The 57,671-nt window shown below is 46.5% G+C and carries 43 protein-coding genes and 1 pseudogene (1 of these 44 running past the window's edge); 32 read left to right on the forward strand and 12 right to left on the reverse strand.

Annotation, left to right across the window (positions count from 1 at the left end):
- Window positions 1-859 precede the first annotated feature (859 nt).
- Together CI595_RS23605 and CI595_RS23610 are read left to right on the forward strand one after the other, a co-directional pair.
- Complete coding sequence (locus CI595_RS23605) at window positions 860-1,396, forward strand: flavodoxin family protein (protein ID WP_095176065.1); 537 nt, start codon at window positions 860-862, stop codon at window positions 1,394-1,396.
- 23 nt (window positions 1,397-1,419) lie between these two features.
- Window positions 1,420-1,986: a uridine kinase family protein gene (locus CI595_RS23610; protein ID WP_162291964.1), complete on the forward strand. Its 567-nt coding sequence runs from the start codon at window positions 1,420-1,422 to the stop codon at window positions 1,984-1,986.
- Between the two features lie 46 nt (window positions 1,987-2,032).
- On the opposite strand, the gene CI595_RS23615 is transcribed toward CI595_RS23610, so the two are convergent.
- Window positions 2,033-3,235, reverse strand: coding sequence for an ROK family transcriptional regulator (locus CI595_RS23615; RefSeq protein WP_095176067.1), 1,203 nt, complete (start codon window positions 3,233-3,235; stop codon window positions 2,033-2,035).
- A gap of 11 nt (window positions 3,236-3,246) precedes the next feature.
- Window positions 3,247-4,266 (reverse strand): LacI family DNA-binding transcriptional regulator, encoded by a 1,020-nt coding sequence (locus CI595_RS23620; protein WP_095176068.1) that lies wholly within the window; start codon window positions 4,264-4,266, stop codon window positions 3,247-3,249.
- Window positions 4,267-4,623: 357 nt separating this feature from the next.
- Here CI595_RS23620 and CI595_RS23625 point away from each other — a divergent pair, with 357 nt between their 5' ends.
- The 11 genes from CI595_RS23625 to CI595_RS23675 are packed head-to-tail and all read left to right on the forward strand — an operon-like array spanning window position 4,624 to window position 15,996.
- On the forward strand, window positions 4,624-5,439 hold the full coding sequence (locus CI595_RS23625; RefSeq protein WP_095176069.1) for a sugar phosphate isomerase/epimerase family protein: 816 nt from the start codon (window positions 4,624-4,626) through the stop codon (window positions 5,437-5,439).
- Between the two features lie 17 nt (window positions 5,440-5,456).
- A complete protein-coding gene (gene rbsD / locus CI595_RS23630; RefSeq protein WP_095176070.1) occupies window positions 5,457-5,852 on the forward strand; it encodes a D-ribose pyranase in 396 nt (131 codons plus the stop codon).
- Window positions 5,853-5,866: 14 nt separating this feature from the next.
- Window positions 5,867-6,886 (forward strand): zinc-dependent alcohol dehydrogenase, encoded by a 1,020-nt coding sequence (locus tag CI595_RS23635; RefSeq protein ID WP_095176071.1) that lies wholly within the window; start codon window positions 5,867-5,869, stop codon window positions 6,884-6,886.
- 30 nt (window positions 6,887-6,916) lie between these two features.
- On the forward strand, window positions 6,917-8,311 hold the full coding sequence (locus tag CI595_RS23640) for an ABC transporter substrate-binding protein (RefSeq protein WP_095176072.1): 1,395 nt from the start codon (window positions 6,917-6,919) through the stop codon (window positions 8,309-8,311).
- Between the two features lie 13 nt (window positions 8,312-8,324).
- Window positions 8,325-9,227 (forward strand): carbohydrate ABC transporter permease, encoded by a 903-nt coding sequence (locus CI595_RS23645; protein ID WP_095176073.1) that lies wholly within the window; start codon window positions 8,325-8,327, stop codon window positions 9,225-9,227.
- A gap of 2 nt (window positions 9,228-9,229) precedes the next feature.
- Window positions 9,230-10,093 (forward strand): carbohydrate ABC transporter permease, encoded by an 864-nt coding sequence (locus tag CI595_RS23650; protein ID WP_095176074.1) that lies wholly within the window; start codon window positions 9,230-9,232, stop codon window positions 10,091-10,093.
- 16 nt (window positions 10,094-10,109) lie between these two features.
- Window positions 10,110-10,952, forward strand: a complete 843-nt coding sequence (locus CI595_RS23655; RefSeq protein WP_095176075.1) for a sugar phosphate isomerase/epimerase family protein — start codon at window positions 10,110-10,112, stop codon at window positions 10,950-10,952.
- Window positions 10,953-10,965: 13 nt separating this feature from the next.
- Window positions 10,966-11,955, forward strand: a complete 990-nt coding sequence (locus CI595_RS23660) for a zinc-dependent alcohol dehydrogenase (RefSeq protein ID WP_095176076.1) — start codon at window positions 10,966-10,968, stop codon at window positions 11,953-11,955.
- Between the two features lie 22 nt (window positions 11,956-11,977).
- Window positions 11,978-12,904, forward strand: a complete 927-nt coding sequence (gene rbsK, locus CI595_RS23665; protein ID WP_095176077.1) for a ribokinase — start codon at window positions 11,978-11,980, stop codon at window positions 12,902-12,904.
- Window positions 12,905-12,921: 17 nt separating this feature from the next.
- A complete protein-coding gene (locus tag CI595_RS23670) occupies window positions 12,922-15,438 on the forward strand; it encodes a glycoside hydrolase family 2 protein (protein ID WP_095176078.1) in 2,517 nt (838 codons plus the stop codon).
- 9 nt (window positions 15,439-15,447) lie between these two features.
- On the forward strand, window positions 15,448-15,996 hold the full coding sequence (locus CI595_RS23675) for a cupin domain-containing protein (RefSeq protein WP_095176079.1): 549 nt from the start codon (window positions 15,448-15,450) through the stop codon (window positions 15,994-15,996).
- A 322-nt stretch (window positions 15,997-16,318) separates the two neighbouring features.
- On the opposite strand, the gene CI595_RS23680 is transcribed toward CI595_RS23675, so the two are convergent.
- A complete protein-coding gene (locus CI595_RS23680) occupies window positions 16,319-17,194 on the reverse strand; it encodes a YitT family protein (protein WP_095176080.1) in 876 nt (291 codons plus the stop codon).
- Window positions 17,195-17,385: 191 nt separating this feature from the next.
- The gene (gene bioB, locus CI595_RS23685) at window positions 17,386-18,348 is read right to left on the reverse strand and encodes a biotin synthase BioB (RefSeq protein ID WP_095176081.1); all 963 of its coding nucleotides are present in this window, start codon (window positions 18,346-18,348) and stop codon (window positions 17,386-17,388) included.
- A gap of 133 nt (window positions 18,349-18,481) precedes the next feature.
- On the opposite strand from bioB, the gene CI595_RS23690 reads away from it, so the two are divergent.
- Window positions 18,482-18,661, forward strand: coding sequence for a hypothetical protein (locus CI595_RS23690; protein ID WP_095176082.1), 180 nt, complete (start codon window positions 18,482-18,484; stop codon window positions 18,659-18,661).
- Window positions 18,662-19,010: 349 nt separating this feature from the next.
- The gene (locus CI595_RS23695) at window positions 19,011-19,448 is read left to right on the forward strand and encodes a rhodanese-like domain-containing protein (protein WP_095176083.1); all 438 of its coding nucleotides are present in this window, start codon (window positions 19,011-19,013) and stop codon (window positions 19,446-19,448) included.
- A 95-nt stretch (window positions 19,449-19,543) separates the two neighbouring features.
- Here the strand turns inward: CI595_RS23695 and CI595_RS23700 are convergent, their stop codons facing one another.
- Together CI595_RS23700 and CI595_RS23705 are read right to left on the reverse strand one after the other, a co-directional pair.
- A complete protein-coding gene (locus CI595_RS23700) occupies window positions 19,544-19,903 on the reverse strand; it encodes a PqqD family protein (protein WP_095176084.1) in 360 nt (119 codons plus the stop codon).
- On the reverse strand, window positions 19,903-21,819 hold the full coding sequence (locus tag CI595_RS23705; protein ID WP_095176085.1) for an OPT family oligopeptide transporter: 1,917 nt from the start codon (window positions 21,817-21,819) through the stop codon (window positions 19,903-19,905). The genes CI595_RS23700 and CI595_RS23705 overlap by 1 nt, the downstream gene beginning before the upstream one ends.
- 203 nt (window positions 21,820-22,022) lie before the next feature.
- Here CI595_RS23705 and CI595_RS23710 point away from each other — a divergent pair, with 203 nt between their 5' ends.
- The 4 genes from CI595_RS23710 (at window position 22,023) to rpsI (ending at window position 28,439) form a co-directional block, all read left to right on the forward strand.
- Window positions 22,023-22,955, forward strand: a complete 933-nt coding sequence (locus CI595_RS23710; protein WP_095176086.1) for an AraC family transcriptional regulator — start codon at window positions 22,023-22,025, stop codon at window positions 22,953-22,955.
- A gap of 156 nt (window positions 22,956-23,111) precedes the next feature.
- Window positions 23,112-27,323 (forward strand): alpha/beta hydrolase-fold protein, encoded by a 4,212-nt coding sequence (locus CI595_RS23715; protein WP_162291965.1) that lies wholly within the window; start codon window positions 23,112-23,114, stop codon window positions 27,321-27,323.
- A 278-nt stretch (window positions 27,324-27,601) separates the two neighbouring features.
- On the forward strand, window positions 27,602-28,030 hold the full coding sequence (gene rplM, locus CI595_RS23720; RefSeq protein WP_065540580.1) for a 50S ribosomal protein L13: 429 nt from the start codon (window positions 27,602-27,604) through the stop codon (window positions 28,028-28,030).
- Between the two features lie 16 nt (window positions 28,031-28,046).
- Window positions 28,047-28,439, forward strand: a complete 393-nt coding sequence (rpsI, locus tag CI595_RS23725) for a 30S ribosomal protein S9 (RefSeq protein ID WP_095176088.1) — start codon at window positions 28,047-28,049, stop codon at window positions 28,437-28,439.
- 743 nt (window positions 28,440-29,182) lie between these two features.
- Here rpsI and CI595_RS23735 read toward each other — a convergent pair.
- The 3 genes from CI595_RS23735 to CI595_RS23745 all read right to left on the reverse strand — a co-directional run bounded on the left by CI595_RS23735 (window position 29,183) and on the right by CI595_RS23745 (window position 32,465).
- The gene (locus CI595_RS23735) at window positions 29,183-30,244 is read right to left on the reverse strand and encodes a CPBP family intramembrane glutamic endopeptidase (RefSeq protein WP_095176089.1); all 1,062 of its coding nucleotides are present in this window, start codon (window positions 30,242-30,244) and stop codon (window positions 29,183-29,185) included.
- A 115-nt stretch (window positions 30,245-30,359) separates the two neighbouring features.
- Window positions 30,360-31,082 carry a LytR/AlgR family response regulator transcription factor gene (locus CI595_RS23740; protein WP_095176090.1) on the reverse strand — a complete coding sequence of 241 codons (723 nt, stop codon included), beginning with the start codon at window positions 31,080-31,082 and terminating at the stop codon, window positions 30,360-30,362.
- Between the two features lie 18 nt (window positions 31,083-31,100).
- Window positions 31,101-32,465, reverse strand: coding sequence for a sensor histidine kinase (locus CI595_RS23745; RefSeq protein WP_095176091.1), 1,365 nt, complete (start codon window positions 32,463-32,465; stop codon window positions 31,101-31,103).
- 168 nt (window positions 32,466-32,633) lie between these two features.
- Here CI595_RS23745 and CI595_RS23750 point away from each other — a divergent pair, with 168 nt between their 5' ends.
- The 10 genes and pseudogenes from CI595_RS23750 (at window position 32,634) to CI595_RS23795 (ending at window position 51,003) form a co-directional block, all read left to right on the forward strand.
- The gene (locus tag CI595_RS23750) at window positions 32,634-33,218 is read left to right on the forward strand and encodes a P-loop nucleotide/nucleoside kinase family protein (protein ID WP_095176092.1); all 585 of its coding nucleotides are present in this window, start codon (window positions 32,634-32,636) and stop codon (window positions 33,216-33,218) included.
- Between the two features lie 7 nt (window positions 33,219-33,225).
- Window positions 33,226-33,411: pseudogene (locus CI595_RS23755) on the forward strand (PD-(D/E)XK nuclease domain-containing protein); the annotation flags it as partial.
- Window positions 33,412-33,776: 365 nt separating this feature from the next.
- Complete coding sequence (locus CI595_RS23760) at window positions 33,777-40,115, forward strand: anti-phage protein ProA (protein WP_095176163.1); 6,339 nt, start codon at window positions 33,777-33,779, stop codon at window positions 40,113-40,115.
- 343 nt (window positions 40,116-40,458) lie between these two features.
- A complete protein-coding gene (locus CI595_RS27430) occupies window positions 40,459-40,536 on the forward strand; it encodes a potassium-transporting ATPase subunit F (protein WP_095176164.1) in 78 nt (25 codons plus the stop codon).
- Window positions 40,537-40,641: 105 nt separating this feature from the next.
- Window positions 40,642-42,372 (forward strand): potassium-transporting ATPase subunit KdpA, encoded by a 1,731-nt coding sequence (gene kdpA / locus CI595_RS23770; protein ID WP_095176094.1) that lies wholly within the window; start codon window positions 40,642-40,644, stop codon window positions 42,370-42,372.
- A gap of 27 nt (window positions 42,373-42,399) precedes the next feature.
- The gene (gene kdpB, locus CI595_RS23775) at window positions 42,400-44,466 is read left to right on the forward strand and encodes a potassium-transporting ATPase subunit KdpB (RefSeq protein ID WP_095176095.1); all 2,067 of its coding nucleotides are present in this window, start codon (window positions 42,400-42,402) and stop codon (window positions 44,464-44,466) included.
- Between the two features lie 13 nt (window positions 44,467-44,479).
- Window positions 44,480-45,127: a potassium-transporting ATPase subunit KdpC gene (kdpC, locus tag CI595_RS23780; RefSeq protein ID WP_095176096.1), complete on the forward strand. Its 648-nt coding sequence runs from the start codon at window positions 44,480-44,482 to the stop codon at window positions 45,125-45,127.
- A gap of 10 nt (window positions 45,128-45,137) precedes the next feature.
- Window positions 45,138-47,183 carry a DUF4118 domain-containing protein gene (locus CI595_RS23785; RefSeq protein ID WP_095176165.1) on the forward strand — a complete coding sequence of 682 codons (2,046 nt, stop codon included), beginning with the start codon at window positions 45,138-45,140 and terminating at the stop codon, window positions 47,181-47,183.
- Window positions 47,184-47,273: 90 nt separating this feature from the next.
- Window positions 47,274-48,077, forward strand: a complete 804-nt coding sequence (locus CI595_RS23790) for a helix-turn-helix domain-containing protein (protein WP_095176097.1) — start codon at window positions 47,274-47,276, stop codon at window positions 48,075-48,077.
- Window positions 48,078-48,303: 226 nt separating this feature from the next.
- Entirely contained in the window at window positions 48,304-51,003 is a 2,700-nt protein-coding gene (locus CI595_RS23795) for a translation factor GTPase family protein (RefSeq protein ID WP_095176098.1), read from the forward strand.
- Here the strand turns inward: CI595_RS23795 and CI595_RS23800 are convergent.
- Window positions 50,978-51,892, reverse strand: a complete 915-nt coding sequence (locus tag CI595_RS23800; protein ID WP_095176099.1) for a LysR family transcriptional regulator — start codon at window positions 51,890-51,892, stop codon at window positions 50,978-50,980. The two genes, CI595_RS23795 and CI595_RS23800, sit on opposite strands and share 26 nt — an antisense overlap.
- 227 nt (window positions 51,893-52,119) lie before the next feature.
- On the opposite strand from CI595_RS23800, the gene CI595_RS23805 reads away from it, so the two are divergent.
- Together CI595_RS23805 and CI595_RS23810 are read left to right on the forward strand one after the other, a co-directional pair.
- Window positions 52,120-52,809 carry a YoaK family protein gene (locus CI595_RS23805; protein WP_095176100.1) on the forward strand — a complete coding sequence of 230 codons (690 nt, stop codon included), beginning with the start codon at window positions 52,120-52,122 and terminating at the stop codon, window positions 52,807-52,809.
- A gap of 166 nt (window positions 52,810-52,975) precedes the next feature.
- Entirely contained in the window at window positions 52,976-54,721 is a 1,746-nt protein-coding gene (locus CI595_RS23810) for a hypothetical protein (protein ID WP_095176101.1), read from the forward strand.
- Here CI595_RS23810 and CI595_RS23815 read toward each other — a convergent pair.
- Both CI595_RS23815 and CI595_RS23820 read right to left on the reverse strand, forming a co-directional pair.
- Complete coding sequence (locus CI595_RS23815; protein WP_095176102.1) at window positions 54,709-56,103, reverse strand: sensor histidine kinase; 1,395 nt, start codon at window positions 56,101-56,103, stop codon at window positions 54,709-54,711. The genes CI595_RS23810 and CI595_RS23815 overlap by 13 nt on opposite strands.
- On the reverse strand, window positions 56,100-56,807 hold the full coding sequence (locus tag CI595_RS23820; RefSeq protein ID WP_095176166.1) for a response regulator transcription factor: 708 nt from the start codon (window positions 56,805-56,807) through the stop codon (window positions 56,100-56,102). The genes CI595_RS23815 and CI595_RS23820 overlap by 4 nt, the downstream gene beginning before the upstream one ends.
- 180 nt (window positions 56,808-56,987) lie before the next feature.
- Between CI595_RS23820 and CI595_RS23825 the strand changes: the two genes are divergently transcribed.
- Window positions 56,988-57,671: the 5' portion of an ABC transporter ATP-binding protein gene (locus tag CI595_RS23825; protein WP_095176103.1), read on the forward strand. 72 nt of this gene lie beyond the right edge of the window; only the first 684 of its 756 coding nucleotides appear in the window; the start codon lies at window positions 56,988-56,990; its stop codon lies beyond the right edge, outside the window.

Below are 57,671 nucleotides of genomic sequence, written 5' to 3' on the forward strand. Positions count from 1 at the left end.
TGCTATTATAGTGGTATGATTATCTTGGAACTTCAACATAATGATGCCTCCTTTCGAATTTGTTTCCCTACAAATAGGATAGCACATTTTGTTGAAGTTTCTTTATTTAACTAGCACAACAGGTTAACTTAAACGTATACATATTTTTAAGTGAGAATCGCCCCTATAGATGGAGTGAAAAAAATGAAAAAAGATGATTAGAGGCAGAGGAGGAGAGTAATGGGTCTCCTCTACTGACATGAGATTAAACCATGAAATTATAAAAATATGGTCGCACTCTTTAAAATTACTGAGTGTGGATTGAAATAATACACAACCGGAGAGAAAACCAGGGCTGTTGCGGCGGGGTGCGGTCCTCCTGGGGCAGACATTGCGATAGTGAGCCTGAAAATCCATCGGTTACAGAGACTTGGCGCGAAGCCTTTGCTGAGCGTCTTAGTCGAAGTTAGCGATTAGTTGAAGGGGAACGAAGCTGGCTGCCCCAGGAGGACCGCACCCCGCCGCAACGGCCCGTCCTATTATCCAAGAAACTTCCGCAGCCACCTTCCTTTTTATAATTTTTCCTGGTAATTCCCCCCTCTATAGTGACTTTTTCCCCTCTAAATGTTATAGTGATAGAAACCCGAAAAGTAGGAACTTTTATGGAGAATAAGGTTGCTTTTTGTGGTCTTGTCTGTTCGGAGTGTTCGGTTTTTATTGCTGCTGGGACAGGGGATGAAGAACTGAAGGAAAAGGATCCGGAGCACTGCGCTTTGTGCGGCGAATATCCATGTATACTTATTGATTCCTATGTCCCGTAGGGCAGTGAAAACAGAAATAGATTAGAAGGATTACGAAAGCAAAACAGGAGAATTAGAGAATGAATATACTTGTACTTAACGGAAGTCCCCGTAAGAATGGAAATACGGAAATAATGGCGGATGCTTTTATAGAGGGGGCCCGCAAAAAGGGGCATATGGTTGAAAAAGTGAATCTTGGGAACAGGAAGATCGCGCCTTGTCTGGCCTGTGAATTTTGTTTTACCCATAACGGTGTGTGCGTGCAGAAGGATGATATGGCGGAGATACTGGATAAGGTGGATAGCGCGGATATGATCGTTTTTGCATCACCTGTGTACTGGTTTTCTATCAGTGCGCAGTTAAAAGCTGCTATTGACAGACTGTATGCAAGAGCCAGAAAAGGATTTAATATCCGGTATGCGGCACTTCTTTTGGACTCCGCTTCCGATGGTGTTTACCGCTCTGCGATCGATGCTTATGAGGATATCTGTGCCTATTTGAGATGGGAAAATAAGGGGATACTTACTGTTCCGGGGATGGATGCTAAGGGAGATATGGAGCACTCTGAAGGTGTGAAAAAAGCATATGATCTGGGAATAAACCTGGCATCAGAATAGCCGGGAGGAGGATGGAGCAAGGGATGGAAAAAACAAAAACGTTAGTCATTGGAATTGCCGGGGGAAGTGCTTCCGGTAAAACGACTATATGCGATAAGCTGTCTGAACAGCTTCAAGATCATAGAGTAAAAGTCTTTCATATGGATGATTATTTTAAACCGGAAGAGCTGCGTCCTCGCTCCCGTGCACTGGTTGGGGAGCGGGAGTACGTGGACGATAATCATCCGGATACCATGTACCTGACACAGTTATATGAGGATATGGTAAAAGAAAAAGAAAGCGGTAAGGTGCAGATCATATTGACAGAAGGACTCCTTACCCTGTATGATGATGCCATTTTGAGCCTGTTGGACCTGAAGCTTTATGTAGACTGCCGTGCGGATGAGAGAATCCTGCGGAGGCTGAAACGAAATATGCAGAGAGGGCTTTCCGAGGATGAGATCACGGATGTTTATCTGGATGTGGTGAGATACCGGCATGACCAGTATGTGGAACCCTCCAAATGGAGGGCTGATATGATCCTAAATGGGGCCAATCCTTCTGTGGTGTCCATGGAAATGATCACAGACTATATAAAGAGATCGCTGTAATAAAATACCGTCTTCTGAATGAAATCATTCGGAAGACGGTATTTTTTTAGTCGGGAACTTTATCGGGAAGGGGGATCTTTCCGTCAAAGATCCGTTTAAAGATCAGTGAAGCAGAACCGATCAGCGGTGCATTTTCACCGAAGGAAGAAGGATAAAGACGTATATTCTGAAAGCCGTGATGGAACATATTGGCATTCATATAAGCCTCCATTTCATCCAGATAGATGGGGGTCAGTTTTGGCGGGATCTCTCCAAATATGATGACCTCCGGATCATAGAGATTGGCGATAGTGATGAGCAGGGTTTTCAGCGCATATCGGCACGCTTCCAGGCGCTCTTTCTTCGGTCCATCCAGTTTGTTATCCTGTATCATCTGCCAGAGATTGGAGACGGAATCGGTCCCCATATCGTCCAGGAGTTTTGAGACGCTGGTGTAGGTTTCGATACATCCTTTCTGTCCGCAGGAACACAGAGGACCCTGCGGATTGATGGAAATGTGCCCGATTTCACCCGCAAATCCCGCGCTTCCGTGGAGTAGTTTTCCATGGATAATGATCCCGGCGCCCACACCGGAGCCAAAGCCCACATAGGCAAGGGTATCTGCCGTCTTTCCCACACCGTAGAACTGTTCTGCAATAGCGCTGGCGTTCATATCGTTGTCAAGATAGACCGGCAGATGAAATTTTTCTTCCAGTAATTCTCCCATATCCAGATTCCCAATGCTGCAGAAATTGGGAGGGTAAAGGATCTTTTTCTGAGTAATGTCAAGGGGGCCGATAGACGCGATCCCTATACCTGCCATAAAACGGTCTTCATGGGCGCGCAGAGCCTTTTCAACCAGGGAAACCAGTATTTCCGACAGGGAAAGGTTGTCTGCGTTTTGAGGCAGCGCGCAAAAATCATGATACAGAATATTTCCCTGTATTTCCGCGATCAGGCAGTGCACCTCATACCGTTTCAGTAAGATCCCTATGGCATGGATCCTTCTGGGGACAATGGAAAGGGCGGATGGCTTTCTGCCGCTGGCATCTCCGGTGTACCAGGTAGAATCCCGGAAGGGTGAATATTTTCTGTCTTCTACATAGCCGTCTGCAACCAGGTCATTGATAAGCCCGCTGATAGCCATTTTGGACAAACCCAGATGAGAGGAGAGTTCTACACGGTTGGATGCCTCCCCAAGGGCCAGGGCTTTGATAATGGCAGCCCGGTTGCTGGTTCTTAAAAACTGCATATTTTTTGTGGTTCCCATACAATATACCTCTATCTCGGCTTTGCCGTACTTTTTCGTATGATCAGGTGGGGTTCAAAGCTTATGGTCTGCTTTTCCGCCTCCGGTCTGGAGATTTCCAGAAGTGCGCGCTTGGCGGCTTCCCGTCCGATTTCATATGTGGGCTGGTTGACCGTGGTCAGCGGAACCTCCAGCATATCGGAAAAATCAATATTGTCAAAGCCCACAATGGACATGTCATCAGGGACAGACAGTCCTTCCTGCCTCAGGCAGTGGTAAGCCCCCAATGCCATCAGATCATTGAAGGCAAAGACGGCGGTTGCGTCTGTCTCTTTTAAGATCTGTTTTGTGGCTTCGTTTCCGCTGTGCCGCAGATAGTCACCGTGAAATACATATTTTTTAGGCAGTGGGATTCCCGCGTCATGGTAAGCCCACTCGTAACCTGCAAGGCGCTCCTGCGTGCTGTCTGAGTTGGCGGGACCGGTAATGCAGACAATATTTTTGTGCCCCAGAGACAGCAGGTGGCTGACCGCATTATAGGCGCCTTTTTTATTATTGAGCTTTAGGGCACTGCAGTTGAGAGCGGGATTGCAGCGGTCAACTGTGATGATGGGAATAGGGGAATCGTTTATAAGGTCCTTGTAGGAAGGTATATAGGTCCGGTCGATATTGGATGCCATGGCAAGAATGATGGCATCCACACCACGGGATCTTAATACCTGGATACTCTTTAAATCCCGTTCGGGACGGTCGCTCGTATTGCTGAGTATAATATTCCGGTCATGTTTCAGCATTTCATCATCGATTCCCAAAGCCAGATTAGCAAAAAAGTGGTTGCTGATATCAGGGATGATAAGCCCAATGGTCTTTGTCTCCTGTTTTACAAGACCAACCGCAAGCTGGTTGGGATAATAATGCATTTTTTCGGCAGTTTTCAGGATCAGACTGCGTGTACTGTCTGAAACACGGCATTCCTTTTTGTTCAGGACCAGTGAGACTGTAGTTACAGACAGATTCGTTTCTTTTGCGATGTCTTTTAATGTTACCCGCATATTTTCACCTCGTAAATACTGGTATGCCGTCTGCCAGTTGTCTATAGCAACGGTACACTGTATGGTATTGCAATCTGATTTTATCATGTGTAAATTCTGAATGCAATGAGTTGTTCTGTATTGCAGCATTATCTGTAAAAATGATAAAGCGTTTTAACATGAATACAGGGGTGGTGCCGGAAAACTAGGGGCAAAATGATAGAAGATTAATAGTAAAAAAAGTTTATAAAAAATTAAAGTGCACAAAATAATAGAAAATAAATCAAAAAAAGTGTTGACAATGTAGAAAAAGTGTATATAATGTAAATCATAAATAATGATAAAACGTTTTATCAACCAGAGAAAGGAAAATGGCTTATGGAGATAGGTTATACGGTTTGGGAATGGGGGCTGGAATCAGAAGAAGACCTGAAGACAGCGCTTAATGACATGAAAAAGCTGGGCTATCATAATTTTGAGAATTTCATTGGCATGGCTGATCTGTATCAAGGACGTGAGGAGGAGTTTAACCGGCTGGTAAAAGAATACGGACTGAAATTTGCAGCTTTATACCATTACATACGTGATATGGATGCTGACCATGTGGGAGAGGCAAAAAAATATTTGGAGTTCTGTAAAAAAACCGGAGCCAGGATCATGAATATCCAGGCACCGGCAAGGAACGGAAAGCCATCCCGGGAACATCTCCTGCAGTTGTCAGGTATCCTGGACGAGATTGGGAAAATGGCTGCAGAGTATGATGTGACACTTTGCCTCCATCCTCATTTTCAGATGACCGTAGAACAGGAGGACGAGATTGACTTTGTGGCAGAGCATACAGATCCGGCCTATGTAAAATTTTGTTTTGATACGGCGCATACGGTACTTGCGGGAATTGATTTTGAACGTCTGTTTGAGAAATACAGGGGAAGGATCGGTTATATACATCTGAAAGACCAGGATACAGAAGTGGATGTGGAGGATTACAGGTATAAGTGGATCCATGAATGGGACAAACATCAGAGATTTTATGAACTGGGCACAAAAGGAATTGACTTTCCGAAAGTCCTAAAGCTGCTGGAAAAGAACGGCTATGACGGATACCTGGTGATAGAGAACGATACCCCTACGGTGAGCAATTATGAAGGTGCCAAAACAAACAGGGAATATGCAGCAAAAATACTGGGAATGTGAGAGCGGGGGAATAGATCGTGCGGAAGGAAGGAATTTTAAATACTGATATCTGTTATGCCATATCATCACTTGGTCATACGGATTACATGGTGATCGCAGATCCGGGACTTCCCATACCGGAGAATGTAACAGTCATTGATATTTCACTTGTAAAAGGAGTACCCGGATTTATGGAAGTTTTTGATGCAGTGACGAGGGAGCTGGTGATAGATTCCTACATTTACGCGGAAGAGATAGAGGCATCCGGCACGGAACTTCTGCAGCACATGCAAAAAAGACTTTCCAATGTACCGGGCCGGAAAATGCCTCATGAGGATTTAAAGGACATGCTTCCCAAGGCGAAAGTGATTATCCGGACCGGTGAGTGCACACCCTACGCCAACGTCATATTAGAGGGCGGCGTTAATTTTTAAGAGGAGGAACATACATGGAAAAAATGTTGGCGGCGGTTTTTGAGGATGTTGGAAAACTGGAACTGAAAATGGTCCCGGTCCCTCAGATCCGGAAGGAAGATCAGGTGCTTGTGGAAGTGGAAGCGGTTAGTATCTGCGGGACAGATGTACATATCACAGCAGTGCCGCCCGGATACCAGGCAACCCCCGGTACCATCCTGGGCCATGAGCTGGTTGGGAAAATTGTAGAGAAAGGAGAGGCGGTGGGACATCTCCAGGTGGGAGACCGGGTTGTGGTAAATCCAAACGACTACTGCGGTGTATGCCAATACTGCAGAAAGAATCTTCCCAATGAATGTGAGAATATCATTCCTCTGGGAATAGACTATGACGGTGCTTTTGCAAAATACTGCCTGATTTCCGGGAAAGTCGCATATAAGATTTCAGAAGAGGTGTCATCAGAGGCCGCGGCATGTACAGAACCTCTGGCCTGTGCCATCAACGGATTTCATAAAGTGAACATTCTGCCGGGAGAGAGTGCGGTGATCATCGGCTGCGGGCCTATCGGGCTGATGATCGCCATGCTTGCAAAGGCATCCGGCGTGGGAAAATTATTCCTGTTGGAAGCTGCACCCTACAGAATTGCGTTTGCAGAGAAGCTTGGGCTGGGGGAAGTCATAGATGTGAAAAGCAGGAATGCCGGGGAGATCATACGGGAGCAGACAGGGATCGGTCCGGATTACGTTTTTGATGTGACGGGTTCCCAGGTAGTGCAGGCAGTGGATCTGGTGAGAAAAGGCGGACGCGTGGTACTTTTCGGTGTGAATAAAAAATCCGTCAGTCAAGTGGCACAGTGTGAGATTACCACAAAAGAGATCACGGTTCACGGAACTTGGCTCGCCAACGCAACCTTTCCAGAGGCCATCCGGGTTCTGGAAGAACACATGGTGGATATGGAGAAACTTGTGACAGACGTAATCCCTCTTGAAGAACTGAAGTCAGGAATTGAGAAGCTGGCAAAGGGAGAAGCGGTAAAAGTTGTAGTGAAGCCTTAAGGACAAGGAAAAAGAATTGGAGGAAAAACGATGAAGAAGAAAGCTTTAGCAGGATTTATGGCAGCAGCAATGGCAGTATCCATGGCAGCATGCGGTGCACCTCAGGCAGTGAACGATGACAGTGACAACCAGAAAACAGAGCAGAAGGAAGAGAACAAAGCGCAGGACAGCGGGGAGGAAGGGGAGAAGAGTACGGGAGGCAAGACCACGCTTACTTTGATCTGCCACCAATCCAGAAGCAATATCGGTGAGGGAGGCTTTACCACCGGTTTCTTTGGGGCCCTTGATGCATGGCAGGAGGAACACCCGGATGTGGAAGTAAAAGTGGAGGAGATGGACCAGACGGCATATCAGACAAAGATCAACTCCCTGGGTGCCTCCGGTGATATACCAGATCTGTTCATGATGAAGGGTTCCTGGACGAAAACGTTCGTGGAGAACGGATGGGTATCGGATATTACTGCGGAACTGGACGCAGACCAGGAATGGAAGAATGCTTACATAAAAGGCGGATTTGACGCAGCAACAAGAGACGGAAAGAACTATGGTGTTCCCCAGGAGAGTATGTCCACAGGTATGGTTTATTATAATTCAGACATGTGGAAGGAGATTGGATATGAGACTTTCCCGGAGACATGGGATGAACTGCTGGATGCAGTGGATAAATTTAAAGAAAAAGGCATCACACCATTTGTCATGGGAAATAAGCCCAACTGGCCTGCAGAGTCCTGCTGGTTAAGCACACTGGGAGACCGTTTTACAGGACCGGAATGGACACAGTCCATACTGGATGGTTCAGGCGCCAAATTCACGGACGAGTCATTTGTAAAAGCGCTGACTGCTTTCCAGGAACTGGCCCAGAGAGGTGCTTTTAATGAAGATATCAACTCCATTGATGATACAGAGCAGAATACGGTGTACTTCAACAAGAAAGCAGCCGCCATCGTAAACGGTACCTGGTTTATCCCGACTATTGACAACACTGCTCCGGAGGATGTAAAAGCTGCAACAAAACTGGCGATCCTTCCGTCTGTTGAGGGCGGCGCAGAAGACCAGAAGACAGTATCCGGCGGGCCTGCCTGGTTTATGGCTCTGAGCAGCAAAGTGACAGACCCGGCAAAACGTGAATTGGCTATGGATCTGCTGAAAGCACTGACAGATGAGCGCCAGGCAAACGTGACAGCTTCCATGGGCGGTGTTACCGCATGGGCAAACCCGGAGTATGATACCGCTAAAGTTCCGGCATTATTTAATGAATATAATGACATGATCAAAGATATCACTGCTGTCCAGATCTATGATGCCTGCATGGATGCATCTGTGATCGAGACCATGAATGTGGGACTTCAGTCTCTGTTGATCGGAGAGAAGGCACCTGAGGAATTGGCAGAAGAGATACAGATGGAACAGGAACTTGCACAGTAAAGGGGGGATTGGCTTGAGAAAATCCACGCTGAAGCCTAAAACGAGAATGGCAATTATTGTATGCCTGCTGCCAGCTCTCCTTGTTTATACCTATGTGGTTATCCTGCCGATCATCAATGCGTTTAGCTACAGTTTTTATAACTGGTCGGGGGGACCTCAGGCGAAGTATGTAGGATGGAAGAATTATCAGATCCTGTTAAAGGACACATCCTTCTGGCATGCATTCAGCAATAATATCTGGATCGCAGTTCTGTGCATTTTGGGGCAGATTGGCATTGCATTTGTTTTTTCGGCGCTTTTGACGTCCCGGTTTGTAAAATTCAAAAAACTTCACCGTGTCGTGGCCTATTTTCCGGCCACCATATCCGCAGTTGTTGTAGGTTTTACCTGGTCCTTTATTTTTAACTATGACTATGGACTGGTAAATGTGATCTTGAGAGCCTTGCATCTTGGAAGCTTTGCAAAACCATGGCTGGATAATCCGAATACGATCATCAGTGTTGTCAGCATACCGCTGATCTGGCAGTACATTGGCTATTATATGGTTATTATCATGGCGGCTATGACTTCCATTGACCCAAGTATATACGAGATGGCCGAGCTTGACGGGGCTACAGGGATACAGAAGGCAGTAAAGATAACGCTTCCGCTGATCAAAGGTTCCATAGCGGTGGCGGTTATGCTGTGTATTGCAGGTAATATGAAGATTTTCGACCATATTTATGTTATGACAAACGGAGGCCCAGGAACCAGTTCTATGGTCATGGCGCTTCAGGTATATAAGACAACATTTATTAAGAACCAGTTCGGATACGCCAGTGCCATGTCTATTGCTATTCTGGTGCTGAGCCTTGGGTTGGTTGGAGTCAGCAGGCTGGTGATTACCAGACCATGGAGAAAGGAGAGTGATTACTGATCATGGCAGATATAAAAAGAAATACTGTGCCGGTGAAAAAGGCCGGAAAAAGTATCGGAAAAGTAATCTGTAATGTAGTGCTCCTGCTGTTTTCTTTTTCCTGCATCTTTCCAATGGTATGGATATTTTATTCCTCTTTCAAAACACAGACGGAATTCACGCAGAGCTCAACCGCACTTCCGCAGGCATTGAATCTGAAAAACTACATATCCGTATTTACCCAGACAAAACTGGGGATGTATATGCTGAACAGTGCCAGGAATACAATTTTATCGGTATTGATCATAATCGTGTTCTCCTTCCTGGCCGGTTATGTCCTTTCCAGATATCGTTTTAGAGGAAGAAGCCTTATCTATAACTATTTTATCATGGGTATGCTGATCCCGGTACATGCACTGCTTGTACCTATGTATGTACAGCTCAGGCAGAGCGGGCTTACCAATCACTGGTATACGCTGCTGTTTCCCTATGTGGCGTTTGGGCTTCCCATATCTATCATGTTGATCGAGAGTTATATTGCATCCATACCCAAAGAACTGGAGGAGGCGGCATCCATTGACGGCTGCGGATTTTTCCGGTGCCTGTTCCAGATCGTATTTCCGCTGGCAATGCCTATATTGTCCACAGTGGCCATCATTCAGTTTTTCGCGGTATGGAATGAATTTTCATTTTCATTGATCCTGGTGAACAGTGATACCCTGCGGACGGTTCCAGTAGGGCTGACCATGTTTAAATCCGCGTATACAGTGGACTATCCCAGGTTAATGGCCGGTATCATGACAACCACGCTGCCGGTCATGATCCTGTACTTTGTATTCAGTAAGAGAATCATAGAAGGTATGGTGGCGGGAGCCGTGAAAGGTTAAAGTTGGAGGAAAAATTATGTATAAGACATTGGCACCGGATTGTATCGGACACAAGGCCGGGCTTGAAATATCTGCACCTGTTGCGAAGAAATATGGTTTTGAGGGAATCTGGTTCAATATGGAACGGGATGCCCGGATGCCTGTAAAAGAGACAAAGATGCTGCTGGAAAAATACGGTCTGAAGGCTGCAGGCTTTGGTCTTCCCGTGGAATACAGAAAAGAGGAGTCTGTTTTCAGAAAGGACATGGAAAAACTGGAGGAGTACGCCGCGTATGCCCGGGAATGCGGGATGCACAGGTGTATCACCTGGATCATACCGGCCAGTGACGAGCTGACTTATGAAGAGAATTTCAATATGCATCGTGAAAGACTTGGGGAGGCTGCCCGAATCTTAAAAAAATACCATATTTCACTTGGCCTGGAGTTTTTAGGGCCGCCTAAATTAAGAGCGGGGAAAAAATATGAATTCATCCATACCCTGGACCAAATGCTGGAACTGTGCAGGGCTATCGGGACCGGAAATGTGGGGATCCTGATGGATGTGTGGCACTGGGACATGGCGGGGCAGACATTTGATGATTTTGCAAAATTCCCGGATGAATCCTGGGTTGTCTGTGCGCATATTATGGACGCGCCTGCCGGAATACCCAGGGAAGAACAGGTGGATGTAGTCCGCGCGCTTCCGGGAAGTACAGGGATCCTGAGGATTGGGGAGTTTTTTGAAGGCTTGAAACATATGGGATATACCGGACCTGTTCTTGCGGAGCCGTTTGTGGAAGAGTTAGGAAAAATGGACTTTGAAGAAGCTGTGGCGGTAGTAAGCAGCGCCATCAATAAAGTATGGCCGAAAGAGGCATAAAGGAGGCATTATTATGAAATCATTGGTTCTTGGAAATAATCAGGCATATCTGGAGGAGGTTCCGGATCCTGTTCCTCACGGAGAGTGGGTAGTTGTCAAAGTGGAATCCACACCCATCTGCGGGAGTGACAGAAAAGCTTTTGTTTCCCCCACACCTGTTCGCGACGCAGGGCATGAGGGTGCCGGCGTAGTAGTTGCTGCAAATGGGTCTAACCTGCTTAAAGAAGGGGACAGAGTGATTCTGAATCCTCTTTCCGGCTGTGGACACTGCTCCTTGTGCCGTTCCGGTAACTATATTTATTGTACGGATAAGCCTAAGTATTTCAGTCATTTTGCGGAATATGTGCTGGTACAGGATTTCGTCTGCACAAAACTGCCGGATGATATCACTTATGACCAGGGTTCCCTGGGTTGCTGTGCTTTGGGTCCCGCGTTCAGCTCCATCAAAAGGCTCAATGTAAAGGGGTTTGACACCATTTTGATCACAGGCCTTGGTCCTGTGGGGATGGGTGCCATTGCAGTATCGAAGTTTCTGGGCGCCAGGGTCATCGCCCTGGACAGTGTTCCTTTCCGTAAAAATATGGCAAAGGAAATGGGCGCTGATGTGGTTCTGGATCCTACAGACCCTGACATCAAAGAAAAGATCAGGGAAGCGAAAATGGGTGCACCGCTTATCAAGGCAGTAGACGCCTCAGGGAACGGAAACGCAGAGAGACTCTGCATTGATATGATGGACCCAAGAGGTTCCGTGGCGTTTATAGGGGAAAACCACAATACAGTTCCCATCTGTCCCAGCGATGATTTTATCAGAAAGGGACTAACTCTGATCGGTTCCTGGCACTACAACATGGACGACAGGGAGGAAATGTTTGCAATCCTCAGGCGTTCACCTGTTGTACATAAAATCATTACAGATGTATATGGATTTTCTAATGTACAGGGAGCTTTTGAAAAGTTTATGGGACAGGATACCTGTAAAGTGATTTTAAAACCCTGGGAGTGATATGACGAAGAGGGGATGAAAATTGGATAAGAAAAAAATACTTGTAATAGGAAGCCTTAACATGGACTGGGTCCTGAAGGTGGAGGACATCCCGGTCATAGGAGAGACGGTACTCGGAGGGGATATTCAGGAGTCACCCGGAGGAAAAGGCGCCAATCAGGCTTTCGCGGCAGGGCGGCTGAACGGAGATGTAACCATGCTGGGGGCAGTGGGCTGTGATGAGAACGGCAGAACACTGCTGGAAAACCTGAAGCTTGCAGGCGTACATACAGAATTTATAAAGAAGAGCCGGAAGAAAACCGGGCTTGCGATCATCACGGTAAATGCAGACGGTGACAATTGTATAACCGTCTCACCCGGTGCTAACCTTGCATGTGATGTTTCTTATATAAAAGAGAATCTGCAGGTGATAGAGGAATGCAGTATTCTGCTGGTGCAGATGGAGATCCCCCATGATGCGGTTTATTATGCCATGGAACAGGCTCACCGTATGGGAAAGACTGTGATCTTTAATCCCGCACCGGCGCCCGCCCAAATCCGTGAGGAAGCATATGCGTGGATCGACTACATCACACCCAATGAGACAGAACTGCAGAAACTGACAAAAATCAGAGATACAGAGCAAGAGGAGATAGAGAGAGGATGCGCCATACTTCTTGAAAAGGGGATCAAAAATGTGGTCGTAACACTAGGAAGTAAGGGTGCTCTGCTGATGAACAAAACTGTCAGAAGAAATTTTGCTGCAAAAAAGGTGCAGGTTGTGGATACCACGGCAGCGGGGGACACTTTCAATGCTGCAATGGCAGTATTTCTGGCAGATGGAAAAAACATTTTCCAGGCAGTGGAGTTTGCCAATGCAGCGGCAGCTCTCACCGTGCAGAAAAAAGGCGCCCAGAATGCGGTGCCGCACTGGAAGGACCTGGAGGAAAACCATAAAATGGTCATATAGAATGGGGGAACAGCAATATGTTTCGATTGGAGATAAACAAAGACTGGAAACTGCACGAAAGCCTGTTGTGTGTGGAAAAGGAACAGTGGGCCTATGTGCATGGTCTGAAAGACGGATGGTATACATGCAGCCTGCCTGCAGATGTAAGGATGCCGCTTATAAAAGAGGGGGTTATCAAAGACCCGGTACTGGCAGATTACTGCAGGGAATCTGAGTGGATAGAAAAGAGAGCCTGGTGGTTTGAGCGCACTTTTGACAGCAGTGAAGTGGACAGAGATGAGGATATTATTGAGCTGATCCTGGAAGGTCTGGATTCCAGAAGTGATATTTTTATCAACGGACAATATATCGGCAGCCATTACAGTGTTCACTATCCATTCGTGTATGACATCAAAGAGATGATCAAAGAGGGTGAAAACGTGATCACAGTCCGGGTGACCAGCGGACTTGAGACTGTGTCAGACCAGGATTTGTCGGAACTGAATCACGCTGTGTGCCTGGAGACGGACAACGGGGGAAAATACCGGGGGGATGCCAGAAGGGCATTTGTCAGAAGACCGCAGTATACGGTAGGATGGGACTGGGGACCAAAAGTGATCACCTGTGGTATCACAGGCGGTGCCAGGCTGGAAGGCCACAAAAAAATAGCACTCAGGGAAGTCTGCCTGCATACAGAAGAAGTGGGGGAACAGGCAAAATTAAAACTGATGCTGAACGTGGAAAACCTGGGATTCATCAGTTCCAGAGACGGAGCGTATAAAGTCAGGATCAGCTATGAAAACAAGCCGGTCTTTGAGCAGACTTATGACGACAGGCTGTTCACATCGGGATATAACTACTTTGAGGAAGAGATCACACTATCCGATCCGGAGCTTTGGTGGCCCAATGGCTATGGAAAACAGCCCTTGTATGAAGTGCAGGTGGAGGCAGCGTGTGAGGGAAGCGTAGAAAAATATCCCGCATTTTCCTATGGTATCCGTAAGCTGGAGCTGGACACAAGTGTTCTGGAGGGAAAAGACAGGAAGTTCCAGTTTGTGATCAACAACAAGCCCATTTACTGCAAAGGCGGAAACTGGATACCAAATGATTTTATCTATGCCAGAGTTACGGATGAAAAATACCGGGTTTTGATCGACGAGGCGGCAGAAGCCAATTTCAATATGCTGAGAATCTGGGGCGGAGGCCTGTACGAACGAGATATTTTCTACCGGCTCTGTGATGAGAAAGGAATTTTAGTCTGGCATGACTTTATGTTTGCGTGCTCCACATATCCGGACCATCGCCAGTGGTTTCGGGAAGAGATGCGCAGAGAATTCGACTATCAGACAAAACGTCTGCGCAGCCACTGCTGCCTGGGACTTTTCTGTGGTACAAATGAAGTACACTGGCTTTTTAATTCCACCGACAATCCAAAGTGGGGAATTGAATTCACCTATGAGCACCAGTACGGCATGTACGTTGCAAACATACTATCAAAAGAGATCATACATGCAAACTGTTCCTTCATCCCCTACTGGAACAGTTCCCCATATGGAGGAGAACTTCCAAATGACGATACGGTGGGGGATATCCATCACTGGCAGCAGGCATACATGAGCAAAAAGATGGAAGAGCGTATCGAGGCAAAAGACTACGACAAGATCAAAGCAAAATTTGTCAGCGAATACGGCTATGTAGGCCCCTGCTGTATGGAAACGATCCTGGAGTACATGGACGGGCAGCCCCTTTGCAGAACCAGTGAAGTATGGCAGATGCACAACAACGTCTTTGAAAAAGACACTGTAAACACAGCTATAGAAAAGAATTACGTGGACCATGCAGACAAACTGTCCCTGGAAGATTACATTACCTATGCAGGCATGGTACATGGAATGATGTACGGGTATTCCCTGGAGGCCATGCGTTTTAAGGAACAATGCTACGGCGGCCTTTTCTGGATGTACAACGATGCATGGGGAGAAGTGGGCTGGACGATCATAGACTACTACCTGAGAAGAAAAATCGCCTATTACGGTGTGAAACGTGCCCTTGCCCACCGGAAATTCACCATGCGTCTCATAGACGGCAGCATTATCCTGCAAGGTGCAAACGATACCCCGGACCCACTGTCCGTAAAAGCGGATTTCGGCTATGTATCTTTTGACGGTACGATTCGCGAAACAAAAGAGATCCAACTGGAAGTATCCCCCGGGGAACGAACCTATCTTCTGAAAGAGAAACTTCCGGACAGAGATTACAAAAAAGGAACTATCATGCTTTACATCCATGACGAGAACATAGACAATATATGGCTGCGTTTAGACGATATGCGAAACCTTGCCTTTGAGAAAAGTCCTATCATCTGTACTGCAGACCATCAGGAAGGCAGTGACAGGACCCTCACCGTTCATTCAGAAGCGTTTGCCCACGGCGTGCACATAAAAGGCAACTACAGATGTTCCGACAATTATTTTGACCTCCTTCCCGGGGAAACAAAAACTTTCACCATCAAAAATGCCGGGCAAGCCTCACTGGAACTTACATCTGTAAAATAGGAGAACACCATGAAAAAGACCGAATACAACGAAAAAAAAGCCCAGGTACTGGCCTATTTTGAGAAGGCATACATAGCACTTACCGAAGAAGAGAAAGCAAACATAGAGATCGCTGATTTCGGCCTGAACGACCTGGAACACATCGGGCTCCAGCTGATCACCTACATCAATACACCAAGGTGCTGTTCCAAAGAGATGGTCCTCTTCCCGGGACAAACCTGTCCGGAACACTGCCATGCCCCCATCCAGTCACTTAATTACGAGGGCAAAGAGGAGACCTTCCGCTGCCGATACGGCACAGTCTACCTCTATGTAGAAGGCACCCCCACCCAGCCGCTGACCGGAAAAATCCCAGCCAGCTATGAAGACACCTACACTGTCTATCACGAGATTATCCTTCATCCCGGCCACCAGCACACCATCCCACCCAACACAAAACACTGGTTCCAAGCCGGCCCCCAAGGCGCCATAATCTCAGAATTCAGCACCACCAGCCAAGACGAGTACGACATCTTCACCGACAAAAACATAATAAGAACACCCATACTAGATTCATAATTTTTTTCATACTCTTTTATAAAAAAGCCAAATGCGTAAGCCCATTTTTCAATCCACTTACGCATTTGACTTTTTTCTTTACCTACCTACCGGCAGAAAAAACCAGGAGGATTAGGAGGCGGGGGCTGGAGGCAGCAGGGTATGGGGGGAACGATGTACAGAGGAGCGTCGGGAAGATCCACCTGCCCCAGACACTTAGTGAAGAGCCCACTGGCGATGAACTTAGTGACTGGGAGCAGGTTAGCTTCCCGGCAGCGGAACGCTTCGTTCCCCCCATACCCTGCTGCCTCCAGCCCCCGCCTCCTGATCCTCCGTCCCTTTTTCAACCATCCCCCCCACTCCCAATTTGAAACATCTCAAACCCTTCCCCATGCACCTCATTAGACTCCAACACAATGATAAACGCCTCCGGGTCCGCCTCCTTCACCATCTTCTGCACGAAATACATCTGCTTATTATTACAGGCACACATAACCACCTGTTTTTCGTCCATCCGATACCCGCCGGCCCCTTTCAAAATCGTACTCCCCCTTCCGCAGCACTCATCAATAACCTCGGTAACCTTCTGCCCATGCTCCGTCACAATCAAAGTCATCTTCCCTGCATTGATCCCATAAACCACCTTATCCACCACAATAGCAAACAGAAAATTAATGATCATTCCATAAATGATCCCATCCATATCCCGGAAAATGATTCCGCCCAAGAGAATGATCCCCACATCAGACAAAAAAGCGATCTTTCCAAGTGATAAATACGGCTTTAACGCCTTCACTGCCATAATAATAAAATCTGTTCCTCCTGTGGAAGAGTTCTGCATATAAATAATGGCATAACCAAGGCCGCCAAGCACACCGGTACAGATAGCTGACAACATTCGGTTCCCCTCATACACAGGAAACAAAGGTGCCAGATAGTCGATCATCACCGAAGAGATGATCATAGCCCGCAGGGACCGCAGAAAAAACTGCCGGCCCAAAAGCCGGAAACAGAGAATCGCCACCGGAATATTCAATACGATGATTGATATACCGATCGGAAGCTGAAACAAACGGTTTAAGATCAGGGCAATACCTGAAAATCCCGTCATAGGAAAATGTGAGGCCACAGCAAAGTTATAAATACCAACTGCGATAAAAACACTCCCCAGCAGTTCCATCCCAACATTCTTTATAAGAGCTTTATAATTGTTTTTCATATTAAAACCATCCTTTCCCGAAAAATACGCATAACTATATTGTTATGCAGAGCAAAGCAAAATTACCCATAAAATAACAAAAAAAGAGCTTATGCAAACGATTATTATAATCCGCATAAGCTCTTTTACAAAATTCAGTATATCAGAGAAAAAATCAGATTTCAAGCTCCTTTTTTCAAAAAACTTAATATCTACTCATAAAGCCTGATCTCAAATCCCAGTTCTTCAGCCAGGATTTTATCCTCATGGACAGTGACCCCTCCGGTAGTCAGCATATTTTGTGTGATTGCCCCATTCGCCCCTGATTGAAACACACGCCGTCCCTGGTCACCCATCAATCCTCTGCCGCCTGCCATGCGAAGAATAGCATCCGGCAGCAGAAAACGGAAAAGAGCCGCGGTCCGGCAGACATCCTCTTCTTTCAGAGGTGTGTTGTGTTCCAGAGGGGTGCCGGGGATGGGGTTCAGTACATTAATGGGGACAGACCGGATGTGCAGCTCTCTAAGTGTCAGCGCCATATCAATCCTGTCCTCCATAGTCTCCCCAAGTCCGATGATCCCTCCGCTGCACACGGTAAGTCCTGCTGCCTGTGCGTCCTGAATAGCCTGTATCTTATCCTCATATGTATGTGTGGTGCAGATTTTGGGAAAAAAGCGGCGGGAAGTTTCCAGGTTATTGTGATAACGGACAACGCCGGCAGATTTCAGCATCCCAAACTGTTTTTCGGTGAGCAGTCCCATGGATGCACACAGAGAAATACTGCACGTTTCTTGGATTTTCCGAAAGCTGTCACATACCTGTTCCACCTCTTTGTCGCTGAGACGTTTTCCGGATGTGACAATTGAAAAGCGAAGGATACCATTTGCTGCATTTGCTTCTGCCGCCTGCAGGATCTCCTCGGGGCTTAGGAGTGGATACACGGTTGTATTGGCCGCGTAGTGAGCGGACTGGGCGCAGTATTTGCAATCCTCGGGACATTTTCCGCTTTTACCGTTGATAATAGAACACATATCAAAAGCATTTCCGCAAAAGTGTCTGCGTATCTGGTCTGCGGCTTCACAAAGGGGGGAGAGTTCGGCAGATGATAGGTGCATTGCCTCTTCTTTGGTAAGGGAGTGGCCGTTTATGACTTTTTCTTTTAGTGTAGTGATCATTTTTATACCTCGTCTTTCGGGTTTTTGGTTTGTTTTGTTTATAGGGGAGTGTATTGGTATAGGAAATAATATAAAATATTGGGTGGAGAATGTCAACTATAAAATAGTGATTAGTTTACAATGAGGGCGGCTTTTGAGAGTGAAGTATTGGATGGGGGCTTATAAGATTGGGGGTGGGCAGTGGGGGATGAAGGCGGACGGGTGGTTGGGGCAGGCAGTGGGGGATGAAGGCGGACGGGTGATTGGGGCAGGGTGCTGTTCTCCTTTGGCAGCCAGCTTCGTTCCCCTTCAACTAAGCGCTAACTTCGACTAAGACGCTCAGCAAAGGCTTCGCGCCAAGTCTCCGTAACCGCTTATTTTCAGGCTCTCTGCCGCAATGTCTGCCAAAGGAGAACAGCACCCTGCCCCAACCGCCCTGGTTTTCTCAAGACAATAGGGGATTTGTAGTGATATTGTCATGGTGATAGAGATGGGATAAGATGAAGATGGGGTGTTTTTAATGGGAGAAGACGGATACCTGTCCAAAATAAAATTTATATCCATACTTGACAAGTTGAACTGAAACAATTATAATTACAGTATGAACTGTAACCGAAATAGCCACAGTATGTATAATCTGCTCACCATATTAGAATCCTATATAGCAGAGGAAAGGAAAACACATGAAGAAAAAGAAACAATGGCTTCTGGCGGTCATAGCCGCAGGTATCATGGCAGCAGCGCTGTCTGCGTGCGGACAGGACAAGACCAGCCGGGATACAAAGTCAGCCCAGGAGGACACAATGAAAACAGAGTATAAAAAGATCACAGCAGAAGAAGCGAAAGAGCGGATGGATAAAGACGATAAGATCATTATTTTGGATGTCCGTACAGAGGAGGAGTACCGGGAAGGACATATACCCGGAGCGATTGTGATCCCAAATGAGACGATCAGCAGCGAACCGTTAAAAGAACTGCCGGATTTAGATCAGGAAATCCTGGTATACTGCCGGAGCGGGAACCGCAGTGCCCAGGCTGCTAAGAAACTGATAGAGGCAGGATACACCCAGGTATACGATTTCGGGGGGATCACGGACTGGCCCTATGATACAGAAAAATAAAAAACAGTAATTTGATCTCCTCATAGCTGCCGGGTATTCACACACAAAGTAAAACCAGCGCACCATGGATTCCTTCCTCCACAGTGCGCTGGTTTTTATACATCCTTATTCAGTTTAATGAAATGATAACTTTCCAGTACCTGAAAGAATTTAGCCAGCCTCTCATAGAGAGGGGCTGCCTCCTCACCAAAATGTGCATCCACCTCTTTGCCCAGTTCAATAATATTTTTCTTACCATCGATCAAAGGCCAGACGAAACTTCCCAGCTTGTCCAGATGGACATGGGTGTATTTCGGGCGGTTAAAGCATTTTTGTGCCAACCGGTTGAAAAATCCGGTGTTCTCAACATCCAGGGTCACAATCCCCTTTTTGTCTGTTTTCCAAGTGAGAAGTGTATTCCTCTCAGGAATAAATTCCAGATAGTTCTTATCAATGACATTTTCTTTGTTTTTCATTATTTATTCTCTTTGCGTTTTCTCCAGAGAGAAAATTTGAGCAGACTCAGGATCACCAGTGCAAATACAACAAGGCTTCCGATGTTTGAAACGGCTGCCGGCAGATTAAGTCTGCTGGATAGGTCAATCGCTTTATCAATATGGAAGACCGCGAATACAGCCAGAAGAATGCCCACCAGACCTTCCCCGGCGATCATACCGGAGCAGTAAAGCACACCGTCATTGACAATGGCATCTTTTTTCTTTTTATCTTTCATATTCATTTTGTCAAATACCAGACGAACAAGTCCACCAACCATAATGCAGGCATTTAACTGGACCGGAAGATATACACCGATTGCAAATGGAAGTACCGGGATACCCACGATCTCCACTGCGATCGCCAGGAATACACCGATAAATACCAGTGTCCATGGCAGGTTGTTTTCCATAACACCTTCCACGATCATCTTCATCAGCATGGCCTGTGGTGCACCCAGTTCTTCGGAACCAAATCCCCATGCAGCATTCAGCAGGTATAACACACCGCCGATTGCCAGAGCAGCAGCAAATACACCGATGAACTCACCAATCTGCTGTTTCTTAGGAGTGGAGCCCAGAAGGTAACCGGTTTTCAAATCCTGTGAGGTATCGCCTGCAATGGCAGCTACGATACAGATGATGGAACCGATTGCGATAGCGCCCTGCATTCCGTGGATTCCGCTGTCGCCTGTTGCCTTCAGCAGGATAGTGGCGATCAGCAGCGTGGCAATTGCCATACCGGAAACAGGGTTGTTGCTGCTTCCTACCAGACCGACCATTCTGGAAGATACGGTAGCGAAGAAGAAACCGAAGATTACTACGATAATGGCACCCATGAAAGTTACCGGAATCGGAGGAGCCAGCCAGATAGCAATCGTGATCAGAAGCACACCGCCCAGAATGACACCCATATTCAGATCCTGTCCTGTTCGGGTTGTGTTGGTATTTGTATTGCCTTTCAGGCTCTTCATGGCATCACGGAATGTACGGATGATCAGGGGCAGGGATTTCACCAGGCTGATGATACCGCCCGCTGCCAATGCACCTGCGCCGATATAACGGATGTAACTTCCCCAGATAGCACTTGCACCGCCTTCTGCGAACATTTCACCGATGGGGGCAGTTCCCGGATACAGAGTCAGGTCAGCACCGAAAAGCACAACAGCCGGAATCAGAACCATCCAGCTTACCAGACCGCCGGCAAACATATAAGAAGAAATACGAGGACCACAGATATAACCCACACTCATAACAGCCGGATAGATCTGCGTTCCGATTTCACCTGCAAAGCCCTTTACTCTCAGGGATACTTCACTTGGAACTATTTTCAAACCGTCAATGACGAATTTGAAGACTGCCGCAAATCCCATACCGGCAAATACAGTGGACGCGTTTGCGCCTCCTTCTTCACCTGCCAGAAGGACTTCCGCACATGCAGTTCCCTCCGGATAAGGAAGAATGCCGTGTTCTTTTACGATCAGGGCATTTCTCAGCGGTACCATGAAAAGTACACCCAGAAGGCCGCCCAGCAGGGCGATCAAAGTGATTTCCAGAATACTCGGGGTTTCCATTTTGCCATCAGCAGCCCATAAGAACAGGGCAGGTAAAGTAAAGATGGCACCTGCAGCCAGAGACTCACCGGCGGAACCGATGGTCTGTACAATGTTGCTTTCCAGGATGGAATTCTTGCGCATGATAACGCGGATGACTCCCATGGCTAGAACGGCTGCGGGGATGGACGCGGAGATTGTCATACCTACACGAAGTCCCAGGTAAGCATTGGCAGCGCCGAAAACGACGGCCAGAATGATACCCATAACAATGGAGGTGACAGTTAATTCCGGCGTTACGCGCTCGGCCGGAATATAAGGCTTGAATTCTTTTTGTTCATTCATAGTCTTTCTCTCCCTTATATTTTATGCTCTCCTATTATATCGAAAAATATAAAAAACTGCAATAAAGAAAAGAGTTCTCAGAGTAAATACCAGTAAATTACGGATAAATATGACAAATAAAGACACAATCCTGCAAATATAATGTATAATATAAAAAATATCATACACCTAAAATACAGTATGAAAAGCAGGAGAAGAAAAAAGTGGGGCGGAAAAAGAAAAAATATGTGGAGGACCATATTTTCAGAATATATCCGGACTATCCGTTAATGGTACTGGATAAAATCGCATGGGCAAAAGCAGGGGCAAATGATCCCCTTCATTTTCATTATTATCTGGAGATTGGCTATTGTTATGAGGGGCAGGGAACGATCATGAGCGAGGGGAAAGAGGCAGCCTTCAGTCCGGGAAGCATCAGCCTTGTGGCACCGAATCTGCTGCATGCCACACGAAACGAAAATGGCGTGTATACTATGTGGGGCTATCTGTTCGTAGACTTGGAGGATTTTGTAAAACTGTTTTCATTCATTGATGAAAGAATGCATTTGAAACTTTGCAGACAATTATTTTATGGGATCCAGATTTTGGATGAGAGGAAACATGGGCAGATCACCTCTCTGTTGAAACAGATCTTCAAAGCAGCGGATGAAAAAAAGGGAACCTATAAGGTGCAGATCATGAACATGCTGTGTGCCTTTTTGTTTATGCTGTATGATGTGCTGGAGCATGATCATATGGCTGAGGAGGAGGCAGTGAGCCTGCCCCTTCTGCCGGCCATTGATTATATATTCGACCATTATATGGAACAGATAAAAGTGGGTGAGCTGGCCGCAATGTGCCATTTCAGTGAGAGCCATTTCCGTAAGGTATTCCAGAAAATGAAGGGGCTCGGTCCGGTGGATTACATTAACTGCATAAGAGTCAGGGAAGCGTGCTGGAGGCTCCAAAATACAATGGAGCCGATCAGGATCATCGGGGAGAAGTGCGGCTATCTCTCCATATCATCCTTTGAGCGGAATTTTAAAAAACGTATGGGCGTTCTGCCGGCAAAATGGAGGGAGGAAAGACGGCTTTACAGAAAAAAGGAGAGGGGAGAATACGAAATTAAAAAGATCCTGGTGGAGGAGCAGAAATGAAACAGGAAAGAAAATCAGATTTGATTGTTTAAGGAGCGATTTTGCTTACTATGAGGAAGGCTTATCCTGTATTTTAAAGGTATGAATCTGACAATATGACGGGAGTTAAAAAGGGAGAATAAAAGTCATATGTCAAAATGTACAGGAGGAGCTTTTATGAAGAGAAAGATTGTGACGGTTTTACTAACTCTTTCCATGGTTCTTAGCAGCATTATTTCGCCTCTGGAAATAAAGGCGAAAACAGAAGCGGCTGATAACCAGAGTGTGGAGTGGAATGGGAATACCTGCGAGTATCAGGTGGTACTCCCTGAGGGATATGACCCGGATGGGGGACTGCAATATCCGGTTATGTACCTGCTTCCGGAGGACGGATTGGGAAATTATCCGGAGGGAATGGAAGATGTACTGCAGGAAACCATGTCCGGGGAAAAAGGAATGGATATGATCCTGGTAAAACCTGTATTTACCATGGATATGGACGTACGGCAGGTCATGGATCTGGTTGCTGCTGATGTGGATGCAAGGTATAATACGGTTCCGGGAGCCGCCAACAGAGCAGTTGTGGGGACCGGTGTGGGTGGATATCTTGCATATATACTGGGGTTGACAGAGACAAAAGAATCTGAGGACCGGGAGGATCCAAAGGAAGCGGAAGAACAGTCAGAAGAGACGGCAGGTCAGCCGGAAACAGACGTGGATTCCCGGGCCGGGCAGGATAATGAGGAAAATACAGACATAGACAAATCGGACCCCTCGGATTCTGATACACAGGATTCCGGAAAGACTGAGGAAGCAGATACACAGAATCCGCAGGAGAGCGGAAAGTCTGAGGAAGCAGATACACAGAATCCGCAGGAGAGCGGAAAGTCTGAGGAAGCGGATGCACAGAATCTGCAGGAGAGCGGAAAGTCTGAGGAAGCGGATGCACAGAATCTCCAGGGGACCGGAAAAACAGTAGAAACAGATGTACAAAATCTCCAGGGGACCGGAGAGACAGTAGAAACAGATATACAGAATCTTCAGGGGACCGGAAAGACAGTAGAAACAGATGTACAGAATCTCCGTGGAACCGGAAAGACTACGGAAGCAGATACACAGAATCTCCAGGGGACCGGAAAGACAGCGGAAATAAATGCACAGATTCCACAGACCCCCCAGGATACCGGAAAAACTGCGGAAATAGATGCACAGACCCCACAGGAGTCTGGAAAGAACGCAGAAACAGATGCACAGACCCCTCAGGAGTCCGAAAGCAATGAGGATACCGATGCACAGACTCCGCAGGAATCCGAAAAGAATACGGACATGAATGCACAAAAACCGCAGGAGACCGATACGGATGCACCCGAAACACTTGATGCACAGCAGAAGGTAATTGCAGGAACTCCTCTTACAACACCTAAAACATTCGGCATGATCGCCAGTATCAGAGGTGATTTTGTCAGCAGTGAAAACCCCTGGTATGAGATATACGGTGATGTATATGATTATTTAGTGCAGTGCCAGAATGCAAAGAAGGGATTTTATAACAGTTTCTACACGTACATGGATGCACCGGCGGGCGATGGATGGACAAATATGGCCCACTCTACCAGCGATATGGGCGCATTGTTTATCAGTTGGGAAAAATCCATTTCCTTTGACTATCATGAATTTACGGTCAGAACAGGCTCTTACAGCGCCAAATACCTGCAGGAATCTCTGGAAAGAGTTGTAAGCCGCATGACAAACCGCTTTTTTTCCGGTATGGCGTCAGGAAATGTTTCTCTGAAAAAAGCAGCGCTTACAGGAAATGATAAGACGGCGGAAGTGAACTATTCCATAGAGATTGGAAATAGGTATGCTGAATTTTTCCGGGGAGGGAACAGCAAAATGGATATCACCATTGCAGTTCTTGATCCCTCCACAAAAGAGGTATTATACGATACCACCATTTCACAGACCATAAACGGCCCCGGAAAGTATGAGGGCGGTGTGAAGGTTCCGAATAAAGTAAATAAGACGTCCTCCACGATCCAAATGTACGCTGATCTTTTAGGCGTCCGCCTGGACCTTGATACAGCCACACTGATCCGGATCCAGGATACCGGGGAGTCGGAAGATGAGCAGCAGATCGATCTGATGGGGGACTGGTACTTTAACTATGTAGGGTTGTCTGACCCGTTTCAGGCAGATACATTGACCGCAGAGGAATATGAATCATGGTCCGTGGTTCAGCCGGCCCTTGCCAACTGGGAACAGGGATTTGGAAATATTACAAAAATCTGGTATATGAACACCGGCTGGGGCTGGTATGCCAGAACCTTTGAACTGCCGGAAGATTTCACGAAAGAGAATTTGACACTTTCCATCGGCTATATGGATGACAGAGGCGAAGTTTTTGTCAACGGAAAAAGAGTGGGAGGAACCGGTGTCAAGGAAGACGGCAGCAGTACAGGGGATACAACCTGGGCTGTTCTCAGCAAATTTTCCATTGACCCAAGTATATTGAACTACGGTGGTACAAATACGGTGTATGTGCATGTATACAATGATCCTCCGTACGGCGGCGGCGGATGGTACAGTGGTCCGGTTGGCCTTTACAGTCAGGCTGCTTACAATAAACTGCAGGGCCTGCCCTCCAGAGTGCCTGAAAAAGAAGTAAAAGAGTCTGTAACAGAGGCAGTTGCATATCAGAATACCTGTTTGGAAGAAGGAAAAATAGAAGACTATGCAAATACAATAGCAGAGGACTACTTCTCATCAGGAAATAAAAAGGAAGACAGGCTAAAAGAGGCAGAAGCACTGATAAATGAGAATGACATTACGGGTATTGAGGATACCGGTATTACCATATTTGAGACAGAGGATAAAGAGGGTGTCACTTCTTATTTATATAATGCAGAGAGAAAAATTACTTTTGCAGACGGAAATATACAGGAAATAAAGTTCCAGGATACATATATCAGCAGAGATGACAGGATTTATATGTATGGAAATCATTCCAGATTTTTTGAGACTTCATACGATTCTGCTTATGCGGCATCCGCGGCAGGTGTAGAAGGAACAGCAGAAGAAAAATATCTGGTATACCTGCCGGAAGGGTATTTTGAATCTGACAGAAATTATCCGACTACTTATCTGCTGCACCAGTTTAACAGTGACCATACATCATACATGACAGATAATGTAGACAGGCTTTTTGATGAAGCGATTGAGGAAGGTCTCATTGATGAAATGATCGTGGTAATACCAAACAGTGCGGAGAGCAGTTGGTGGAGAGGTGACTGGGAGAAGATGGTCACAGATGAGATAGTGCCCATGATGGATGCGGGGTACAGGACGATCCGGGATGCCAGATACCGTTTGACAGCAGGAGCATCCATGGGCGGACAGGGGGCTTATGGCCTGGCTCTGCGCAATCCTGATCTGTTTTCAGGTGCAGTCAGCTTCTTCGGAGCGTTCAGTATGGGTGGTGACTACAGCCCAAATAAAATTGTACAGGAGGTATCAACAGAATACCTGCAGTATTTTTCCATGTATTTTATGTGCGGAAACCAGGATCTCTATGGCTTCGGCGTTCCGGCCATTGAACTGGATGCCGCTCTTACGGAACGTGGTGTGGAGCATTGCTTCTTCATTGAGAACGGGGACCACAACAGTGAATTTTATATCCCTTACTTCAAATCCGCATTTTCTTATGTGAGAGATCATATGTATCAGGCAGACGAAGCGGTGACAGAGCAGATTGGCGGTTCGGCGGTTCTGGAAAATACAGATGGAAAGGCCATTGTAAAGGCCGGGATCAAAGTTGAGGACAGCATCAGCAGTTATATGAATAAGATACCGGAATCCATATACACAGAGAATGAAGCTCCGTCACTCTCCATACCGGTTACCCTTGCGGTCACACAGGGAGGTAAAACCGTATACACCGCATCTGAACGGGACTATACGGCAGACGGTTCTGCAGAAGACAGTTTTTCTTATGACATAACAGGCAGTATCAACCCGGATGAAGCATATGATGTGAGCTGGACGGCTGCTGTTTTTGATAAGACAGTGGAATTGGCACATGTAAGTGTTGAGAAAAAGGATGATGGCAAGGACCCGTCTGATGATGGAAAAGATGACGGCAAGGACGATGGCAAGGATGATGGTAAAGACGACGGAAAAGATGACGGCAAAGGCGGAGATAAAAAAACTCCCGGTACAAAACCTTCCGATCAGGGAGGTGGTACAGGAAGCAAGGGGACTAAGACAACAAGTGCCGGCAATGCCAAGACAGGAGACGAGACACCGATTGTACTTTATCTCATATTAGCTGCCACAGGACTGGGCGGGATCGGCCTTGTAATAAAAAAGAAAAAACAGGTCCGCAAGTCATAATATTTTGAGTTCTGTAAATATTATATAGGAAGGAAGTGGCAGCCCGACAGACAAATCCGTCTGCCGGGCTGGTCCATTTAGATGGGAAGCACGCAGAAAGGCTTATTTTTTGCCAAAATTTCGAGAAAACCTGTTGACATGCCCGGATAAGTGTAATATAATATCTCAATGTGACGTAGTGCGAAAATACCTAGCCAAAAGCCCCGGTATGGTATTTTTCATTATAAATTTATGAATTTGAATATTACTGTATATGCTGAAAATTAGGAGGTAAAACCATGAACACTTATATGGCTAATCCGGATAAGATTGAAAGAAAATGGTATGTAGTGGACGCTGAAGGCAAAACCTTAGGCCGCCTTGCATCTGAAGTAGCTAAAGTTTTAAGAGGAAAAAACAAACCAGTTTTCACTCCTCATGTTGATACAGGTGATTATGTAATCATCGTTAACGCTGAGAAAGTAAGCGTAACTGGTAAGAAATTAGACCAGAAGATTTATTATCATCACTCTGACTATGTTGGCGGAATGAAAGAGACCACATTGAGAGAAATGATGGCTAAAAAGCCGGAAAAGGTTCTTGAACTCGCTGTTAAGGGAATGCTTCCGAAAGGACCTTTAGGAAGATCCATGATCAAAAAGCTGCACGTTTACGCAGGACCGGAACACAAGAATGCAGCTCAGAAGCCAGAAGTATTAACATTTTAATAGGAGGTAGAGAACATTGGCTAGTACAAAATTCTATGGAACAGGAAGAAGAAAATCATCTGTAGCTCGTGTTTACTTAGTACCGGGAACAGGTAAGATCACTATCAATAAAAGAGACATTGATGAATATTTCGGATTAGAGACACTGAAAGTTGTTGTTCGTCAGCCCTTAGTGGCAACTGAGACAGCAGACAAATTTGACGTGTTAGTAAACGTTCATGGCGGTGGATTTACAGGACAGGCTGGTGCTATCCGTCACGGAATCTCCAGAGCATTACTGGAGGCAGATGCTGAGTACAGACCAGTATTAAAATCCGCTGGTTACCTGACTCGTGACCCGAGAATGAAAGAGAGAAAGAAATACGGTCTCAAAGCAGCTCGTCGTGCACCGCAGTTCAGCAAACGATAATAAAGAACTTTATAAGAGAATTGTCAGAACCCTTGAAAATGCAGTATTTTCAAGGGTTCTTTTATATTTCGGATGGTCATAAAGCAATATAAAAAGATATGGAAATATGTGGGTAACTGACAGGTAACTAACACGTAAGTGACAAACAGAAAAAAGTTTTTATCATGTCTTATGTAAGACTGAGCATAAGACATAAAAAGATATTTAATGAAAAGAAATAAAGAATTGTATGAAATTGGATAATATGATAAAATTCGACTATGGAACAATCGTGTTACAGGGTGTGTTGACCTCATTCTAAAAGAATGGGGGTGATGCCTATGAAAAATCATTTTGATTTTAAGGATTTAATGACCTTCGGTCTTTTCCTTTTGGCATTACTTACATTCGTTTTTACGTTTTGTAAGTAGCTATACATAGCAAAAACCACCCTGATACTTGGTCGGTTCGGGTGGCTTTGCTATCTCATTAATCGGTCAACCACCTTGTGGGCGGTTGTTCCTTTTCTATCTATAATATAACATAAGGGTTCATTCAATTCAACACAAAATTGAGATATAAAGCAGCATCAAATCGTAAGAAGAGGAATAGAATCAGTACGAATGGAGATATTTTTGGTTTCCATAGGCCATAATCTCTATAAATAACATAATAAGCAGAAGAGACTACAGAAAGCAGCCTAAAAAGAAGAAGCAGTAATCTGTGGGGAAGGGGCTTTTTTCACAGCCCCTTTTGCATGTCTTCTATTGAACAGAATTCGCTGCTTCCGCCGCCGCAGCATCTGCCCGTTCATCCATAGTCGGTATTCTGTTCTTGCGGTCCCTGAAAACCTTTGAGGCCAGAAAGCCCAGAAACAGAAGAGAATTCACGATCAGCAGGAATACAACGTCATTCCAGGTGATTGTCTGGTTGGAGATTACTTCTGCTGAAAAGGTGCCCGTGGCAACCAGGGCCATATTATTGTTTAAGTAATGGGCAATTACAACCACCCAAATATTATTGGTCTTCATATAGGCATAGGCAAAGAATACTCCCAATGTTACACAGGTAATGAGCTGGGAAGCTACACTGATAATTCCCATGGATGGGGAAGTATAGTAAAAGAAATTTAGGGGCAGATGCCAGAAGCCCCAGATAAGTCCCAGCAGTATAACACCTTTTCTCATACCGAATTTCTTCTGTAAAAGCGGCTGGAGATAATAGCGCCATCCGTATTCCTCGCCGAAGAATGCAGAGAAACTGAGGTAAAAGCTGGGTATGAAAGTAGCCATTACAATCCAGGCGGTTGGATTCTTGAAGATATCTGCAAAGTAGCCAATCTGGCCGCTGATGCCGTAAGAGACAGCCAGTCTGAGTATATACAGCGCCAGAAAGAGCAGAGACATAAGGAATGTCAGCTTCCATTTGCCGCCTTTCATGCCGTAAGCCTTGCGCCGCGCGGAACCTTCGATAAAATACAGGATCCACAGTACAAGGGAACCGCCTATCATCAGCCACTGGCTCATGATTGCCCAGATAGTGGAAGAGGAGAAAACACTTCCAATAGCAGCAACTACCAGCGCAGCAGTAAGCAGAATAAATCCAATAAAAAAGCGGCGCGGCAGTAAAGCATCTCCTTTTCGTGTGATCAATGCCGCCAGCATAACACCTGCCGCAGGATAATACATTTGGGCATTGGGAAATATGGAGAGGCTGGCCCCTTTACTATATCCAAAGCCCATAAAAATTCCAAGAATAAATGGCAGCAAATAGGCAACTGCCAGAAAAATAATAATCTGTTTTTTGGTTTTTTCTTTCATTTTCATTATCTTCTCCTCTTACATTTAATTTGTTGCCGTTACTCTAACACAGATAAGGAGAAGAATGATAAATGTTTCGTAAATGGTATAGAATGCTTCGCAAACGGAATCAAAATATCTGTTATGGCAGATTCAGTTTCGCCCTGCGGGATAGCAGGCAATGTTCCCCGTTGGTTAATTCTACAAAATTTTCTTTTAGATGAATCTTGTGAATATGCTCCCGGTTGACCAGATAACCACGGTGGCAGCGCCAGAATCCTTTTCCCAATTCTTCTTCGATAGCTGTAAGGCAGCCATAGAATTCTACGGTTTCGTTAAGCAGGCGCAGAAGCACCAGATGCTTTCTCCCGATTGCTTCCAAATAGAGAATCTGAGAAAGGGGGATATGCCGGATAGTATCTGCCATTTTCAGGGGGTAATAAGGTGTGTCCTCCTTTGGTTCAGCCAAAATCCGTTTCTCAGCGTTTGCAAGGCAGCTCTGGATCCGGCTTTTGATTCGATCCTCATCTCCTTTTACCACATAATCCATTGCTTCTAATTGATAGCGAAATGTTTCGGCGGCTAAGTCCTCATGTGCGGTGATAAAGATAATAAATCCCCGGGAGTCCAGACTGCGGATTTTACGGGCCAGTTCAAATCCGTTCATTGAGCCGGGAAAGTCAACGTCCAGAAAGTAGATGCCCCGGTGGCATTTACCGCTTATTTCCACCAGCAGTTCTTCCGGAGCTGTGAAAGTCTGTATGGGGCCCATGTCGTAGGCGGCAATCATGACCTGGTCCGAAACCAGCTTTTTCAACTGGGATAACAGCAAAGTTTCATCATCACATATGTAGATTGGTATCATCGGTGTTGCCTCCTTATTTCAGTATTCATTTAGCGGAAGCCTGATTTCGTAATGGAACATATCATCTTTCAGGTTCATGTTGGTAATGCAGCCGGGGTACTTCCGTGTGATTTTCCGAAGGCTCATCAGCCCGGTGCCGCGGCTGTCTCCTTTGGTTGTATAGTTGTCATGGCTCATTTTAACCAGATCAGGTTGTTCTGCATAGGAATTGGCAACAGCAGCAAGAAGCTGTGTCTCCGTCTGCAGCAATACCAGGCTGATACGTGGCTTTTTACTTATTTTCGCCGCCTCAAAGGCATTATCCAGCAAAATCCCCAGACTCCGCAGCAAGTCCTGCTGCTGCATCCCTTCTGAAACGACCGGGTAGAGAACTTCTACATTGGTCGAAATACCAGCCTGCTGCATTCGGGCAAGCTTGGAAGTTACCAGACTCCGAAGAGGCGGGAGCTGTATTCGATTAACCGCTTCCAGATTCTTTATCTCATCCCCCAGCCTTTCATCAAAATAGCTGCTGGTATTGCGCATAAAATCCTGAATCCCTTTCAGATCCCCATCTCTGGCCTGTAATGACATTCCAGCCATCAGATTAATGAAATCATGGCGGAAAGAGCGCATTTCCTGCTGAAGTTCTTCCAGCAGAGCCAGATGGGACTGCTGCTGGAGAATAATATTTTCCTGGGCTTTTACACGTTCCTTGTTGGCTTGATACATGGCTGTAAACTGAAGAAAAAACAGTGCCAGCGCAATCAGGGCAACGGAATAAGACGCGGTGAGCAGTGAAACTTTTTCCACTGGAAACAGCAGCCGGATTATGGTATAGATGTGCATCAGCAGCAGACTGATGATGAAAGTAATGGCTGCCCGGATGCGGTTTGTGAACAAAACCCCCAAGTAACCACTAAATTCTAACTTCCTCAGCAGCAATGCAATTGACAGAGAAGATATCATCATTATGGCATGAGGAATAACAGACACGATTATGCTGTACAGATAAATATTGTCCATTTCAGGAGTATAATTCGTAAATACTTCTTCTGCCAGAGAGCCAAGGGTGAAAACCACAAAATGTGCCAGCGCCGCAGCCGTAATCGTCCGAAGCACATTCTGGCGGTAAGTCCAGATGAGCAGAAATATCAGGATAACTACGTGAAGGGTATATAAGTAAATATTCCAACTGATGATAAAGGATTCATCATCAATTACACCCTGTATCAGAAGTTGATTGGCTACTACCTGGATTAAGTAATAAATGGTACAGAATAGTACGGCGTTCTTCTTGTGTATTTTTTCACCCAACATACGTACAGTCAGAACATATATGCCCAGAGAGTAGCAAGTCGACATAAAGAGAAGTGTACCCCAGACGAAAATAAAATCAAACATTTCTACTTCCTTTCGTTTGTCTTACGTTATGTAATAAGTAAACCACAGATAAACATGAAATAAAAGTGTATTTTTATCCAATGAAAACTTTTTTTGATGTAGGGGTGTGTTAAAATAAATTAAAAGAACAGAGAGAATTACAGAATTTATTGAAAGGGCGGAAGCCATATGAAAAAGGGAAGGATTGTCATAATCACAGGAGCCCCCGGAACCGGGAAAACGACAACAGCATCGATGACTGCCAAAGAATCCAGTCTGGAAAAGTCAGTACATATGCATACAGATGACTTTTATCATTATCTTAGCAAAGGAGCAATACCTCCGCATTTACCAGGATCCAATGGACAAAATGTAATCGTTATGGAAGCTTTCCTAGAAGCTGCAAAACGTTATGTGCGCGGAGGCTATGATGTGATTGTGGACGGAATCATAGGCCCCTGGTTTTTAGAGCCATGGTTAAAAGCCGTGCAGGATGGCTACGAGGTGCATTACATTATATTGAGAGCCAATAAAGAGGAAACTATGAAACGCGCTGTTGGACGGGATAAACTGGACAGGGAAACCAACATGGAACTGGTGGAAATAATGTGGGAGCAATTCAATGATCTGGGGTGTTATGAACCTTATGTTATGGACATAACAGATTGCTCTGTTGAAGAAACAGCGTCTATGATAATAGAAGTGGTTGAGAGTAAAACGCGTTTACTGAGGGGGAATGGAAATGCTAAAGAAGAAACTTCCTATTGGCATTGATAATTGAATTATCATTGAAGTGAAATATGCCCATGACGGTAATCTGGATGCTGCCTGCGGAGAAGCGTTAAAACAAATAGAACATACCGGATACGAAGATGACTTGCAGGATGATGGGGTGAAGGATATCCTGAAATACGGTATTGCATGTTATAAAAAGCGGTGTAAGGTTATGCTGGCTGAAAAGATATGATAATGGTCTGTGAAATTAAAAAAGTAAGAACATTTTCTTAAAGTAAGTGTTCTTTTTTTTATGATTAAACTGGATTAAAATGATTATTATAGCTTTGGATTGTGCAAAGATAAAATTACAACAGTAGGCGGTTTGTAAAGGAGTTATTTCAATAACCACCCTGATGCTTGGTCGATTTTCGCCGCAATAACCTGCACAAAGAGATTGCTGTGAATATAGTATTTGAGTATAATGATATTATATATGTAAAAAACGATCTTTCGTTAGCTGAAAAAGAGTTTTTGATAATGAGATGGTAAATCAAAGATTATTGACTGTATATAACAGATAAACCGGCAGTGTATAATAAGACAGGGGGCATGAAAGTGGAATGGAGAGCACTTTTTGATCAAAATGTATTAAATGCCGCGGAGAAATATATTAGGAGCGGTTCGATCCAAAATTTGACTGTGGATGAGAAACGGCTTACTGCCCGTGTGAGCGGTATAGAAAATTTTAATGTGGAGATTCGCCTTGCGGAGAATACGGTGTCTTCAATGAAATGCACCTGCTCTCATGCAGGTTCTGGCTGCAATTGTGAACATATGGCTGCCGTTCTTTTGGCATGGGAAAACGATACCAAGGCTGACCCAGATCATGCAGCGGGAGAGAACAACACAAAAGGTAGGGAGAAAGCGGAAATCGCATCTAAGAATGTTTTGCAGCTGACCTGCGATATCGATGATGTGCTGACCTATGCGATTGTTCACAACGGTGTACATATAGTCAGAGATATTTGTATCAAAAATATATCGGAAGCCGATTTGGATGATCTGATGGTTAGGATCAGTTCCGGAAATGAACTCATTATGGATTTTGAGCAGGGTATTGAGAAGATAAAGCCTGGAGAAGAGTTTCATCTTAAAAATCTGAATGTTTCCATTAATGCAGGATACCTGGCATCTCTTACAGAGAGAAGTTCGTGTCAGCTTACAGTAGGAATTTATTCTAAAGAAGACCGGTTGCTATCGGAAACCATAAATATTACCGCATTGGCCTTTGAACAATGGCCGGGCCTACAGTATACACCGGAGCTGTTAGCAGCATTTTCCATGCCGAATCATCCTGTAGTGACAAGTTTGATTCAGCTTGCTGCTAAATATATGGAAAAGTGGACCGGAGATCCGTCATTGGCGGGGTATCAATTTGAAGACCCCAATCGGGTTGTGCATATGGCTGCCGCAGCCTATGCGGCAATCCAGCAGAAAAATATCACCTATGCGGAGCCGCCTTCAAGCTTTGAAGAGTTTGGGCAGAGAATCCGTCTGGCAGATACAGTCCTGGATCAGCGTCTGGGAACCTGCATGGATATGACATTGCTTTATGTGGCGTGCTTGGAAGCCATGGGGCTTAATCCTGTTATGGTCATGATGAGGGGGCATATCTTTGCCGGTGTGTGGCTGGTTGAGGAATCCTTCTCCGATATGATCATGGATGATCCCTCTCAGATGGAAAAGCGTATGTCAAAAGGTATTCGTGAGATGATCGTTGTGGAATGTACAGCCATGTGTGCCGGAAAGGGAAGATGCTTTGATGAGGCCGTTACGCTGGCAGAGCGTAACGTGTCCGACTATGGCAATTTTGCTTTTGCCATTGATGTGAAGCGTGCCAGAAGCATGGGGATCCGTCCGCTTCCGGTACGTGTAAAGACAGCAGAAGGATTTCAGGTTCAGCATGAGGACCGGGAAGAGAAGGATATCACAAATGCCACTAAAAATAAAGTCGAGATTTTCAATCTCCCGGATCCTTCCCAAAAAGGAACGGTCACAAAGCTGACACAGTGGGAACGCAAGCTTTTGGATCTGAGCCTTCGCAATATGCTGATCAATATGCGTATGACAAAAGCAGTAGTTCCGCTTTTGTCTTCCGATGTAAGTATTTTGGAGGATGCATTGTCGGAAGGGGAAGAATTCCGGGTTATGCCTCGGCCGGCAGATATGTCAATTGCAGGAGATGGCGGCGTCACGGTGGAAGCATTGGGGGATCTGGGGCCGTTTGCGGATTTTATTGCACTGGAGAGCAAACACCGCAGACTGCACTCTCTGTATGCGGAGAAAGAATTGAACAGCTCCCTGACAAAAATGTACCGCTCTGCAAAAACTTCTATGGAAGAGAACGGAGCAAGCACATTATATCTGGCACTGGGTCTACTTCGGTGGTTTGAGGGTAAGAAAAGTGCTGCGGCAAGGTATGCGCCCATTGTGTTGGTACCCATTGATATCATCCGGAAATCGGCCAGTAAAGGATATGCTATGCGTATGCGCGATGAGGATGCACAGATCAATATCACACTGTTGGAATTCCTGAAGCAAAATTATGATACGGAGATTTATGGATTGAACCCGCCGCCGATGGATGAGCATGGCCTGGATCTGCCTAAGATATTTGCGATCATCCGCCATGGGGTGATGAACCTTCCCATGTGGGATGTGGTAGAGGCAGGATTCATTGGAAACTTCTCCTTCTCGCAGTTTGTGATGTGGAATGATGTTCACAGCAACTGCACATTTCTTGAAAACAACAAAATCGTTCACAGCCTGATGATGGGAGCTGTGGATTGGGATTGTACAATTCCGGAGGGTGTGGACACGGATGAAGCTTATCTGCCGGTGACTGTTGATTCTTCTCAGCTGCGGGCGATCAATATGGCGGCAGCCGGGGTGAGTTTTGTATTACATGGTCCCCCCGGTACCGGGAAATCACAGACGATCACAGCAATGGTGGCCAATGCCCTTACGAAGGGGAAGACGGTTCTTTTTGTTGCGGAGAAGATGGCAGCTCTTGAAGTGGTACAAAAGAGGCTTTCGGCTTTGGGAATCCGCGATTTTTGTCTGGAGGTGCATTCCAATAAGGCAACAAAGAAGGCAGTTCTGGATCAGTTGAAAAGGGGGCTGGAGATTGGCGTCTGGGGACAGAAGACAGATTACGATAAAAAGATTCAGGACATTCGCAAAATGCGTGCTGATCTGGATGCCTATGCGAAAGCGCTGCATGTGAAAAGACCGTTTGGTAAGAGCCTTCGCCAGCTAATGGATATCTATGAAATGATCCCGGAGTTGAATAAGAGCGTGCGTTTTGATCATACATATGCAGGTTCCCTGACAGAGAGTGACCTGGATCATCAGGCTCATAGCCTGGAGCGTTTGATCGCAGCAGGAAAAGGAATCGGTCATCCTCATGATCATCCGCTGCAGGTGGTACACAAGACAGAATACAGCCAGAGGCTGAAGTTTGAGCTTGAAACTATCATCCGCTCCTATAGAGAGTCCCTGGAAGTATTCCGGAAGGATATGCTTGGCTTCGTGGAATCCATGGAAATAAAGGCCCCCGTTACAGAGGATGAGTGGAGAGATATCTGCAATTATGCCCGCAGCGTCATTGCTATAGAGAGGATTCCGGCATTTTTACGGCGGTCCGGCAGTGTGGAACGTGAATTTGCAGCGCCGGAGACCTATCTGTCCATGCGGCAGGCATTTGAGGCTAAGAAGGCCGGGTTCCTGGCAAATTGGAATGAAAACTTTCTCCGTATGGAGATGGATACATATCGTGAAAAGTATGAGCAGGCGAATAAGAAATTTTTTGGCAAAGGAAAAGCACTGGCAGCACTGACATCTGAAATGCAGGCATTTGCATCTTTTACAGTGGAGACAGACCGGATCTTAGTGTACCTTACAGATATTTCTTTTTATCAAAAAGAAGCTGAGGAAATAGCAGAAGCCGAGGCGGCATTGTCCTATGAGTGGAAAGAAATTCTCAAAGATCATCCCACAGGGGAGGCTCTGCAGGCATACAAAGACCATGTGAAGGGACAACTGCAGATCATATCACACTTCTCGGATCAGATACAGATACTGGAGAATGAAGGAGCCTTGAAAGGCTGTATCCGGAAGGCAGAAAATCTGATAACAAGCCTGGAGTCTGTGAAGGCAGCAGAAACCCAAGCAGCAGAATTGCTGGAGCTGACTTTTGAAAACACGGAAGAAAATTGGATGGACAGCAGATTAAAGCTTTGTGCAGGCATTCTGGAAAATGCTTCTTCCATAAAGGATTGGATCGTTTACCGGCAATTTGCCGCGGAGTGCAGACAGAGAGGACTGGGCCCCATCTGTGATGCATATGAAGCAGGGATTCCCCATGATGAGGTTATGACCGTATATCTGCGGTCTATATACAGAACCATCATTTTGTCGGTGATTGAAAAGGAACCGGTATTGAACGGATTCACGGGTATCGGGTTCAATGAAAAAATCGCACAATTTAAGAAGCTGGACCAGGAGTTCATGGAACTGACCAAGGATGAGATGTTTTACAAGCTGACGCATCAACTGCCTACATCTTATGAGTCTGTAGATATCAGCAGGGAATTGAATATTTTACGAAGAGCGATCAGCAGTAATGGCAGGGGGATATCCATCAGGACGCTGTTTGAGCAGATTCCGCATATCCTGACAAAATTATGTCCGTGTATGCTCATGAGCCCAATCTCCGCGGCACAGTATCTGAAGGCCCAAAATGATTTATTTGATATTGTGATCTTCGATGAGGCCTCACAGCTCCCCACCTGTAAAGCCGTGGGTGTACTGGCAAGAGGCAAAAATGCGGTTATCGTAGGTGATCCCAATCAAATGCCGCCTACCAGCTTCTTTGCCGGGAATACAGTAGATGAAGATAACCTGGATATTGAGGACCTGGACAGCATTCTGGATGACTGTCTGGCACTTGGGATGCCATCCGCTTATCTGCATTGGCATTATCGAAGCAGGCATGAGAGCCTCATCGCTTTCAGTAATCAGGAGTTTTATGAAAACTCCATGCTTACCTTCCCGTCTGTAAATGACCGGGAAAAGAGGGTAAACCTGGTGAAGACGGACGGTTTTTTTGACCGTGGAAAGGGCCGCGTCAATGAAGGGGAGGCAAAAGCGATCGTTGCGGAAATAAAGAGAAGATATCAGAGTACGGAGCTGACGAATCAGACCATTGGCGTTGTTACCTTCAATATAAGCCAGCAGACGCTGATTGAGGATCTGCTGCAGGAAGAGTACCAGAAGGATGCGGCATTTGACAGATGGGCAAATGTTGGTGAAGAGACTCTGTTTGTCAAGAATCTGGAGAATGTACAGGGAGATGAGCGTGACGTTATTCTGTTCTCGATTGCCTTCGGTCCTGATGCAGATGGTAAACTGTCATTGAATTTCGGACCATTGAATAAAGACGGCGGTTGGAAACGGCTGAATGTGGCCGTATCCCGTGCCAGACTTGAAATGGTGGTGTTTACTATCATGACTGCCGATATGATCGATCTGAGGAGAACGAAATCAAAGGGGGTTGAGGCTCTGAAGGATTTCCTGGAGTTTGCGCAGAAAGGCAGACTGCAGGGAGAATATGTGGAGACCAGAGTGCGGAGAGATCAGGGAATTATGGAGCACATCTGTCAGGTGATCTCTGATGGCGGATACAGATACCAGAAGGCTGTAGGGCATTCAAAGTTTAAGATTGATATTGCAGTGGCCAATCCTTACAATGAGGAGGAGTATCTGCTTGGTATTATGCTGGATGGAGAGTCCTATCGCCAGTCGTCGAATACCAAAGACCGCGAGGTGGCGCAGAGCAGTGTTCTGAACGGACTTGGCTGGGAACTGCATCGTATCTGGACCATGGACTGGTGGGATAACAGGGATAAAGAATTGTCTAAGCTGATGCAGGTGTTGGAAGAAAAGAGGGAAAAGGCATATCAGACATTTCTTGAAGCGCAGTCGGTCTGTGCTGCGGAGGCGGCAGCAGGGGAAAAAGAAACGGTTGAAGTTTTTGCCGATGAGTCGGAGGCCGCAGTGAAACAGGATGAGACAGCAGAAGATTTATCCGGTAAAGTTACCGGAAATGTTGAGGCTGCTGTGGAGAATGAAGGGAATGTTTCAGAGCAGACGAAGGCCGGACCGGAAATGGATGAAAAGTCGGAACCTAAGTTTGCAATTGATATTGAAAATCGTTTTGCTCCTAAAAATCGGATAGCAGAGGAACTTGATAAAAAGGTTGCTGCCGGGAAACAGAATACTTCGGCCGTAGTCAAACAAGTATTACTGGGAGTGTTGGAGTACCGTGTCGAGGATTATGTATATGCTCCGGAAGAGGGGATAGATCTTACTGCAGCTGATTATAACAAAAAGGAAAATTTGGAACAGATCACCGCAAAGATACAGCAGATTCTAGATGCTGAAGCGCCTATTGCATATGACAGGCTCATGAAAAAAACGCTTCGAGCTTTCAATATTGCGCGTTCCAGTCCCCAGACACTGGAAACAACAGACAAGGCGTTAAAGAAGGCTCTGACTAAGTTAAATAAGCAGGCCGGCGTCAGGTTTTACTGGCGGAAGGATCAGGAGCCGGATATGTACAGAGTGTACAGAATGGATATTGTTTCTGCGGAGAAGAGAACTGTCGACGAGATATGCCAGCAGGAGCTTAAGAATGCAGTCTGCTTCACACTGCAGGAAAAAGGCGCACTCAATAAGGACATACTTATGAAAGAAACCATTCGGACAATGGGATACGCAAGGAGTGGAACGGCCTTGATCGCTGCTGTAGAACGAGGGCTGAAATATGGAAGGAAGACAGGAGAGATTGGGCAGGATACAGAGAAGAGATTTGTTTTGAATACGGATAAATGAAAATAGAAGAGGACTCATAAACCCCTTGAAAGCACAGCGCTTTCAGGGGGTTTTTGCGTTCCTGCTGCATCAGTTCCTTACAATCCTTCTGTTATTTATCCAATCTTAATACAAAAGCGGTTTCCCTTATGCGCATTTAGGATATTACGTGGTAACATCAGTTACATCCTGAAAGATAAAGGAGGGGACCTGATATGATGGACTTAGCTATGGTGGCTGTACTGCTTGCCTGTTTTGGTTTCATGAAGCTGTTTACCGGATGGTGCAGCAGGCAGGTGGATACAGGCAGCGACGAAAATAAGGAGTAAAGGAAAAGTGCAGAACGACGACAGGAGGGAACAACATGATATTATTGGGAATTATAATTCTGCTGACAGCGGCTTATTTGCTCTATGCCCTGGTCTATCCCGAAAAATTATAGAAAACAAAGTGTTACTGTCTGCAGGCATGGCTGCTTGGCTCGTTGCCCGCAGATATAAAAAATCAGTGACAGGAATAAAGAAAATGACAGGAGGATATAAAAGTCATGTTACAGATAACGCTGACTTTGGCAATTTTCATTTTGGCAGTTATTCCAATGGGAAGATATATGTATCACATTGCAGCCAAAAAGAAAACATTTGCAGACCCATTTTTTGACAGGGTGGATAACGGGATATATAAAATCTGCCGTATTGACAGAAACGGAATGAACTGGAAGACTTATGCATTAAGCCTGCTCATGGCAAATGCAGTTATGATCTTTGTGGGATATATGGTGTTGAGACTACAGCATGGGCTGTTTCTGAACCCCAACGGAATCGATGGAATGGAGCCCACCCTTTCCTTCAATACAATTATAAGCTTTATGACAAATACCAACCTGCAGCATTATTCCGGTGAATCCGGACTTTCTTATTTAAGCCAGATGCTCGTGATCATTTTCATGATGTTCACTTCCGCGGCATCCGGGTATGCGGCCTGTATGGCATTTTGCCGGGGGCTTGCAGGAAAGAGAAAGGACTTGGGAAACTTCTACGAAGATATGGTGCGTATCACCACACGTATCCTGATCCCATGGTCCCTGATATTCGGCCTTGTTTTGATCTGGCAGGGCTGTCCGGAGACCTTCGGCTCGAATATCACGGTAGAGACGATCCACGGAAAACTTCAGGATTTTGCCATGGGTCCCATAGCGGCACTTGAGATCATCAAACATCTGGGAACAAACGGAGGCGGTTTCCTTGGAGCTAACTCTTCCACACCCTTTGAAAACCCTACCGTTATCACGGATATCGTGGAACTGATCTCCATGATGATCCTTCCGGGTGCATGTGTACTGACCTTCGGAAAGATGTGCCAGGAGAGAAAGAAAGCGGAAGTTAAAACAAAGGAAGTCAAAACAAAAGAACCATTATTCGGAAAACAGGGAAGAACTATTTTTGCAGCCATGTCCGTTATCTTCCTGGTGGGCCTGACTCTGTGCTTTGTGTCTGAAAAGGCCGGAAATCCTGTCCTTGAGACCGCGGGGATCAGCCAGGAAATGGGCAGCATGGAAGGAAAGGAAGTAAGATTCGGGATTGACCAATCCGCCCTGTTTACCACTGTCACTACATCCTTCACCACAGGTACGGTCAACAATATGCATGACACACTGACGCCTCTGGGCGGAATGGTGCCGCTTTTACATATGATGCTGAACTGTGTCTTCGGCGGCAAAGGCGTTGGCCTTATGAATATGCTGATGTATGCGATACTGGCAGTGTTCATCTGCGGGCTGATGGTGGGACGTACACCGGAATATCTTGGGAAGAAGATAGAGGGAAAAGAAATGAAACTGGTGGCGCTGGTGCTGATCGTGCATCCGCTGCTGATTCTGGGATTTTCCGCGCTGGCAGTTTCCACCCAGGCAGGTCTGGAGGGCATAAGCAACCCTGGTTTTCACGGGTTGTCGCAGGTGTTGTATGAGTTTTCATCCGCGTCGGCCAACAACGGCTCCGGTTTTGAGGGACTGTCTGACAACAGCTATTTCTGGAATATCACAACAGGACTTGCAATGTTCTTTGGCCGTTATATAGCTATTATTGCCCAGCTTGCCATTGCGGGATCTCTGTTTGCGAAGAAGATGACAAAGGCTTCCGTTGGTACCATGCGTACGGATAATGCGGTATTTACCATTTTACTGGTATTCATTGTATACATTTTTGCAGCTCTGACCTTCTTCCCGGCACTGGCTTTGGGGCCGATTGCGGAGCATCTGACCTTGTGGTTTGCATAAAATTTGAGAAAGGGATGTAAAAGAAGAATGTCTAAAAAACAACAACAAACAAAGTTCGTGACAAAGGACATTTTAAAAAGTTCTGTTATAGGTGCATTTCAGAAACTGAGTCCGAAATATATGGTGAAAAACCCTGTCATGTTTGTAGTGGAGGTGGGGTTTGTGCTCACGCTGCTGATGACCATTGTTCCAACTCTTTTTGGGGATGATGCATCAGTGGGATATCTGAGAGTCTATAATGGGATCGTGTGTGTAATACTTTTTATAACCGTATTATTTGCCAATTTTGCGGAGTCTGTAGCGGAAGGGCGGGGAAAGGCCCAGGCTGCCACACTGAAAAAGACAAAACAGGATACAAGATCACGCCTTATAGACAAAGACGGTACGGAATTGACCGTAAATGCTTCTGACCTGAAAATGGATGATGTGGTCCTGGTAAAAGCGGGAGAGATAATCCCAAATGACGGGGAGGTCATAGAGGGGATCGCGTCTGTGGATGAATCAGCCATAACAGGGGAATCCGCGCCTGTAACACGTGAGGCGGGAACCGATTTTTCATCTGTCACAGGAGGAACAACGGTGGTCAGCGACTGGCTGAAGATCAGGATCACATCAAAACCGGGAGAGTCTTTCCTGGATAAAATGATCGCCCTGGTGGAGGGGGCATCCCGCCAGAAGACGCCCAATGAGATCGCGTTGAACACCCTGCTGGTAGGTCTTACGATTATTTTCCTGATTGTTGTGGTATGCCTGTATCCTTTTGCTACTTACTCAGGGGTGCAGATACCTGTCTCCACAATGATAGCCCTGTTGGTCTGCCTGATCCCCACTACGATCGGCGGCCTGCTTTCCGCCATCGGTATTGCGGGAATGGACAGAGTTACCAGGTTTAATGTGATCGCCATGTCGGGAAAGGCAGTAGAGGCCTGCGGGGATGTGGACACCATGATACTTGATAAGACAGGTACCATTACCTTTGGAAATCGTCTGGCAGCGGAGTTTTATCCTGTCGCCGGAAAGAGCAAAGAGGACTTAATGGACTATGCGGCGCTTACTTCTCTCTGTGACCCTACGCCTGAGGGAAAATCAACAGCAGAACTGGCAAAAAGTATGGGAAGCAGAATAGATGACAGTGCTGCTGATCAGATGGAGTTTGTGGAATTCACAGCCCAGTCCAAAATGTCAGGGGTAAACCTGGCAGGCGGCTCTCAGATCAGAAAAGGAGCGGCAGATGCTATCAAGGAGAGAGTCCTGAAAAATGGAGGCAGCGTGCCGGATGATCTGGACACCATTGTGGAAAAGATCGCGGGCCTTGGAGGAACTCCCCTTGTGGTGGAAGCAGATGCTGTGATCTACGGTGTTATTTATTTGAAAGATACAGTAAAACCGGGATTGGTGGAACGCTTTCAGAGACTTAGGGAAATCGGGATCAAGACCATTATGTGTACCGGCGACAATCCGCTGACAGCGGCCACCATTGCGAAAGAAGCCGGTGTGGATGGCTTTATTGCTGAATGCAGGCCTGAAGATAAGATCCGGGCCATCAAAAAAGAACAGGCAGAGGGAAAACTGGTAGCCATGACAGGTGACGGTACTAACGACGCCCCGGCCCTTGCCCAGGCAGATGTGGGTCTGGCTATGAATTCCGGTACGGCAGCGGCAAAAGAGGCCGCAAATATGGTGGACCTTGATTCTGACCCCACAAAAATACTGGAAGTGGTGGAAATAGGAAAGCAGCTTCTGATCACAAGAGGTTCCCTTACCACATTCAGTATAGCTAACGATGTGGCGAAGTATTTCGCCATTATACCGGCCATGTTCACTTTGGTGATTCCGCAGATGCAGATGCTGAATATTATGAAGCTGGCGACACCTATGTCCGCTATCTTATCAGCACTTATTTTCAATGCGATCATAATCCCGTGCCTGATTCCCATTGCCATGCGAGGTGTGAAATACAAGCCTATGAGTGCGGAGCGTATGCTTCTGAAAAATATGGGTATTTACGGTCTGGGCGGTATTATTGTACCTTTTGCTGGAATTAAGATCATAGACTGTCTGGTAGCACCGCTTTTGGCAGTGCTGGGAATGTAGGGAGGAAGATTTTATGAAATCATTTTTTAAATATTTTAAGAGTGCCCTGATCCTGACTGTTCTCATGCTGATCCTCTGTGGGTTTGCCTATCCGGCAGCTTTGACCGGACTTGGGCAGTTGATATTCCCGCATCAGGCAAACGGAAGTCTGATCACTGCAGAGGGAGAGAAGACAACAGAACCGGAAGAGGCCATAGGGTCTGCCATTGTAGGGCAGGATTTTTCAGGAAATCCAAGGTATTTTCAAGGCCGTGTATCCGGTGTGAATTATAACACTTATACAGAGGAAGAAAAGGAAGATAATAGTTACGGCGGTGTAGGCTCCGGCGGCTCCAATCTGGCTCCGTCCAACGAAGAGCTGAAAGAACGGGTGGAAAAGTCTGTGGATGAATTCCTGGAAAAGAATCCGGGTGTGGAGAAAGGAGATATTCCTGCTGACCTCCTCACCGCTTCCGGTTCGGGTATGGACCCGGATATCACACCTCAGTCAGCCAAGATCCAGATTCCTGCCATTGCTGAAAATACAGGACTGAGTGAGGAAGAACTGGAGAAAATAGTTGAGAACAACACACAAGGCAAAGTCCTTGGCGTGTTCGGACATGAGAGAGTCAATGTCCTGAAATGCAATCTGGAGATTGCAAAAGCCATTGGAGAAATCTGAGGAGTATGCCATGGTAGGAGAGGAAAGGCCAAGTTCCCAGGAAATGCTTGAAAAGATTCAGGTGGAGGAGGAAATGGCACGGAAAAAGGAGATGGGGCAGCTCAAAATATTTCTGGGATATGCAGCCGGCACAGGGAAGACATATGCCATGCTGCAGGCCGCAGGGGAGCTGAAAAAGCAGAAGATAGATGTAGTTGCCGGATATGTGGAGCCCCATGCGCGGCCGGAAACCACGGCATTGCTGGAGGGGCTGGAGCAGCTTCCGTTTTTGATGGTGGATTATAAGGGTGTAAAAATACGGGAATTTGATCTGGATGCTGCCCTGGAGCGTCATCCGAAAGTGATCCTGGTGGATGAACTGGCGCACACCAATATCCCGGGCTGCCGCCACAGCAAACGGTACCAGGATATAGAGGAATTGCTGGAACACGGGATCAATGTGTACACCACCGTCAATATCCAGCACTTGGAGAGTCTCAATGACAATGTGGCGAGTATCACCTCCATCATGGTCAGGGAAACCATACCTGACCGTGTGTTTGACCGGGCCAGCCAGGTGAAACTTGTGGATATCGAGCCGGAAGAGCTGATCGAGCGCATGAAGGAAGGGAAGATCTATCAGGGCGCGCAGGCGCAGAGGGCTCTTCAGAATTTTTTTACCAGAGATAAGCTGATCGCCCTTCGGGAGATTGCTTTGCGCCGTATGGCGGACCGTGTGAACCATCTTGCTGAGGAGGAGAAAAAGATCTTTGGCACAGGAGAATACTCCACCGGTGAGCATGTTCTCACCTGTATTTCGCCCGCACCTTCCAACGCAAAGGTGATTCGCACAGCAGCCCGTCTGGCCTATGCATTTCATGCGGAATTCACTGCGCTGTATGTGGAGACCAGATATCTGCAGAATGCGGATGAAAAGGTGAAAAAACGAAGGGACGAAAATATGCGGCTTGCCAGAAGCCTGGGGGCAAAGGTAGCCACAGTTAACGGGGAGGATGTGTCCAGGCAAATCGCGGAATATGCCAAGGTCAGCAATGTGACAAAAATCGTTATGGGCAGAACGGCTCACCGGATTTTGTTTGGGCAGACAAGAAAAACCCTGGTTGAGAGCCTGAATCAATATGCCCCCAATCTTGATGTGTATGTCATACCTGATCTGCAGAGCGGTATCGGTCAGCGGCCCTATACCATAATAAAAGCCGGGAAATTTCTGCAGGGTATGAAAGGAACCGATTTCTGGATCATGCTGGGCATGATGGCGGTCAGTACAGCGGGCGGTTTACTGTTGGCACATTTTCAGATGACGGAAGCAAATATTATCATGGCATATCTGCTGGGGGTGATGCTGACTGCGATCTTTACCCAGGGGTATGTGTGTTCTGTGCTGGCCTCCATCCTCAGTGTGATATTGTTCAACTATTTCTTTACTGTGCCGGTCCACAGCCTTCAGGCATATGACGCAAGTTATCCGGTAACATTTGCCATGATGTTTACGGTCAGCCTTCTCACATCCTGGAATATGTCAAAGATACAAAAACAGAATGAGGAAAATGCAAAGCGGGCCTACCGCACGGAAATCCTTCTGGTGAACAGCAAAAAACTGAGGCGTGCCAAATCCAGACAGCAGGTCAGCGATGATCTGGCTGTCCAGATACAAAAGCTGATGCAGTTTACCGTGATCATATATATGAAGAAAGATGGTGTGATACAGATGCCTTCCATATATCTGCGCAGCGGAATTGAGAATGGCGGGGAGGAGGGCCTGAGGGCAGATTATACCTCCCGGTCAGAGCAGGCTGTGGTCAAATGGGTATTTGAAAACGGCCACAGAGCCGGATGCACTACCCATACCCTTCCAAATGCCAAGGCTATTTATCTTCCGGTCATGGAGGATGATAAGGTTTCTGCCGTGGTGGGGATGGTGCTGGAAGAGCGCAGGGAAATTGCCGTATTTGAATACAATCTCATATCCGCTATGCTGGATGAGGCCGCGCTTGTGCTGGAGAGGATCCAGAAGATGGAGGATTTGGCAAAGTCCATATCTAAAAACACACCATAGCGCGGAGAATACAGGATTCTACTGTCAGTCGATTGCCAAATCATGCATTTTAAGATAAGCTTTTGATTAAGAAAGCAGGAGGCGGATAAAATGTTTGAGATTGACAAAGTGCGATTCGGAGCATTTCTTTTAGAACTGCGGAAAGAAAAGGGATATACCCAGAAACAGCTTGCCGAAAAATTATTTGTTTCTGATAAAGCGGTAAGCAAGTGGGAACGGGGGCTGAGTCTGCCGGATATCACCCTTCTGGGCCCGCTGGCAGATATCCTGGGCGTGACAGTAACGGAATTACTGCAGGCCCGCCGCATCAGTGAGGAAAAAACCATGACAAAGCTGGAGGTGGATGATCTGGTTTCAGGTTCCATCCACTTATCTGTTGAGGAGCAGGAAGAAAAAAGGGTAAGACAGAGAAAACGCATGATTTGTTTTCTGCTCTGCACAGCGGCTGCAGCTTTGGAAACATGGGGTTTGATGCGCACAGGCGGCGGTAAAGAGATATTTTCTACCGAATTTTTTACTATTGAGGGAATGTACCTTTTGTTTGGGGCATGGTTTTTATTATTTGCAAGGGAGACACTCCCGTCTTTTTATGATGAGAATAAGATCAATTATTACAGTCAGGGTCCGTTTCGGATACATATTGCAGGAGTGCATTTTAACAACAAAAACTGGCCTCATGTGTTGAGGGCGGGCAGAATCGTCATGATGGGAATTGTGGTTTTTAATCCCTTGTTCAGCTTTCTGCTCTTTAAGATCCTGGGGGCAGCATGGTGGGGGAGATATGAGGGATATGTCAGCCTGGCGGTGGTGCTGTGTACATTTATTCCCCTTGTTGTAGCGGCAAAGAAAAATGAATGTAACAGTTCAGACAGATCTGCGCATTTACTGCGCTGACCGTATGAAAAAGTAGTGCCAGCTTTATCCAGCCCATGGCGATGCCATTTTTAATGGCTGGATGCGTAACAGTTCAGCTTGTCTGAACTGTTACAAATGAATAAGAAAGATTCAAAGACAGAGAATCTCCAGGGACTTTTCCGGGGGATTCTTTTATGTTATGATGAATAAGGAATACAGTTTTAGAAGAAAAGGGTAGAAAACAATAGAATAGGAAGAACGCAATATGAAAACAAATAAATTAGCAGTCGGCATTCTGGCCCACGTGGATGCCGGCAAGACAACTCTGGCTGAGAGCATCCTCTATTTGACAGGCAGCATCAGAAAGCCGGGACGTGTAGACCATCAGGATGCGTTTTTGGACACTTACGACTTGGAGCGGGAGCGGGGGATCACTATTTTTTCCAAGCAGGCGGAAGTGAAGCTGGGAGAAAAAGAAGTGACACTTCTGGACACACCCGGGCATGTGGACTTTTCTGCGGAGATGGAGCGGACCCTGCAGGTGCTGGACTATGCGGTGCTGGTCATCAGCGGTGCGGACGGTGTGCAGGGACACGTGCAGACTCTGTGGAGGCTTCTGACAAGATACAAAATCCCTGTATTCCTGTTTATCAATAAAATGGACCAGGAAGGAACTGACAGACGGAAACTTCTGGTGGAACTGCAGAAACGCCTGGATGAAAGATGTATAGCCTTTGATGATAAGGAGGACAGAGAAACTTTTTTCGAGAATCTGGCCATGAGTGATGAGGCTGTATTGGAAAAATACCTGTCTGACGGCACGGTGGAGCCGGGAGAGATCATAAGGCTGATCCGGGAACGGAAAGTATTCCCCTGCTATTTTGGTTCTGCCCTTAAAATAGATGGGGTGGAGGAGTTTTTGCAGGGACTGGACACTTATACAGCCTGTCCGGATTACCCGGAGGATTTCGGTGCCAGGGTTTACAAGATAGCCAGGGATACCCAGGGGGCCCGTCTGACGTATATGAAGATCACGGGCGGTATCCTGAAAGTAAAGCAGATGCTGACAAACCGCCGGGAAGGAAAGGAAAGCAGTGAGGAGATTTGGGAGGAAAAAGCAGATCAGCTCCGTATCTACTCCGGTGCCGGTTTCCGCACCATCAGCGAGGCCCCGGCAGGTACGGTCTGTGCGGTGACAGGGCTTTCATGGACGTTCTGCGGTCAGGGACTGGGCGCTGAGACTGAGGCGGAGCTGCCACTTCTGGAGCCGGTCCTCACTTATCAAATCCAAATCCCGCCGGAATGTGATGTGCACCGGATGTATTTGAAGCTCCGCCAGCTGGAGGAGGAGGAACCGGAACTGCACATTGTCTGGGAGGAGCAATCCAATGAGATCCATGCCCAGGTCATGGGAGAGGTACAGATAGAGATATTGAAGCGTCTCATCGCGGAACGTTTTGACACAGAGGTGGAATTTGGCGCAGGAAGCATCGTCTATAAAGAAACCATTACAGAACCGGTGGAAGGTGTGGGGCATTTTGAACCCCTCCGCCACTATGCGGAGGTGCATCTTCTGATGGAGCCGGGGGAGCGGGGCAGCGGCCTTCAGTTTGAGGCTGCCTGCAGTGAGGATATCCTGGAACGGAACTGGCAGCGCCTGGTGCTGACACATCTGGAGGAAAAACGCCACAGAGGTGTACTGACAGGTTCAGAGATCACGGATATGAAGATCACGCTGGTCACAGGACGCGCCCATCTGAAACATACAGAGGGCGGAGACTTTAGACAGGCCACTTATCGAGCCGTGCGTCATGGACTGAAATGCACAAACAGCCTCCTGTTGGAACCGGTTTATGAATACAGGCTGGAGATCCCTTCCGATAAGGTGGGCAGGGCACTTTCGGACATCCAGAAAATGTATGGTACATTTTCTGAGCCGGTCATAGAGGGAGATATGACTATATTGACAGGTACTGCTCCTGTAGCTGCCATGCGGGATTACCAGACAGAGGTGGTTGCCTACACCAAAGGCCACGGACGGCTCTCCTGTACACTGAAAGGGTACGAACCCTGTCACAATGCGGAGGAAGTGATCCGGGAAATAGCCTATGATCCGGAAAAAGATACAGAAAACCCCACAGGCTCTGTATTCTGTTCCCACGGCGCCGGTTTTGTGGTAAGCTGGGACAAGGTGCGGGATTATATGCACCTGGACAGTGGGATTCGCCTGGAAAAAAAGGAAAAGCCCGTGCAGGAACGATCCATCCGGACATCCGGCCAGATGATCCCAAGCGGCGGTCCGGCAGATGAAAAAGAGCTGGAAGAAATATTTACCCGCACGTATGGAACCGCGAAGAAAGAGAGAAATCCATTTAACAGAAAGCGAACGGTCAGTGCGGAAACTTCTTCCCCCAGGGAATACAAACCGAAAAAGCAGGGGACAGAGGAAGAATATCTGCTGGTGGACGGCTACAATATCATATTTGCGTGGGAAGGATTAAGAGACCTTGCCAATGCCAGCATCGAAGCTGCCAGGAACAAACTCATGGATATTCTCAGCAACTATCAGGGATATAAGAAAAATACACTGATCCTCGTATACGACGCCTACAAAGTGGAAGGCAATACAGGTGAGGTGATGAAATATCACAATATCTATGTGGTTTACACAAAAGAAGCGGAGACCGCAGACCAGTATATTGAAAAGACCGTACACGAGATTGGAAGGAAACACCGGGTCACAGTAGCAACCTCTGACGCCTTGGAGCAGATCATCATTCTGGGACAAGGTGCAAGCCGCCTTTCAGCCGCGGGACTAAAAGAGGAGATCCAGGCCGCAAATATTGAAATCAGGAGCAACTATCTGAACCAGGGCCAGAATGGGAAAAACTATTTATTTGACCATCTGTCAGATGAACTGCAGGGATTGATGGAGGACGTCAGAATGGGGAGGAAGAAGCTGTAGTATCCGGGCCGCACAAAAGTTCTGTCAGCTTTTTGGCTGCAACACTGAGCGGGCGCTCTATATCCTGTATCAGGCATATGGAGCGTTTCGGCGGTTCCCCATGCAGAGGAATCCGGAAGATTTCATGTTTATCCAATGCATCTCTGGCAAATTCCTCAGGGAGAAAGCCGATCCCAAGCCCGTTTTTTACCATCAGGAGTACCTGATCCATAGTAGCCGCCTCCAGATCCGGTTCCAGGGTCAGCCCATGTTCCAGAAAAAAGTCCCCATACAATTCATAGCTTCTGGATTTCTTATCCATACAGACAAAAGAGTAAGGTTCCAGTTCCCCAAGATCCCATGTTTTTTCTGAAAGCCCTGAAAACTGCGGTCCCCCCACAAGGATCTCCCTGAACTGTTTCAGTGGTGTTTCTTTTAAAGGTATGCGGATACCGGACGGATTTGTGATAACCGCAAAATCTACCGTGCCATTTTTTAAAGCAAGTATGGCTTGAGGTGTTGTCTGATTTGATATCCGTATCCTTACGCCCGGGTATTCCCTGTGGAACTCTCCCAGTTTATGTAAAAGCAGTCCATGCAGTGCCGTTTCACTGGCTCCAATAGAAACCTGACCGCTTTTAAGAGACTGCTCCATTCTCAATTCTTCCTCCCCGGCCTGGATCTGTTCCACAGCCAAGGCTACATGTCTGAAAAGCTTTTCCCCCTCCGGCGTGAGTTTAACGCCCCTGTTAGAGCGCAGCAAAAGTCTGCATCCCAGTTCATGCTCCAGGTTATTCATAGACCGGGTAATATTGGGCTGGCTGTTCATCAAAACAGAGGCTGCCTTTGTAAAGCTATGATACTTAGCCACATAATAAAAAATTTTATAATAATCGTAAGTCACATTCATCATTTTTCCCCCACATTACGGTTCTGTTTTAAACTCCTTGTGATAAAAGCTTATTCCCTGCCGCACATCTCCGCCAATCTCTGCTGCAATAGACAATGCTCTCATCTGATATATAAATATGATATAGAAATAATAACATATATATATTTTACATCTTACACCTCAAAAGTATAATATAGAAAAGAATAAAAAACAATGCAAATCAGCAGCAGTCAACAGGAGGAACTATGAAGCCGGCAGTCAAACCAGTGATCAAATCCCGTCAAATGTCAGAATCCATGCCCCTTGCCATATTTCTAACCCTGGCCGGCGGTTTCCAGGATGCTTATTCCTACAACTGCCGCGGCAGGGTCTTTGCCAATGCCCAAACCGGAAACATTGTCCTGCTGGGGCAAAACCTGGCTCAGGGACATTGGGGAGCAGCATTTCGCTATTTTATTCCCCTCTGCGCATTCCTTCTGGGTGTTTACATCACAGAACGTGTACACCACCGTTTCCGGGCAAACGAAAAAATCCACTGGAGGCAGGTGATCCTTCTGATAGAATCGCTCCTGCTGGTCATTACCGGTTTTCTTCCGCAGACCCTGAATATAAGTGCCAATGCCCTTATGTCCTTTGCCTGTGCCATGCAGGTCAACAGCTTCCGAAAATTTCACGGCCTGCCCTGTGCCACCACCATGTGCATCGGCAACATCCGCAGCGCCACGGAAATGCTCTGCAGATATCACATAACAAAAGACAAAACACTAAGACGGAAAAGCATCCACTATTATTTTGTGATCCTGATCTTCGCCATAGGTGCAACTGCAGGAGCACTGATCACATCAGTTCTTGGCAGCCCCGCCATCTGGACAGCCGCGTGTCTTCTTCTGGCAGGTTTTGTACTTATGTTTATGAAAGAACAGCCGGAGCCATAAAAAAATGATTTCATCCTTGCATTTCCTCAGAAAATATGATATTGTTAGTCCACAACAAAAGGCAGTGTCACTGCCTTTCTTAAATATCTATTTATCTATTCAACAAAATCAGGCATTTCGCCAAATTATCAATTCATCTTAATTCATATCTGAAGGAGGTTTTTTTATGGTGCAAAAAAACATGGTGTGTGAAGGGCTTCGCTGTTATGTGCACTCCAAGTCTGCATTTATTGACTGGTGTATGGAATCTTCCAAAGAGTCCCGTGGTATGCTGATACAGGCCATGATGGAGGCAGACCGCAGAGAGGGGTTTTTTGAGTCCTCCCAGATGGGCAGTGTTGTTAAAATGCAGATCCTGTGGGACCAAGAACAAAAAGAGCATGTGTTTGATGCCATTATCAGGAAAAAGCTGCGGAGGCGCCAGCAGGAGGAAGTGCCCCAGAGATTGGCAGTTGCAATGGGACCTGCGCTGAACCTGGATCATGAGGAAGTCCATGTGGAGAGTATCCTCTTTCTGGCATATGCAGTTGTGAGAAATGAGGCCTGCAGAAAAGCGATGATGGAATATGCCAAAAGGGAAGGGGAAAAATGCTATGAAGCATACAGAGAGTCCAAGTTTAGAGAGTCCGCCTTCCCATCCTGGTTTCTCGTGGATGACAGACTTCCGGCAAGCATGGCAGTCGGACTGATAGAGCGGATACGTCAGGAATATAAGACACAGCAGTGCTGTGTACTCAGGGAAAACAGGCTGTATAAAAGTCTTATGGAAATCCTGGAAGAAGGTTACAGAAATTTGAAAAACCAGTTAAAAAAGGCAGACTACATAGATGGCAGCATGTTTCAAAAAATAGTTAAAAACAGCAATGATATGGTATTGGCAGCAGCCGAGATGATGGTGCTTTTGACAATGGCCGAAGATTCGGAAGTTCCGGTACATGAGGATTATGATTTCTATCTGGGGCTTCAGATGCTCTTGACTTATGAAGGGGATCTGGAAAGATTGCCGGAATTGGAAAACACGGATAATAGGGGAAGAAGACTGCACAGACAGCTTCAGAAAGAACACCTGCAGATGGAATCCTACTATACCTGTTATTATCTTGATGGGGCAGCGGCGAAAGAAAACGAGTTGGATCTGGAGCTGGTCTTTGCATATTTTCATCTGAATCTGAGAATGCTGACGGGAATTGCGCTGGAGCAGAAAGATGTGGATTTTCTCTGTTCTCTGGCAGAGGACATAAAATGGGAGGACTATATACAAATACTGCTTACTGCAACCCTGTGCAAATATATCCACAGGCTGCATAAGTTATGTGAAGAACAGGATCCTAAGGAACGCCGCTACCTGCAGCGCAGAGCTGAAAAAGACAGGGATACTATGCTCAGTGAAATAGAAAACCTGCAAAGCAGGACAGAATACCTGGAACAAAAGAAAAAAGAGCTGGAAAAACATCTGGAGCAAAGCGAAACAGAGAATGCAAAGCTGAGGGCCCGACTCCAAAGCGCGGAGGAAAACAATGCGTTGGAGCGGGATGAGCTCATCAGTCTGCGCAACTATATTTTTCAGTGCGTACAGGCAGAAGAAAAGCCAAAACAGGAGGAGGCCCTCAGCAATGATGAGTATGCAGAGCTGATGAAAGGTGAAAAAATGCTTATCATCGGGGGACATGCAAATTGGCAGAAAAAGATGAAACAATACCTACCCCACAGCCAGTTTTTATCTTCCGACAATCTGCATTTTGACAATTCTGTACTATACTGCAAGAAATATCTTGTATTCAACACAGACATGATGAAGCATGGATTATACTATAAGATCACAGGTCAAAGAAAAAAAGGGCAGAAAATCCTCTATGTCCACGGAAATAACATAACCAAAAGTCTGCAGGAGCTAAAGCGTCAGTTACCATAGGGCAGCCGGATAACAACCCGGAATCCCCCTCTTTCCCCGTGTGAAACCTCCATGCCTCCCCCATGCACCTCGGCGATCTGTCTCACCAGCATCAGCCCCAGCCCATGCCTCTGATTTCCTGTCTCCCTGTCGCAGACCATATAGTGCGGCGCCTTCCGGATCCGCTCAAGCTCTTCATCCGTTACCCCGGCACCGTTGTCCTCCACTGCGATCTGGCAGGTTTCCCCTGCCTTCCCCACAGAGATAAATAAGGTACATCCATCCGGATTATGCACCTGGCTGTTGGTTATCAAATTGGAGACCGCCCGTGACAAAAGTCCCTTATCCGCCTTCACATAACAGTTCTGCATATCCTCCCCGGCAGCCCATTCAATAGGAAATTTCCCTTCCAGATCCAGATTCAGAAAGTCCACGGCTGTCTGCCTGACAAGCGGTACCAGATTTACGGTATCCATATGGAGCGGCTGTACGTTATACTCCAGCTTTGAAGCCAGGTTCAGGTCATTGACCAGATTTTTCATCCGCAGGCTCTGCTGCCGGATGATCCGCGCTTTATTCCTGTCTCTTTTTGGTACATTTCGGTTCTCCTCAATCTGGCTGGCATAACCCAGAACCATGGAAAGAGGAGTCCGGATATCATGTGAGACCCCAGCTATCCAGTTTGCCCTGGCAGTCTCCTTTTTTTTGAGCTGATAATCCTGGCTGCGCAGCTTCTCCGCCGCCTTATTAATGGAAACGGCCAGGTCTGAAAGCAGCCCTTTTTCCTTTACATACACATTTCTGTCAGCAGGCAGTGCTTCAATCCCATGGATGACCGGTTTTACAGAGCGCAGGACCCCGGAAGTTACTATTAGATAGACAAAAAATATAAAAAGCAGATTACAGCTCAAAAATAACAGGATCGTTTGGGGCATATTTTTGATAAGATCATAATCAAAAGTATTGTACATTAATTTCCAATAAGATTTTTTGGGAAATCCCAACAGGAGCAGATCGTCGCCATATCCGCTGGAAGCCACGGGATAGTCATTGATGTACCCTCTGACCGCTGTGGCTATGCTGGCGGCAGAATACTGGGTGGGTATTCCCTCCGGAAGATTGCTGCTGTTCCAGAGAATAGATCCGGTTTCATTGTCAACCAAAACGGCCCAGGCTTTTGTCCTGGATAGGGCTTCTTCTCCCTGAGCAGACAATTCATAAGTCCCGTCATCCTTTCCGGTAAGAGCAGATGCCACCTGATCTGCGGTGGACCATGCACCATGGTTGGCAGCCTGCTTATAAGAAATAAGGATCAGAAGAAATAAATTCAGAAAGACCAGCAGCACCAGAGAAAACAGCATGGTTACAATGAACCGTTTTATCAGCTTCAGAATACTCTTCATTGTCCATCCTCCGTGACCAGTTTATAACCAAGTCCTTTCACAGTCAGCAAAGACTGGGGTTTGGAAGGGTTCTCCTCAATTTTTTCCCGTATCCGCCGGATATGTGCCATAAGGGAATTTTCATATCCGAAGGGATTGTCCCCCCACACTGCCTCGCAGAGCATATCAATGGTCACAATCCTGCCTGCATTTCGGCTCAATACCTGAAGAAGATCAAATTCTTTGGCAGTCAGAGCCACAGGTAATCCGTTCCGGATCACTTCTGCCCGGTCAAAGTCCAGGGTGCAGGCCTTCAAATGTACCAGGTTTGACTGATTTTTATAGCTTCTTTTTAGGATCACATGAAGCCGCAGGATCAGTTCCCTGGGCAGAAACGGCTTTACCATATAATCATCGGCGCCCAATCCCAGACCGGTAAATTTATCTTCATCCTCCCCCCGGGCCGTTAAAAAAAGAATAGGAAAGTCAGAAAGATCCCGAACCTTCCGGAACAGGGAGAAACCGTCCCCATCCGGCAGCATCACATCAAAGATGCCAAGCTCAGGATTCCACTCCTGACAGGCCGCCAGCGCCTCCGCCGCATTCTTTGCTGTTTTTATCTGTGAATAGCCTTCGTCCTGCAAGATAGAGAGAACCATATGGAGCAGCTCCGGTTCGTCATCCACAAGAAGAATTCTTTTTCTTTTCAAATATTCATTCGCCATCATCCATACCTCCTGTAAACGCAAATTTCCCTGTCCTTATTATATCAGGAAATCATCCCGCCGGATGGCATAAAACAAAAATGTAAGGTAAATGTAAGGTTATGAGAATGCTGCTGTAAGGTTGGGTTTCTATAATAAAGACAGAAACAAAGTAAAAGAGCCGCAAAAGGAGAAAGGATCATGAATATTATTGAAACCCATCATCTGACAAAAGAATACGCTGACTTTACAGCCGTCTCAGATTTGAATATGCATATACGCAAGGGGAGTGTCTACGGATTTCTGGGACCAAACGGGGCGGGCAAATCTACCACAATGAAAATGTTTTTGGGACTTACAAAACCCACCAAAGGCCGTTTTACCATTCATAACTGCACCTTTCCGAGAGACAGGATGAAAATTCTCAGGGAGGTGGGGTCTTTTATTGAGGCACCTGCTTTTTACGGAAACCTGTCAGGCCAGGAGAATCTGGAGATCATAAGAAAGATACTCGGGCTTCCAAAGTCCAGTGTAGCGGATGCCCTGGAGCTGGTAGGACTGACCCAGTACCGCACCCGCCTGGCCAGAAAATATTCTCTTGGTATGAAACAAAGGCTGGGTCTGGCCTCTGCCCTGATCGGCCGTCCTCCCATTTTGTTCCTGGATGAACCTACCAATGGTCTTGACCCGGTGGGTATCCATGAGATCCGAACCCTGATTCGATTCCTGCCAAAGAAATATGACTGTACCATCCTGGTTTCCTCCCATCTGCTCCCGGAGGTGGAACTGATGGCTGATGACATCGGCATCCTGAATCACGGACGCCTGCTTTTTGAGGGCGACTTGCAGGAACTGAGGCAGAAAGCAGATTTTGAGGGTTACCCT

Source organism: Blautia hominis, assembly GCA_002270465.1.
Classification (GTDB): Bacteria; Bacillota; Clostridia; order Lachnospirales; family Lachnospiraceae; genus Blautia; species Blautia hominis.

Excerpts from the sequence above, each read along its gene's own strand:
- CI595_RS23605 (WP_095176065.1), top strand. The coding sequence starts at position 860 with ATGAATATACTTGTACTTAACGGAAGTCCCCGTAAGAATGGAAATACG.
- CI595_RS23610 (WP_162291964.1), top strand. The coding sequence starts at position 1,420 with ATGGAAAAAACAAAAACGTTAGTCATTGGAATTGCCGGGGGAAGTGCT.
- CI595_RS23615 (WP_095176067.1), bottom strand. The coding sequence starts at position 3,235 with ATGGGAACCACAAAAAATATGCAGTTTTTAAGAACCAGCAACCGGGCT.
- CI595_RS23620 (WP_095176068.1), bottom strand. The coding sequence starts at position 4,266 with ATGCGGGTAACATTAAAAGACATCGCAAAAGAAACGAATCTGTCTGTA.
- CI595_RS23625 (WP_095176069.1), top strand. The coding sequence starts at position 4,624 with ATGGAGATAGGTTATACGGTTTGGGAATGGGGGCTGGAATCAGAAGAA.
- CI595_RS23635 (WP_095176071.1), top strand. The coding sequence starts at position 5,867 with ATGGAAAAAATGTTGGCGGCGGTTTTTGAGGATGTTGGAAAACTGGAA.
- CI595_RS23640 (WP_095176072.1), top strand. The coding sequence starts at position 6,917 with ATGAAGAAGAAAGCTTTAGCAGGATTTATGGCAGCAGCAATGGCAGTA.
- CI595_RS23650 (WP_095176074.1), top strand. The coding sequence starts at position 9,230 with ATGGCAGATATAAAAAGAAATACTGTGCCGGTGAAAAAGGCCGGAAAA.
- CI595_RS23655 (WP_095176075.1), top strand. The coding sequence starts at position 10,110 with ATGTATAAGACATTGGCACCGGATTGTATCGGACACAAGGCCGGGCTT.
- CI595_RS23660 (WP_095176076.1), top strand. The coding sequence starts at position 10,966 with ATGAAATCATTGGTTCTTGGAAATAATCAGGCATATCTGGAGGAGGTT.
- CI595_RS23670 (WP_095176078.1), top strand. The coding sequence starts at position 12,922 with ATGTTTCGATTGGAGATAAACAAAGACTGGAAACTGCACGAAAGCCTG.
- CI595_RS23675 (WP_095176079.1), top strand. The coding sequence starts at position 15,448 with ATGAAAAAGACCGAATACAACGAAAAAAAAGCCCAGGTACTGGCCTAT.
- CI595_RS23680 (WP_095176080.1), bottom strand. The coding sequence starts at position 17,194 with ATGAAAAACAATTATAAAGCTCTTATAAAGAATGTTGGGATGGAACTG.
- bioB (WP_095176081.1), bottom strand. The coding sequence starts at position 18,348 with ATGATCACTACACTAAAAGAAAAAGTCATAAACGGCCACTCCCTTACC.
- CI595_RS23695 (WP_095176083.1), top strand. The coding sequence starts at position 19,011 with ATGAAGAAAAAGAAACAATGGCTTCTGGCGGTCATAGCCGCAGGTATC.
- CI595_RS23700 (WP_095176084.1), bottom strand. The coding sequence starts at position 19,903 with ATGAAAAACAAAGAAAATGTCATTGATAAGAACTATCTGGAATTTATT.
- CI595_RS23705 (WP_095176085.1), bottom strand. The coding sequence starts at position 21,819 with ATGAATGAACAAAAAGAATTCAAGCCTTATATTCCGGCCGAGCGCGTA.
- CI595_RS23715 (WP_162291965.1), top strand. The coding sequence starts at position 23,112 with ATGAAGAGAAAGATTGTGACGGTTTTACTAACTCTTTCCATGGTTCTT.
- rplM (WP_065540580.1), top strand. The coding sequence starts at position 27,602 with ATGAACACTTATATGGCTAATCCGGATAAGATTGAAAGAAAATGGTAT.
- CI595_RS23735 (WP_095176089.1), bottom strand. The coding sequence starts at position 30,244 with ATGAAAATGAAAGAAAAAACCAAAAAACAGATTATTATTTTTCTGGCA.
- CI595_RS23740 (WP_095176090.1), bottom strand. The coding sequence starts at position 31,082 with ATGATACCAATCTACATATGTGATGATGAAACTTTGCTGTTATCCCAG.
- CI595_RS23745 (WP_095176091.1), bottom strand. The coding sequence starts at position 32,465 with ATGTTTGATTTTATTTTCGTCTGGGGTACACTTCTCTTTATGTCGACT.
- CI595_RS23750 (WP_095176092.1), top strand. The coding sequence starts at position 32,634 with ATGAAAAAGGGAAGGATTGTCATAATCACAGGAGCCCCCGGAACCGGG.
- CI595_RS27430 (WP_095176164.1), top strand. The coding sequence starts at position 40,459 with ATGATATTATTGGGAATTATAATTCTGCTGACAGCGGCTTATTTGCTC.
- kdpA (WP_095176094.1), top strand. The coding sequence starts at position 40,642 with ATGTTACAGATAACGCTGACTTTGGCAATTTTCATTTTGGCAGTTATT.
- kdpB (WP_095176095.1), top strand. The coding sequence starts at position 42,400 with ATGTCTAAAAAACAACAACAAACAAAGTTCGTGACAAAGGACATTTTA.
- kdpC (WP_095176096.1), top strand. The coding sequence starts at position 44,480 with ATGAAATCATTTTTTAAATATTTTAAGAGTGCCCTGATCCTGACTGTT.
- CI595_RS23785 (WP_095176165.1), top strand. The coding sequence starts at position 45,138 with ATGGTAGGAGAGGAAAGGCCAAGTTCCCAGGAAATGCTTGAAAAGATT.
- CI595_RS23790 (WP_095176097.1), top strand. The coding sequence starts at position 47,274 with ATGTTTGAGATTGACAAAGTGCGATTCGGAGCATTTCTTTTAGAACTG.
- CI595_RS23795 (WP_095176098.1), top strand. The coding sequence starts at position 48,304 with ATGAAAACAAATAAATTAGCAGTCGGCATTCTGGCCCACGTGGATGCC.
- CI595_RS23800 (WP_095176099.1), bottom strand. The coding sequence starts at position 51,892 with ATGAATGTGACTTACGATTATTATAAAATTTTTTATTATGTGGCTAAG.
- CI595_RS23805 (WP_095176100.1), top strand. The coding sequence starts at position 52,120 with ATGAAGCCGGCAGTCAAACCAGTGATCAAATCCCGTCAAATGTCAGAA.
- CI595_RS23810 (WP_095176101.1), top strand. The coding sequence starts at position 52,976 with ATGGTGCAAAAAAACATGGTGTGTGAAGGGCTTCGCTGTTATGTGCAC.
- CI595_RS23815 (WP_095176102.1), bottom strand. The coding sequence starts at position 56,103 with ATGAAGAGTATTCTGAAGCTGATAAAACGGTTCATTGTAACCATGCTG.
- CI595_RS23820 (WP_095176166.1), bottom strand. The coding sequence starts at position 56,807 with ATGGCGAATGAATATTTGAAAAGAAAAAGAATTCTTCTTGTGGATGAC.